The organism is Neoroseomonas marina, from assembly GCF_012927745.1.
GTDB lineage: Bacteria > Pseudomonadota > Alphaproteobacteria > Acetobacterales > Acetobacteraceae > Neoroseomonas > Neoroseomonas marina.
In genome coordinates this window covers 605,319-660,882 of sequence record NZ_JABBKX010000001.1, presented here as the reverse complement: position 1 = coordinate 660,882, position 55,564 = coordinate 605,319, and the positions used below count along the sequence as shown (strand labels likewise).

The following is a 55,564-nucleotide window of genomic DNA, read 5'->3' as shown; positions in this document are numbered from 1 at the left end:
GGTCTGCGCTTTGAAGTGAAAGGTCCGACGGAGGCGGTTGAGGAGTTTCAGAAGCGTTTGAACAAGAAGGCGCTTGATGAGGACGAGGCCAAGCCGGTGACCGGCGGCGCCGCGTCGGAGTGGTATCTTGGGGAGCAGGCCCGCAACCGAGGTTCCCTCCACTCGGACATCCTCACCTGCAACGCTGCCGATGTCGCCGAACGAGGAGTCATCGCTGTTTATCCGGTGAGTGGCTGGTGGAAGGACCAGCCGGCGCGCGATCGCAGCGACCTGGGCGCGCGATACGCGCTCGTTGTCTCCATTGAGACGCCGGGCGTCGAGACGGACATCTGGACACCAGTCGCGCAGCAGGTCGGCGTGGCCATCGCCATCGAACCTTAGCGGCCTGTAAAGCTTGATCCCGACGCCGCCATCAACGAGGTGGCCGCGGCCGAGAAGATCAATTTTCCTGCGTCTCGCGCGTGCTGCGGCTGACGCGGCTTGCGCAAGACATAGTCGAGGCGATCCTGGACGGGCGGCAACCGGAGGGGATGACCCTGCCCGGGCTGATGAAGCAATTCGACGAGTAGTGGGCGCGGCAGGTGCAGCGGCTGGAATTCGTTACCCAGCCGAGGTAGCTCCGCTTGTCACTCAGCTCTGCCAGCCCCTACTCTGTAGTGAAGATTCGGCAGCGGGGCCAATATCGGGCCGGAGCCTCGTCCGGACCGTTGCCCTCAGAGATCGGGACGACCATGGAAGCCGCTGAGAGAACGATAAGCCAAATTCTCACCGAGCAAATTCGCTACAATATTCCGGCCTACCAGCGGCCTTATTCGTGGGAAAAGACGAACGTCGAGCAGCTTCTTGACGACGTTTGGGATTCCTACGAGGCGAAGGACGCAGAGTATTTCATCGGCTCGCTCATCACCATCGAGCAGGAGAAAGGCCGTCTTTACGACGTGGTGGACGGGCAGCAGCGGCTGACCACCCTCAATCTGATCTTCTCTCGGCTGCGGGATGCGGTGGACGAGCCCGCGAAGTCCGAACTTGGCCGACGCGTCCTGCCGCGCAACGCGCTGACCGGCGAGGAGGAGACGCCGCGCCTCACTCTCCGTCAGCGGGACCAGACCTTCTTCCGGAAGTATGTGCTCGCCGGAGAGGTCGTGCCCGAGGCGGTTCGCAAGGACATCGCCAAGGAGCAGGACGCCCCGAAGCAGCGAATCGTCGAGAACCTGGAAACCATCGACGCCTTCATCGCGCAGCACGACCAGACGACGCTGAAGCTCTTTGCCAACTATCTCCTCAGCAAGGTCTACGTGGTGTTCGTCACCACCGCATCCTGGCAATCCGCGTATCGCCTATTCAACGTGCTGAACGCGCGCGGCATGGCGCTTACGAATGCCGACCTCATCAAAAACTTGCTTTTCGCCGAGCTCGGCGGGGAATCCACGCGCAGCGGCGAGTTGGACGAAGCGTGGCTGGAGCTTGAAGAGCAGATCGGCATTGAACGGCTGGATCAGTTCCTGGCGCACCACCGGAGCTCGGCAGTCGCGACGAAGGCCCGGAAATCCCTCCACGAGGAGTTCGGGCCCCTCATTGAGTCCGCGACCACACCGTTCGCATTCCTGGAAGATCTCAACACCTCCGCGCGCAACTACCTGCGGATTCTCCGATGCGACTTCGAGGCACCGGCGGCGCGGCGCGCGCTGCGTTCCCTGCAACGGGTTGCGTTTGAGGAATGGATCCCTCCGCTGCTGGCCTACCTGAATAAGCCTGTTGCCGGCCTGCCCGAGGAGGAGTTCATCGACCTGCTGGAGCGGATCACCTACCAGAATTGGATCCGGCGCCTGGCGTTCACCGCTCGCCTGACCGCCTACTTCCAGCTCATCACGGCGATCCGTGCCGGGAAGAGTGCCGACGAGATCCGTGCCATCGTCCGTGCAAACGCCAACGATGACGAGTTCCGCACGCTGCTGGATGGCGATGTCTACGGCCGCCCCTTCGCGCAGGCCGTTCTCCTGCGGTTGGAAGAAGCTGACCAGGATGAGTCAGTCTCGAAGGATTTCGGCGGCAAGATCACCATCGAGCACGTGCTGCCGCAGGCGTTGAAGGACGCCTCCTGGCGCGAACGCTTCACGGATGACGAGCACCGCCTCTGGCTGCACAGGCTCGGCAACCTGGCACTGCTGGCCGGGATCAAGAACTACAAGGCCCAGTACTTTCCTTTCGAGCGTAAGAAGAAGATCTACGCAGAGCGGAACAACCGCGTCTCCTTCGACACGACGAAGCCCATTCTGTCGGCCGAGGAGTGGACGAAGGACCAGTTGCACGCGCGGCAGACCGACCTGCTGGAGCGCGCCTTGCGCATTTGGTCCATTTCACCCCAGGCGGCGGCCTAGATGGATTTTCCCGCGTGATCCATGAGCTGAACTGCTCAGCCCAGAATGGTCGGACTTCCGCCGATGCCGCTTGGAATGAAGAGGTCGTACTGTGTCGCGTCTGACAGATCTGATCGCCAGGGCGAAGGCCAAGGATAGCGCCCTTGGAGACGAGCTTGAGCGTGAGTTCAAGGCGCTCGCATCGCGCCGTGCCTTCGGGCTGAACTTCGAGCGGCATCGGCCCGAGAGTGTCGAACTCCCCGGCCGGCCTGTGCGCCGAGGCGATAAGGTGCGGATCCTGCCGCCCCGGGGCGCGGTCGAGCGCGGCGACCAGCGGCTCTGGCGGGTCACCAGGATCGCGGGGAAGGACAAGGCGAAGGTGGCGCACGTGGCGCTGATCGACGCGGACCCGCCCGAAACGGCCGAGGTATCCGTTGCTGACCTAGTGGTGGTGGCCGAGTTCCGCGACTTCATCTACCCAGGCCTCGTCAGCACCAGAAAGGTGGAACGCGGCGGTGACAAGCCGTTTCACACGGTGATTAATGGCGAGAATTTCCATGTACTTGAGGCGCTGACCTACACGCACCGCGGGAAGATCGACGTGATCTACATCGACCCGCCCTACAACACTGGCGCACGGGATTGGAAGTATAATAACGACTACGTCGAGGCTGAGGACCTTTATCGTCACTCGAAGTGGCTCGCCTTCATCGAGCGACGCCTCATGGTCTCACGAAATCTACTCAATCCAACGGCGTCTACACTGATCATCACGATTGATGAAAAGGAATACCTCCGACTGGGTTTGCTGCTTGAACAAGTTTTCCCAGATGCGTCCATCCAGATGGTCAGCTCGGTGATAAATCCGAAAGGATCGGCGAGGGCTGGTAGATTTAGCCGCGTTGATGAGTACATTTTTTTCGTATTTGTCGGAGCGGCAGCGGTCACGCCTTGGCGCTCAGACATGCTGCGTGAGATCGAAGGAGAAACCAGAAAAGTTCGTTGGGCCGGATTGATGAGAAACGGGGAGGGAAGTCGACGCCAGCGCATTCCGTCGATGTTCTTCCCAATTTACATTGATGAGAAAACGGGAAGGTATCACTCAACAGGGGAGCCGCCACCAGCGGACGTACGTCCGGAGGATGTACCTGCGCCGCCGGGCACTTTGGCAATTTGGCCGATCGACCAGAGCGGGCAAGAACTAATGTGGCGTCTCAGCCCGCCATCCCTGCGAGAATATCTTGCGATTGGGCACGCGAAATTTGGCAAGCGCGATAAGAAGACCGGCCTCCGCTCAGTATCCTATCTGCAGACTGGCATACGGCAAATGTTGGAGGGTGGGGAAGTTGTGGCTGTTGGGAAGGACTCCGAAGGTGCGCTGGAGTTAGAGTTCGCCGATTCCTTAGGAACACGAAATCCGACGACCATTTGGAATTTAGTTGCGCACAGCGCTTCCGAACACGGGGCAGGAATGTTGAAGTCCTTGGTGCCTGGGAGGCGGTTTCCCTATCCGAAGTCAGTCTACGCGGTCGAAGATTGCCTGCGTTTCGTGGTGGGCAAGAAGAAAGATGCTACAATACTGGACTTCTTTGCAGGCTCCGGCACCACCGCGCACGCGGTCATGCGCCTCAACCGGCAAGACGGTGGGCAGCGTCAGTGCATCTCGGTCACCAACAACGAGGTGGCGGCCGATGAGCAGGCTGCCCTGCGGAAGGCGGGCCTGCGCCCCGGCGATCCAGATTGGGAAAAGTGCGGCATCTGCGACTACATCACAAAACCCCGCATTGCCGCGGCAATCACAGGCACGACCCCGGAGGGGAAGGATATCGAAGGCGACTACAAGTTCACCGACGAATTCCCGATGAGCGAGGGATTCGAGGAGAATGCCGAGTTCTTCACCCTGACCTACGAGACCCCGGTCGCCGTCAGCCACAACCTGGCCTTCAGGCGCATCGCACCGCTTCTGTGGATGCGCGCCGGGGCGGAAGGCAGGCGCATCGAAGAGCTTCCGCCGGCTGGGTGGGAGGTCGCCGACACCTACGGCCTGCTTGTCGATCTCGACCGCGCCACTGCGTTCTGCGACGCGGTCGCCGCTGCTGCCGGCTTGCGCATCGCGTACATCGTCACCGATGACGACCGGCGCTTCCAGGCGGTGGCCAGAGCCTTGCCGGGCAGCGTCGAACCCGTGCGGCTCTACGAATCCTACCTCTCCAATTTCCGCTTCGTGATGGGCCGCTGAGCCATGAAGTTCACGCTGAAGGACTACCAGGAAGAGGCTGTCCAGAAAGTCCTGGTCAACCTGAAGAAAGCGTCGCGGCGCTGGCGTGAGGACGGCGACAAGCATGCTTTCTCGCTGACCGCCACTACGGGCGCGGGTAAGACCGTCATGGCAGCGGCCGCCTTGGAGGCGCTCTTCCACGGCGACGACAACTACGACATCGAACCGGACCCGGGCGCCGTGGTGATTTGGTTCAGCGACGATCCTTCGCTGAACGAACAATCGCGGTTCAGGCTGCTCGAGGCATCGGACCGGCTTTCAATCTCCGACCTTGTGGTCGTTCAGAATACCTTCCAGCGCGAGACGTTCGAACCGGGCAAGGTCTACTTCCTGAACACCCAGAAGCTCAGCAAGTCGAGCCTGCTGGTGCGCGGCCATGATCCCGACGACGAAGGGATCGAGAAGGATGGCCAGATGCGGCTTATGCCTGACAGCCGCTCGTTCACCATCTGGGACACGATCCAGAACACGATCGATGACCCTGCACTGACGCTCTACCTCGTACTCGATGAGGCGCATCGCGGGATGCGAGCGGCCACTGGTGCTGGCGAGAAGACAACCATCGTCAAGCGCCTGATCAACGGCTCGGGCGCTGTTCCCGGCATCCCGGTTGTCTGGGGTATCTCGGCCACGGTCGAGCGGTTCAACGCGGCAATGGCCGACATGCAGAGCCGCGCGACGCTGCCGAACGTGGTGGTGGATCCGGCGAAGGTGCAGGCGTCGGGCTTGCTGAAGGACACGATCATTCTGGACGTGCCCAAGGAGGCGGGGCAGTTCGATACGGTGCTAGTACGCCGCGGCACCGACAAGCTGAAGGAGATCTCGGCGGCATGGGCGTCCTATGCCCAGCAGCAAGGTGACGCGAACACCGTCCTGCCGCTGATGGTCCTGCAAGTGCCAAACGCGCCGGATCCCAACGAAATCGGCAAGGCGCTCGACACCATCTTTGCGCAGTGGCCGGACCTGCCCGAGGACTCGGTGGCGCATGTGTTTGGCGACCACACCGCCCAGACCTTTGGGCATCGCACTGTGCCGTACATCCCACCCGAGCGCGTGCAGGAATCAACGTGGGTCAGGATCGTCGTTGCCAAGGACGCCATCAGCACAGGGTGGGACTGTCCGAGAGCTGAGGTGATGGTCTCGTTCCGGCCGGCTCGGGACAGGACGCATATCACGCAGCTGCTGGGACGAATGGTGCGAACGCCGCTGGCACGCCGCATCCCTGGCAACGACCGCCTCAATTCCGTCGACTGCCTGTTGCCCTTCTTCGACGAGTCGTCGGTCAAGGATGTCGCCCGGGCCTTGATGTCCGGCGGCGACGGAGACGCGGAACTCCCCGGCCGTCGCGTGTTGATCAATCCGGTTGAACTAAAGCCGAACCCTGCCATTTCTGAGCCGGTTTGGGAGAAGCTGCTCTCTCTTCCTTCTCAGACCTTGCCGAAGCGGCACGCTCGGCCGGTTAAGCGCCTGACCTCGCTCGCCCACGAGCTCGCCGCCGATGGCCTGTTGGAGGGCGCTGGCAAACAGGCCCACGCGGAGTTGCACAAGGTGCTCGATGGGGCCCGCGCTCGGTACAAGGATGAGATCGCGACGGCCCGGAGCGCCGTTCTAACTGTTGAAGGTAAGAGCATAACGGCCGACCTGAGAGGCCGCGCTATGTCGTTCGACGATTTCGTCGAGGAAGCCGACTACGCTGTCATCGATGACGCCTATCGAAGGGCAGCACGGTCGATCAGCCCGGATCTCGCGACGTCCTTTAGCGAGTACATCGCTGCGAAGGAAGGCGACCCCGATGACCGGGAGGGCGCGCTGATCGATGCGCATGCGACCGTGGCAGCTTTGGGCCTGGTCCCCGACGTCCGCACCATGCTCGAAGCCGAAGCTGAGAAACTGGCAGCCCAATGGCTCACTCGATTCCGGGTCGACATCAAGAGCCTCTCTGATGAGCGCCAGGAGGTCTACCGACAGATCCGGGAGATGAGCGCGAATCCGATGGATGTGGACCTAGCTCGCCCGACGTCGTGGATTCAGCCAACCACAATCCGCGAAGCGAATGGCACAGAGACAGCCCTCCCGCGGTTCGAAAAGCACCTTCTCTGTGACGATGAGGGCCTGTTCCCCGAGGATTTCAACTCGTGGGAAGGCGAGGTCGTCAAGGCTGAGCTGAAGCGGGCGGGCTTAGTCGCATGGTATCGAAATCCGTCGCGATCCAGCCAAGATTCGCTGGGCATCATCTACGACGACGGCGGTGAGCCCAAGATCGTGCGGCCGGATTTCGTGTTTTTCGTTCAGCTACCTGATGGGTCGGTGGCTGCTGACATCGTCGACCCTCACGGAATCCAGTTCAGCGACGCGATCCCGAAGCTGAAGGGATTGGCGCGGTATGCCGACCAGTATGGCGGTCACTATCGACGGATCGAAGTCGTAGCGAAGATCGACGACAAGTTCCGAGTTCTCGACCTGAAGGAGCCCACAACGCGCGCCGCCGTGGCGGCCGCGGCGTCGATAAAGGCTTTGTATGAAAGCGAGGCAGCGTCCGACTATTTGGTTTGAGAAGCAATGCTCCTCGCTCCAGGGCCGGACCGGGACCTTGGAGCGATTCTTCGGAGGGAAGCGCCTCGCCCGGGACGTTCTTGCGCCCGTGGCCCTTCAGTGACCGGCATGGGGCGTGGGAGGCCAGAAGCACGTCGGCAGGCAGAACACGGGAGAAGGAACGCGTCAAACACCAGCACTCCGTACTGGCAGTTCGCGAGCGGAGTACCGAATTCGGGCAAGTGGTATGCGAACCCGAGCAAGTGCCAGTCGCGCCGAAATCGGCCTTTTGCCTCGTTTTTTGAGATCCGTACTGGATCAGTCAAGTCAAGAGGTCCGGAGAGAAAGCGCCGCCGGAGAACGATTTCCAGCGCTCGCTGGCCCGTGCCGGTCAACAGCTCCAGCCTGAAAACCCCAGGAAACCTGCCACTCAGCGCGGCGGTCGGTCTGGCGGAGAGCGCGGCTCGTATGGGAACTGGCGGAGAGGGTGGGATTCGAACCCACGGTACAGTTGCCCGTACTTCGGTTTTCGAGACCGACCCGTTCGACCGCTCCGGCACCTCTCCGCACGGGGCCGGCTGGCGCCGGCCCGAAGGCCCCCGGTCGAGGGGACCCGCCGTATAGTCGGACCCTCGGCCGCGCGCAACGCCCCCTGGCCGTTGACGCGCCACCCGGCCCGGCGCTATACGCCCCGCTCCCACGGCGGCGCCTCGGTGCCGCCGGCCTTTGTTTTTGGGCGAAAGCCCGGAAACCACACAGTTAGAGAGTCCCGGGGCGACCCATGACCTACGCAGTGATCCGCACCGGCGGCAAGCAGTACCGCGTCACCCCCGACGCCGTGCTCACCGTCGAGAAGCTCGAGGCCGAGCCGGGCTCGACCGTGACCTTCCACGACGTCCTCCTGGTGGGCGGCGAGGCGGGCCTGACCGTCGGCGCGCCGACCGTCCCCGGCGCCTCCGTCACCGCGACGGTCGTCGAGCAGTCGCGCGGCGACAAGGTCATCATCTTCAAGAAGCGCCGTCGCCAGAACAGCCGGCGCAAGAACGGCCATCGCCAGCACCAGACGGTGCTGAAGATCGCCGCCATCACCGCGGCGTAAGGAGCACCCCACCATGGCTCACAAGAAGGCAGGCGGCTCGTCCCGCAACGGGCGCGACTCCGAAGGCAAGCGCCTTGGCGTGAAGCTGTTCGGCGGCCAGACCGTGAACGCCGGTTCCATCATCGTGACGCAGCGCGGCACGAAGATGATCCCGGGCGACAACGTCTATGCCGGCCGCCAGCACAGCCTGCACGCCTCCGTGACCGGCCGCGTGAAGTTCGTGCGCAAGGCCGAAGGCCGCGTGCACGTGACCGTCGTCCCCGAGGCGATGGCCGCCGAATAAGCGCCGGCCTCAAGCCGTCGTTCCAGCGGGGGCCGCGAGGCCCCCGTTTTGCGTTTCAGGTCCCCCCACGATGAAATTCCTCGACGAAGCCAAGGTCTGGGTGAAGGCGGGCGACGGCGGCGATGGCGTCATCGCCTTCCGGCGCGAGAAGTTCATCGAATTCGGCGGCCCGGACGGCGGCAATGGCGGCAAGGGCGGCAATGTGATCGCCGAGGCGGTGGAGGGTCTCAACACCCTCATCGACTACCGCTACGCGCAGCACTTCAAGGCCCGCAAGGGCGGCAACGGGGCGGGGTCCGACCGCACCGGCGCCGGGTCCGACGACGTCGTCCTGAAGGTGCCGGTCGGCACCCAGATCCTCGCCGAGGACCGCGAGACCCTGATCGCCGACCTCGATGCGCCCGGCAAGCGCGTGGTCATCGCCAAGGGCGGCGATGGCGGCCACGGCAACGCCCACTTCAAGACCAGCACCAACCGCGCCCCCCGCCGCGCCGACAAGGGCTGGCCGGGCGAGGAACGCTGGATCTGGCTGCGCCTGAAGCTGATCGCCGATGCCGGCCTGGTCGGACTGCCCAATGCCGGCAAGTCGACCTTCCTCGCCGCGGTCTCGGCCGCACGGCCCAAGATCGCCGACTATCCCTTCACGACGCTGCATCCGCAGCTCGGCGTGGTGCGGCTGAACGCGACCGAGGAGTTCGTCCTCGCCGACATTCCCGGCTTGATCGAGGGCGCGCACGAAGGTGCCGGACTCGGCGACCGCTTCCTCGGCCACATCGAACGCTGCGCGGTGCTGCTGCACCTGATCGACGGCACCCAGGCGGACCCCGCCGGGGCCTACCGGACGATTCGCGAGGAACTGGAGGGCTACGGCCACGGCCTCACGGACAAGCCGGAGATCGTGGCGCTCAACAAGGTCGATGCCATGACGCCGCAGGCCAAGGCGTCGCGCGTCAAGGCGCTGGAACGCGCCTGCGGCGGCAAGGTGCTGGTGATCAGCGGCGCGACCGGGGAAGGGGTGCCGGACGTCCTGCGCACCCTCTTCCCCGTGATCCGTGCGGCGCGCGAAGCGCGCGCGGAACTCAGCCCACCTTCAGCGCATCCCTGAGCTTCTGCTCCTGCTCCGACGTCAGGTTGGTGCGGAGCACGGTGCCGCCGAAATGCGCCATGGCCGGCAGCACCTTGTCGGCCGTCACCTTCCGGACAAGCACGCAGAGCGCCGCCTGGCCGGGCGTCAGCGCCTCGGTGGCCTGCTTGAGGAACGTGTCGTCGATCCCGACGTCGGTGAGGTACCCTGACAGCGCGCCAGCCCCGGCGCCGGCCGCGGCACCCAGCAGCGGGTTGAGGAACAGCAGCCCGATCAGCGTGCCCCACATCGCCCCGCCTGCGGCACCGGCCGCGGTGGTGTTGATCAGCTGGTTCAGCTTCACGGTCCCGTCAGGCCGGCGGATCGCAACCACCGCATCGCCGACTTCGACCAAGTATTCCTTCTGCAGTTCGAGCAGCTTGGCGCGAGCGGCCTCGGCAGTCGCTTCATCGGGGTAGGCGACGATCACCAGGTCGGCCATGGGCCTCTCCTCATTCGTTCAGGCGGCGCGACGATAGGCTCCGGGGCGCCGGAGGCAAGCGGCATGTCATGCCCTGCCGTCCCGCCTTCAGGCCGGACGTCCCGCATGCTAACAGCCGCCGACCATGTCCGAGACCACCCTCGCCAGCGCGAAGCGCATCGTTGTCAAGATCGGCTCCGCCCTGGTGGTGGACGAGAAGACGGCCACGCCGCACAGCGGCTGGCTCGCCTCCGTCGCGGCCGACGTCGCCGCGCTGCGGGCGCAGGGCAAGGAGGTCGTGCTGGTCTCCTCCGGCGCCATCGCGCTCGCGCGCCGGGCGCTGGGGCTCACGCGGCGCAAGCTGCGGCTCGAGGAGAAGCAGGCCGCGGCCGCCGTCGGCCAGATCCGCCTTGCGGGCGCCTGGCAGGAAGCGCTGTCGGCCCACGGCATGAACGCGGCGCAGCTGCTGCTGACGCTCGAGGATTCCGAGGACCGCCGCCGCTACCTCAATGCGCGCGCGACCATCGCGACGCTGCTCGGCCTCGGCTGCGTGCCCGTCATCAACGAGAACGACACCGTCGCCACCGCCGAGATCCGCTTCGGCGACAACGATCGCCTCGCTGCGCGCGTCGCGGAGATGATCAGTGCCGATGCGCTGGTGCTACTGTCGGACATCGACGGCCTCTACACCGCCGATCCGCGCAAGGATCCTGCCGCCGCCCACCTGCCGGTGGTCGAGCGCCTGACCGACGAGATCATGGCCATGGGGGGCGAGCCGCCGCCCGGCTATTCCTCGGGTGGCATGCGCACCAAGCTGATCGCCGCGCGCATCGCGACCGGGGCGGGCTGCGCCATGGCGATCGCGCTGGGCAAGCGGGACAATCCGCTGGCCGCCATGCTCGATGGCGCACGCTGCACCTGGTTCCTGCCGGCCCCCGAAGGCCGCACCGCGCGCAAGCGCTGGATCGCGGGCAGCATCGCCCCGCTTGGCGTGCTGACGGTCGACGCGGGCGCGGCGCGGGCCCTGTCGCGCGGTTCCTCCCTGCTGCCGGCCGGCGTGCGCGCCGTGGAAGGCAGTTTCGAGCGCGGCGACCCGCTCAGCGTGCGCGACGAGGCCGGGCACGAGCTTGCCCGCGGCCTCTCGGCGTATGATGCGGACGCCGCGCGGCGCATCGCGGGGCATCGGAGCGAGGAACTCGAAGCCATCCTCGGCTGGCGCGGCCGCGACGAGATCATCCACCGCGACGACCTCGTGCTGCTCTGATCTTCCGTCCCCGGCCGGCCCCGTGCGACACAGGGCGAAACCGGGACGGAACGACATGACCCTTCGCCTGCCGCGCCGCGCGCTGATCGCCGCCGCCACCCTGCCGCTCGCCTGCCCCGCGCTGGCGCAGGACGCCTTCCCCAACCGTCCGCTGCGCATGCTGGTGGGCTTCACGCCGGGCGGCGCCGTCGACATCGCGGCGCGCAGCTTCACCCCGAAGATGGGCGATGCGCTCGGGCAGCCCGTGATCGTCGACAATCGCCCCGGCGCCGGGTCCAACATCGCGACCGAGGCCGCCGCGCGCAGCCCGGCCGATGGCCACACCCTGCTGCTCGCGACTCTCGGCGCGCTGGTGGTCAGCCCGATGGTGATGCGCCTCGCCTTCGATCCGCAGCGCGACCTGGTGCCGGTCTCGATCGCGGTCGACCTGTTCAACATCCTGGTGGTGCCGGCCGACCGGCCCTGGCGCAGCACCGCGGAGCTGATCGCGGCGGCCAAGGCCGCGCCAGGGCGGCTGTCCTATGGCACCAGCGGCATCGCCGGCAGCCCGCACCTCGCCGGCGTGCTGTTCGACCGCATGGCGGGAATCGAGACGGTGCCGGTGCACTACCGCGGCGGCGCGCTGATCGCGACGGACCTGCTGTCGGGGCGCATCGACTTCTCCTTCGCCACCGCGCCGTCCGTCCTGCCCCATGTGCAGTCGGGTCGGCTCCGCGCGCTGGCCGTGCCGACGATCCAGCGGTCCCGCCTGCTGCCGGACGTCCCGACCGTCGCGGAGTCCGGCGTCCCGGGCTTCGACGTGCCGGGGTGGTACGCGGTCGTCGCCCCGCGCGGCACGCCCGAACCCGCCATCGCGCGGCTCAACGCCGCGATGCGCGCGGCGCTCGAGGACGCGGAGGTGACGGCGACGCTGAACCGCAACGGGCTCGAGCCCATGCCGACCACGGCGACGCAGTTCGCCGCCGCCTGGGAGGCCGAACGCGTGAAGTGGGAACCGATCATTCGGGACAGCGGCATCCGCATCGAATAGGCGTCCGGACGCGCACTGCCGGGCGTTGCCGTGGTGGGATGGAGATGCACCGTCATTCCGCGATGGCGGGCTGCCTGAGACGCCGCGCGCGCGACGTGCCATGCCCGGGCCCTGCCCGTGATCGTCGGCCGCGCCCGGCAGCGCGGATGGCCCCCGGCGCGCCACGCTGAAGGGCATCACGGCCGGCGGCTTGCGCCCGTGCCGCGCGCGGACCAGCATCATGGCGCTGAGAAGGAAGCTGCTCATGCGCCGCATCGCCGCCCTGCTGCTCTCGGTCCTGATCGCGGCGCCGGCGGGCGCGCAGACCCTGCGCATCGGCATCAGCTCCGACCCGAACGTGCTCGACCCCGCTGTCAGCGGGTCCTTCGTGGAACGCACGGTCTTCTCGGCGCTGTGCGACAAGCTGCTCGATGTCGGTCCGGACCTCGCCTTCCGGCCGGAACTCGCGACGCGCTGGGCATGGGCGCCGGACGGGCTGTCGCTGACCCTGACCATCCGCGGCGATGCGCGCTTCCATGACGGCACGCCGCTCGATGCCGAGGCGGTGCGCGTCAACCTCGAGCGCTACCGCAGCGCCCGCGAATCCCGCCGCCGTACCGAACTCCGCCCGGTCAGCGCGGTGGAGGCGCCGGACCCCACCACGGTGGTGATCCGGCTGTCCGAGCCCTATGCGCCGCTGCTCTCGGTGCTGTCGGACCGCGCGGGGATGATCATGTCGCCCGCCGCGCTCGCGCGCCTCGGCGAGCGCATCCGCGACGAGCCGGTCTGCTCCGGCCCCTTCCGCCTGACCCGCCGCATCCCGCAGGACCGCATCGAGCTGGAACGCTTCGCCGGCCACTGGAACGCCGCGAACATCAACGCCGAGCGCCTGGTCTTCCTGCCCATCCCGGACGGCACGGTGCGGCTGCTGAACCTGCGCGCCGGGCAGCTCGACATCATCGAGCGCCTGTCGCCCTCCGACGTCGGGGAAGTGCGGCGCGACCGGCGGCTGCAGCTCGCCGAGGCGACGGCGATCGCCTACCAGACCATCTCGATCAACACCGCGACCGGCGCGCTGCGCGATCCGCGCGTGCGGGAGGCCTTCGAGCGCAGCATCGACCGCGCGATCATCAACCAGGTGGCGCTCGAGGGCCTCTTCGTCCCGTCGAACCAGCCCGAGGCGCCGGGCACGCCCTATCACTTCGCCGATCTCGCCGCGCCGCCGCGCGACCCGGCGCGCGCGCGGGCGCTGCTGCGCCAGGCGGGGCACGACCGCTTCGCCTTCACGCTCAAGGTCGCGAACAACCCGGTCGAGGCGCAGGTCGCGCAGATCGTCCAGGCCATGGCGGCCGAGGGTGGCTTCGACATCCGCATCGAGACGCTGGAGGCGAGCACCATGGTCGCCGCCACCCAGCGCGGCGACTACGATGCCGCGATCGTCATCTGGTCCGGGCGGCCGGACCCGGACGGCAATGTCGCGATCTGGATGGCGAGCGACGGATTCCTGAACTGGGGCAAGTATGCGAGCCCCGAGGTGGACGCGGCGCTGGCCGCCGCCCGCCGCAGCACCGATCCGGCGGTGCGGCGCGCGCAATACCACGCGGCGGCGGAACGCTGGATGGCCGACCGGCCCCACCTGATCCTCTACCACCACCGCTGGTTCTGGGGCCTGCGGGCCGGGATCGAGGGCTTCCAGCCCGCGCCCGACGGGATCATCCGCTTCGCCGGCCTGCGCCTGCCCGCGCGCTAGGCCCCTGCGCCAGGCCCGCCGGCGCACTATGTTCGTCGGCAGCCTTGTCCTATGACCATGCCGCCCGCGACCGGTTGCGGGCAGGAGCAGGATTGCCGTGAACGCCATCGCCCAGGACGCCGCCCGCCTTCTCGACACCGCTGCCCGCGCCGCGCGCGAGGCGGCCGGCACGGTCGCGCGCGCCCCGGCCCCGGTGAAGACCGCCGCCCTGCATGCCGCCGCCGCCGCCCTGCGCGCGCGGACCGAGGCGCTGCTCGCCGCCAATGCCGCGGACCTCGAGGCCGCGCCCGGCCTGACCGACGCCTTCCGCGACCGGCTGACCCTGACGCCCGCCCGCATCGAGGCGATGGCCAAGGGCCTCGAGGAGGTCGCGGCGTTGCCCGATCCCGTGGGTCGCGTGCTGTCCGAATGGACGCGTCCGAACGGGCTCGTGATCCGCCGCATCGCCCAGCCGCTCGGCGTGATCGGCATGATCTTCGAAAGCCGCCCGAACGTGACGGCCGATGCCGCCGCGCTCTGCCTGAAGTCGGGCAATGCGGTGATCCTGCGCGGCGGGTCCGAGAGCCTCCGCTCCGCCACCGCCATCCACGCCTGCATGGTCGAGGGCCTGCGCGCCGCCGGCCTGCCCGAGGCCGCGGTGCAGGTCGCGCCGACCGCCGACCGTGCCTTCGTCGGCGCCATGCTGCGCGCCTCCGGCTTGATCGACCTGATCGTGCCGCGCGGCGGCAAGGGGCTGGTGACGCGCGTGCTCGAGGAAGCGCGTGTGCCGGTCCTCGCCCATGCCGAGGGGCTCTGCCACACCTACATCCACGCCGCGGCCGACCCGGCGATGGCGCGCAGCATCCTGGCGAACGCGAAGATGCGCCGCACCGGCGTCTGCGGTGCGACCGAGACGCTGCTGATCGATGCCGCCATCGCGCCCACGCTGCTGCCGCTGCTGATCGAGGACCTGCGCGCCCTCGGCTGCGACTTCCGCGCCGATGACCGCGCGCGGACGATCGTGCCGGGCCTGACGGCGGCGACCGATCAGGATTTCGCGACCGAATGGCTCGACGCCATCCTGGCGGTGAAGGTGGTCGACGGGATCGACGCGGCGCTCGCGCATATCCGCCGCTTCGGCTCGGAGCACACGGAAGCGATCGTCACGCAGGACGAGGCCGCGGCGCGCGCCTTCCTCGACGGCATCGATTCCGCGGTCGGGCTGTGGAATGCCTCGACGCAGTTCTGCGACGGCGGCGAGTTCGGCTTCGGCGCCGAGATCGGCATCGCCACCGGCCGGCTGCATGCGCGGGGTCCCGTGGGCGTGGAGCAGCTCTGCACCTATCGCTACCACGTCATCGGGACCGGCCAGACGCGGCCGTGAGGCGCGCGGCCCTCGTCGCCATCGCCCTGCTGGCCGCCGCGCCGGCCGCTGCGGCCTGCCCGGACACCGCGACCGTCGCCCGCTTCGCGCAGGCGCTGCTGGAACGCCGGGTGCCGGCGCCGTTCCCCGACCTGACGGCAGCCGATGCGCGCTGCGCGCAGGCCCGGCTGGTCTCGATCCTCGCCCAGCCCTGGGGCGATGTCGGCGGCGTCGCGCTGGCGGCGGAGGCGACCCCGCCGCTGCAGGGCGCGCTGTTCTTCGCCAACCTCCGCGCGGAGTCCGGCGCGGTGATCGAGGCCGGCTACGGCGCCCGCCCCGCCATCGCGCCAGGCGTCCTGCTGCGGATCGGGGAAGGCGGGCGCGCCGAGGCGGCGAGCCCCTACCTCGCGCTGCTCGACCTCGCCGCCACGCCGTTGGCGGGAACCGAGGCGCGCATCGCGGGCAATCTCGGCCTGCGGCTCGGCGTGACGGGCACGGCCGTGCCGGTCGGCGATGTCGCGACGCTCGCGACCGATGCGGTGCTGCAGGCGGATGGGTCGGTGGTGGCGAGCCTGGCGGGGCTGGGCCTCGCCGCGCCGCCGGACGCGCTGCTGGCGGCACTGGCGCGCGACCTGGCCGCGGAAGGCCGGCCGCTGCGCGCCGGCGAGCATGTCGCGCTGCTCGCCGCCCCGGCGCCGATCGTGCCGCGGCCGGGGGAATCCTGGCGCCTCGCGGTGCCGGGCCTCGGCGTGGTGCGGGTGGATTTCCGCTGACCGGCGCCGCCGCTAGACTCCGGCACCGGAGGAACCACCCGATGCCGCCCATGCCGAGACATCGCCCAACGGGGTGCCACGCGCGGTGACGCCGGCGCGGTTCGGCGATTCCCGGGCGCGGCGCATCGGGCTGCTCGGCGGGTCCTTCAACCCGGCGCATGCGGGGCACCGGCATGTGGCCGACATGGCGCGGCGTGCGCTGCGGCTGGACGAGGTGTGGCTGATGGTCTCGCCCGGCAATCCGCTGAAGCCGGTGGCGGGCATGGCGCCGCTGCCGGAACGGCTGGCCTCGGCACGTCGCATCGCGGATGGACGGCGCCTCATTGCCACCGATATCGAGCGCGACCTCGGCACGCGTTTCACCGCCGACACGCTGCGCGTGTTGCGCCGTCGCTTTCCGCGCGCCCGCTTCGTGCTGGTGATCGGCGCGGACAACCTCGTGCAGCTGCCGCGCTGGCGTCGCTGGCGGGAGATGGCGCGCGACACGGCGATCGCGGTGCTGCCGAGGCCGGGCTGGACGCGCAAGGCGCTGGCCGGCCGCGCGGCGCATGTCCTGGCGCGCCACCGGCAGGCGCCGGGGGCGCTGCTGACGGAATCCTTTGCGCCGCACGCGCCTTGGTGCTTGGTTCCGGCCCGGGAGCACGCCGCCTCCGCGACCGCCATCCGGGCGGCGCGGGCGGAACAGCACGAGTTGGGCGAGAGGAGGGGGCCATAGCCCGCACGCCGAAGACCACCGAGACCGAGGCCGCGCCGAAGGCGACGGCGGCAGCGAAGCCGGCCGCGAAGGCCAAGGCTGCCGCGCCGAAGACGGCTGCGCGCAAGCCCGCGGCGCCCGCGAAGGCCGCGGCGAAGCCGAAGGCGTCTGCCACCAAGGCCGCCGCGAAGCCGAAGGCGCCGGCCAAGCCGAAGGCCGCGACGAAGGCGCCGGCGAAGGCCGTCACGAAGGCGCCGGCGAAGGCCGTGACGAAGGCGCCGGCGAAGGCCGTGACGAAGGCGCCGGCGAAATCGGCCGCGAAGGCTGCGCCGAAGACCGCCGCCAAGACCGTCCCGGCTGCGAAGGCGAAGGCCGCTCCGGCGACCAAGGCCAAGGCGAAGGCGACACCCGCCGCCAAGGCCGCGCCCGCCGCCCCCCGTCCCCCGCGCAACCGCAAGCGGGAGAAGCTCTCGCCCGACCGCCTCTCCCTCCTCGTCGCCGCGGCGATCAAGAGTCTCGAGGACGACAAGGCCGAGAACATCGTCCTGCTCGACGTCACGGGCCGCGCCGACTACGCGGACCGGCTGATCATCGCGACCGGCATGGTCGAGCGGCAGCTCCAGGCGATGGCGACCCACCTCGATGAGGCACTGGGCAAGGCCGGGCTGAGCCTCAAGCGGAGTTCCATCCAGGCCTCGCCGGACTGGGTGCTCATCGACGCGGGCGACCTGGTGATCCACCTCTTCCGCCCCGAGGCCCGCGAGCTCTACCGCATCGAGCGCATGTGGGGTCCCGAGAGCCCGGGGGCGGCCGACGCCACGCCCGGTTAGGATCCTCGCCGTCGGGCGGATGAAGGCGGGGCCGGAGGCCGCGCTCTACGCGCATTACGCCGCGCGCCTCCGCCCGCCGCCCGAGGTCGCCGAGATCCCCGAAGCCCGTGGCTCCGCGGGCGAGGTGCGGAAGCGCGAGGGCGCGGCCCTGATCGCCGCGTTGCCGGCCGACGCGCTGGCCGTCGCCCTCGACCTGGGTGGCGAGGCGCCGGACAGCGAGCGCTTCGCCGCCCTGCTCGCCCGCTGGGAGGAAAGCGGACGCAGCGTCTGCTTCCTGATCGGCGGGGCGGAGGGCCTCGACCCCGCGGTGACCGCGCGGGCGGAACACCGCATCGCGCTCGGGCCGATGACCTGGCCGCATTTCCTCGTGCGCGGGATGCTGGCGGAACAGCTCTACCGCGCCCAGGCGATCCGACAGAACCACCCCTATCACCGCGCCTGGCGGCCGTGACCCTGGACGGCGCCCCCAGCGCCGCCAGATGATCTCCCGATGATCCTGCTGATCCTCGCCGCCGTGCTCTGGGTCTTCGTCCATGTCGGCGTGTCCGGCACCTCCCTGCGGGACCGCTGCGTGGCGGTGCTGGGGGAGGGAAGCTTCACGATCGCATTCTCCATCGCCTCGGTCGCGTCGATCGGGCTGCTGGTGTCCGCCTGGCAGGGGGCGGCAACGACGCCGCTTTGGTTCGCGCCGGGATGGCTGCGCTGGATCCTGGCGCTGCTGATGCTGCCGGGCTTCGTGTTGTTCGCCTGCTCGCTGATCGGCAACCCGACGGCGATGGGCGGCGCTGGGCTGATTGCCCGGGGTCCGCGGGGCATCCAGCGGGTGACACGGCATCCGATGCTCTGCGCCTTCGCGCTTTGGGCGGCGGTGCACATCCTCGGCAACGGCGACACGGCGGCGATCGTCTTCTTCGGGGCCTTCCTGGTCACCGCGCTCGCCGGCATGCCCTCGATCGACGCCAAGATGGCGCGGCGGCACGCCGAGGCCTGGCCAGGCTTCGCCGCGGCGACCTCGATCCTGCCCTTCGGCGCCATCCTGGCGGGACGCAACCGCTTCGTGCCCGGCGAGATCGGCTGGCTGGCGCCGGCGGTGGGGGTGCTGCTCTGGGCCGGGGTGTTGCACGCCCATGCCAGGCTGTTCGGGGTGCCGGTGCTGATCTTCGGCTGATGCAGGGCGATTTGATTGACTAGGAAGCCAGATCGTGTAGTTTCCTAGTCAATCAAAGGGTCCGCCATGACCGCCAGCGTTTCCGACCTCACCGACCATCTCGGCTTCTGGCTGCGCCAGGTGTCGAACCATGTCTCGCAGGCCTTCGCCCGGCGGCTCGCCGACCAGGGCGTGACCGTGGCGGAATGGGCCGTGATGCGGGTGATGTTCGACGAGGCGCCGATGGCGCCGAGCCGGCTCGCCGACCGCATGGGCCTGACACGCGGCGCGGTGACCAGGCTGGCCGACCGGCTCGTCGCCAAGGGCCTCCTGCTGCGGGAGGCGAGCGCGGAGGACGGGCGCGCGCAGACCCTCGTCCTGACCGCGCCGGCGCGCGATCTCGTCCCGCGCCTGGCCGCCCTGGCCGATGCCAACGACGCGGCCTGCTTCGCGCACCTCGCGCCGGCGGATCGCGCTGCGCTCGACCGGATCCTCAAGGACACGGCGGCCCGGCTCGGGGCGACCGCCGTCGCCATCGACTAGGAGAGGACCCAATGGACGAACGTCTCGCGGCGATCGCCGCCCGATGCCTCGACGACGCCGAGACCGGCGCCGCCAGCTTCCCGCAGATCGTCGGGCGACTGATCGAGGCCGGCTTCGAGAGCTACGCCATCGACTACCGGCGCTCGACCGCGACCTACTACCTGCCCGATGGCGACAGCGTCGTGCTGTCCACGCCGCGCCATGCCATCGCGATCGGCGGTCCCTTCGACGTCGGCGCGCTCCGCGCCGCGATCCGCGAAGCGCAGCAGCAGGTGCCCGGCTACACCTATGGCGGCTTCTGCGCCAAGGCGATGGCGGCGGGCTGCGTCGGCTACGTCGTGTCCTTCCCCGGCCGGCGTGCGGTCTATTCCGGCCGCACCGCCGAAACCCATGTCGAGCAGTTTCCGCAATGACCCCCTGGCCTTGCCGGGCGGCCGCGGCCGGGGTTAAGCCCCCCGCGAGTTGAGGATCCTGCCATGACCGCCACCCGCCCGCGCCCCGTGATGCTCGTCATCCTCGATGGCTGGGGATGGCGTGAGGACCGCGCCGACAACGCCGTGCGGCAGGCACGCACGCCCGCCTTCGACCGGCTCTGGGCCGACTGCCCGCACGCCTTCCTGCGCACCTCCGGTGCCGATGTCGGGCTGCCGGACGGGCAGATGGGCAATTCCGAGGTCGGGCACCTCAACATCGGCGCCGGGCGCGTGGTGGTGCAGGACCTGCCGCGCATCGGCAACGCCATCGCGGATGGGTCCATGGCGCAGCTTCCGGCGCTGACGGGGCTGATCGCGGCGCTCAAGGCCTCGGGTGGCACCTGCCATCTGGTCGGGCTGCTCTCCCCGGGCGGGGTGCATGCCCACCAGGACCATGCGGTGGCCCTGGCGCGCGTGTTGTCCGGCGCGGGCGTGAAGGTTGCCATCCATGCCCTGACCGACGGGCGCGATACCGCGCCCAAGGCCGCGCCCGATTTCCTCGCGAAGTTCGAGGCCGACATCGCGGCCCTGCCCGGCGTCTCCGTCGCCACCGTCATCGGCCGCTATTTCGCGATGGACCGCGACAATCGCTGGGAACGCGTGAGCCAGGCCTATGACGCGATGACGGTGGGGGAGGGCGCGCATGCCGCGACCGCCCAGGCCGCCATCGCCGCCGCCCACGACGCCGGCAAGACCGACGAGTTCATCCCCGCGACCGTCATCGGCGACTATGCCGGGATGCGGGATGGCGACGGGATCCTGTGCTTCAACTTCCGCGCCGACCGGGTGCGGCAGCTCCTCGCCGCCTTCCTCGATCCGGGCTTTGCCGGCTTCGCGCGCAAGCGCGTGGTGCGCTTCGCCGCCGCGGCGGGCATGACCGAGTACAGCGAGGCGCTGAACCCCTTCCTCGCGACGCTGTTCGCGCCGCAGTCGATGGACGACATCCTCGGCGCGGTGGTCGCCAAGGCCGGGCTCAAGCAGCTCCGCATGGCGGAGACCGAGAAGTACCCGCACGTCACCTACTTCCTGAACGGCGGGGAGGAGACTCCTTTCGCGGGAGAGGAGCGCATCCTCGTCGCTTCCCCCAAGGTCGCGACCTATGACCTGCAGCCCGAGATGTCGGCGCCGGAACTGACCGACAAGGCCGTCGCCGCGATCGGTTCGGGCACCTACGACCTGATCGTGCTGAACTTCGCCAATGCCGACATGGTCGGCCACACCGGCAGCCTCGAGGCCGCGACGAAGGCGGTCGAGGCGGTGGATGCGGGTCTCGGGCGGATTGCGGATGCGGTGCGCGCCGCCGGCGGGGCGCTGTTCGTCACCGCGGACCACGGCAATGCCGAACTGATGCGCGACCCGGCGACGGGCGGCCCGCACACGGCCCACACGACGAACCCGGTGCCGGCGATGCTGATGGGCGGGCCGGCCGGGGCGCGCCTGGCCGATGGGCGGCTCGCGGATATCGCGCCGACGCTGCTGGCGCTGCTGGGGGTTGCGCAGCCGGCGGCGATGACGGGGCATTCCCTGATCGGGCCCCGGTAAGGACCCAGCGGACGGACGTCGGTGGGCGTGGCAGCCCACCGGTCCGCGGCCACCCCCGGGACGGCGCGATCCGTCGCCACCCTTGCGCACCCGTCCCTGCGGATCGTGCTGCACGCGCTGCCGCAGACCCCGCGTTGCGTGGCGCCTGTCACGCGATAAAAGGCGGGACGCCCATGACAACGGGGATGGAGGAACGCTTGATCACCCGACGCTCGACCCTTGCCGCGGCCGGCGCCATCGGTTTCGCGCGCGCCGCGACGGCCCAGGACGCCTGGCCGAGCCGCCCCGTGACGCTCGTCGTCCCCTGGGCGGCCGGCGGGTCGACCGACGCGGTGGCGCGCATCGTCGCCCAGCGGCTGTCGCAGGACACCGGCCGGTCCTTCGTGGTGGACAACCGCACCGGCGCGAACGGCACGATCGGCTTCGCCTCGGTCGCGCGGGCCCGGCCCGACGGCTATACGCTGCTGGTCAGCACCGTCAGCACCTATGCGATGGCGCCGTGGCTCTATCAGCTGCCCTATGACAACGAACGCGACCTGATCGGCATCGGCCTGCTCGCCGCCATGCCGATCATCATGGTGGTGAACAAGGACTTCCCGGCGCGGAGCCTGGCGGAGTTCGTCGAGATGGCGCGCCGCCCCGACCACCGCATCACCTATGCGAATTCGGGCATCGGCTCCTCGACGCATCTCGCCACCGAGCTCTTCCTGCAGGAAGCGCGGCTGACCATTCCCGATGTCGGCTATCGCGGCGGCGGACCGGCGGTGCAGGGCGTCATCGCCAACGAGACGCCGATGGTCTTCCAGGCGGCCTCCGGCATCCTGCCGCAGATCCAGGCCGGCACGCTGCGCGCACTTGCCGTCGCTTCGCGCGAACGCAGCCCGCTGGCGCCGGAGATCCCGACCTTCGCCGAGCAGGGCTTCCCCGGCGTGGTGGTGGAGGAGCATATCGCCCTGCAGGCCCCCGCCGGCCTGCCGCCCGAAATCGTCCGCCGCGCCAACGACGTCGCCCGCGCGGCGATGGAAGCGCAGGAGACTCGCCAGCGCCTCGCCGCGCTTGCGGTGGTGCCGATGGTGACCGGCCCGGATGCCTGGCCGACCTATTTCGCGGCCGAGAACGCCAAGTGGCGGGACATCGTGCGGGCGCGGAACATCCGCGTGCAGTGACGGCGGCGCCGCGCGGCGCCATTGGTTGCGGCGGCGCGGTTGCGGCTGCTTTCCTGGGGTGCCCGCCGCCTGCCGCCGTGGCGGCGGAAACGGAGGCCCGGCGCGATCAGACCGCCGCATTTCATTGTCGCCTTGGTGCTGGCTGGCCTCGGCCTGCCGGCAACGGGCCTCGCGCAGCCGACGCGTGAGGCCCTCCAGGACGCGCGCCGGACTGCCGAGGCCGAACGGGCCGCGGCGGCCGAGGCCGCGCGCCTGGCGCAGGAAGCGGCCGAGCTTGAGCGCGGCCTGGCCCGGCAGCGTGTCGCCATGGCGGAACGTGTCCAGCGCGCCGAGACGGTCCTGGAAGCCGCGCAGGAGCGCGAACGCGCCGCGGCCGAGGCCGCCCTTGCCGCTCGGGCCGAGGTCGAGCGCCGCGCGGCCGCGCTGGCGCCGCTGATGCCCGTCATGCGCCGGCTGTCGCTTTGGCCGGCGGAAACCCTGCTCGCGATTCCCCAGCCGCCCGAGGAGGCCTTGCGCGGCGTGCTCGTGCTCCAAGGCGTCGCGCGGCAGATCCGGCGGGACGTCGACGCCCTGCGCGCGGCGGATGAGGAGGCCGCTCGCCGTATGCGGGTCGCCGCGGCCGAAGCCGCCCTCGTGGCCGCGGCGCGCGAAGAGGCGCTCTCCTCCGCCCGCGCCCTCGATGCCGAGATCGCCGCCGCCCGCATGCGGGAGGCGGAGGCCCGCCAGGCGGAGCGCGAGGCCGGCCGCCGGGCCCAGGAAGCGCTGGCGCGCGCTTCGGACCTTGCCGACATGCTAACGCGACTCGAACGGGAACGCGCCCGCGAGGCCGCTGCCGCGGCGGCGCGCGACAGGGCCGAGGCCGCTGCCCGCGCCCGGGAGGAGCGCGCGGCCCGCCGGGCCGGCCGGCCCGTGCCCGAACCGCCCCCGGCCGCGCCGCCGGCCGCCGAATCCGCCGCGGTCGCCGCGGCACCCGGCCCGCGGGCCCAGCCGGTGGCCGGCAGGGTCGTTCGGGCCTTCGGGGACGCCGTCGAGGGCGGCCCGGCGCGGGGCCTGACGGTCGCGGCGCCGCCCGGCGCGCGAGTCGTGAGCCCCTGCGCGGGGCGCGCCGTGTTCAGTGGCCCTTTCCGAAGTTATGGCCTGCTGCTGATTGTCGAGTGCAACGACGGTCACCATGTGGTGCTCGCCGGCCTGGGCCGGCTCGACGCCGCGACCGGGACCCGGGTGCTGGCGGGCGAGCCGGTCGGCGTCATGGCGGAAGGGGAGGGCGGCCGCGCGCGGCTCTACCTGGAGCTGCGGCGCGATGGCCGGCCCGTGGACCCGCAGCCCTGGCTCGGGCCGGCGCGGCCGGGCGCCGGCTAGGCCGGGGCGGAGGTAACGGTGGTGTATCGACGTGGTTTCGGGCTGCCTCGGCGCCCGGTTGCGCGGTAGGATGCAACATTGCCGCCGGCGACCATCGGCCGGCCGGCAGGAACGGAAGGAATTGGCATGCGGCGCAGGACCGGCACCTACGCGGCGATCGGGGCGGCTTTTGCGGCTGGCTTCGTGGCGGGCCCGCTCGTGGCGGCCTGGGCCCAGGACGGCGGCAACCGGGCGGAGACCTACAGGCTGCTCAACCTGTTCGGCGACGTCTTCGAACGCATCCGCGCCGAGTATGTCGAGCCGGTCAACGACCGCGATGCCATCGAGAACGCCATCAACGGCATGTTGACGGGCCTCGATCCCCATTCCTCCTACATGAACGCGCGCATGTACCGCGACATGCAGGTGCAGACCCGCGGCGAGTTCGGCGGGCTCGGCATCGAGGTCACGCAGGAAGGCGGGTACATCAAGGTCATCTCGCCGATCGACGAGACGCCCGCCGCACGCGCCGGCGTGAAGCCGGGCGACCTCATCACCCACCTCAATGGCAATTCCGTCCAGGGGCTGACGCTGCAGGAAGCGGTCGAACAGATGCGCGGCGAGCGCGGCACCTCGATCCGCCTGACCATCCGGCGCGAAGGCTCGGACCGGCCGGTCGAGCTGACCCTGACGCGCGACGTGATCCGGCCCCAGGTGGTGCGCTTCCGCGTCGAGGGCGGCGACGTCGGCTACATCCGCCTGACCTCCTTCAACGAGCAGACCGAGGTTGGGCTGCGCCGCGCCATGCAGCAGATCCGCCAGCAGGCGGGGAACAACCTCAAGGGCATCGTGCTCGACCTGCGCAACAACCCCGGCGGGTTGCTCGACCAGGCGGTGCAGGTCTCGGACGACTTCCTCGACCAGGGGGAGATCGTGTCGACCCGCGCCCGCCGCGCCGAGGATTCGCAGCGCTGGAACGCGCGTTCGGGCGACATCGCGCAAGGGCTGCCGATCATCGTGCTGATCAACGGCGGCTCGGCCAGCGCCAGCGAGATCGTCGCCGGCGCGCTGCAGGACCACCGCCGCGCGATCGTTCTCGGCACCAAATCCTTCGGCAAGGGCAGCGTCCAGACCGTCATGCCCATCCCGGGCAATGGCGCGATCCGCCTGACCACGGCGCGCTACTACACGCCGTCCGGCCGTTCCATCCAGGCGACCGGCATCGAGCCGGACGTCGAGGTGCGGGCGACGCGCGAGGAAGGCAACCAGGCCGCCGCGGCGCGACGCGACCGCGAGGCCGACCTGCGCCGCGCGCTGCGCAACGACAATGGCGGCCAGCAGCAGGCCGCCCCGCCGCTGCCGCCGCTGAACCTGCCCGCCGGCCTGGTCGAGCGCGTGCAGCGCGACCCTGCCGAGGGCGCGCCGACCTTCGACCCGACCAAGCCCGAGACCGACCACCAGCTGCAACAGGCGCTGCAACTGCTGCGCGGCATCGCGGCGGCGCCGAATCCGCAGCGTCGCGCCTCGGTACGCTGACGGCCCACGGGACGCGCGGCGGGATGCGCGTGCCAGGCTGGCGGTGGCTCGGCGTGTTCTGGGCGGTGGTCGCGCTCGGCGGGGCCGGCACCGCATGGCGGCTGCATCAGCTCGGGCCGCCGGAGCCGCCGGCCGAGGCCTCGGGCCAGCCGCAGACGCCGTCGTCCGACCCTTCGCCAGCCGTCGCGGAAGCGTCGCCGGCGGCGCCCCCAGCCGCGGTGCCGGAGCCTCCCGCCGCCGAAGCGCGACCCGCGGCGCCGGCACCGATGCCCGCCGCGCCCGAACCGCCGCCCCTCGCGGCAGCGCCCGCGCCCGCCTCGGCCGCCGGCCGGCCCATCCCGGCGCCCGACCCGGCCCTGCTCGAGACCGGGCGCCACGGCGCGCTGCCGCGCATCGGCGCCGATGGCCGGACCTCCATCCGCGCCTATGCGCGGGAGTTCGACCGGCGCGACACCCGCCCGCGCATCGGCATCATCGTCTCGGACATCGGCCTGTCCGCCACCCAGACCGACGACGCGATCCGCCGCCTGCCTCCCGCCGTTGCCCTGGCGCTGTCACCCTATGCCGTGCGCCCCGGCCAGGCGGCCGAACGCGCGCGGGAACGCGGGATGGAGACGCTGATCGCCATCCCGATGGAACCCGCCGGATATCCGACGAATGACCCTGGCGACCGCGCCCTGCTGACCGGGCGGCCGATGGCAGAGAACCTCGACCTGCTCGACTGGTCCCTGTCGCGGGCCCAGGGCTATGTCGGCGCCATCGGGGCGATCGGCGGCATGCGCGGGGAACGCTTCGCCGCGCTGCCGGATGCCATCGGCGCGGTGCAGGAGGTGCTGTTCCGCCGTGGCGTGCTCTATGTCGACCCGCGGCCTGGTGCTGCATCACCCGCGCGTGCCTGGGGCCGCAGCGTCGACCTCGTGCTGGACGAACCGGGCGGCACGCGCGGGGAGATCGACCGGCGCCTGGCGGAACTCGAGGGCCTCGCGCGCGAGCGCGGCGCCGCGCTGGGCCTGTCGGGATCCGCCAGCCCCGTCGTCGTCGAGCGCATCGCCGCCTGGGCGCAGGGGCTCGATGCGCGGGGGCTGGTGCTCGCCCCCGTCTCGGCCATGATCCGGCGGCCGGAGGGCAGCGCCTCCGACTCCTCGCCCCTCCGTCCCGCGAGCGCCCCATGAAGGACCTGCCCTACCGCGACAATGTCGGCGCGGTGCTGTTCAACCACGCCGGCCTGGTGCTGGTCGCGCGCCGCGCCGACCTGCCCAACGCCGAAGGCGCGCCGGGCGGCTGGCAATTGCCGCAGGGCGGCATGGACAAGGGCGAGGACCCGGCCGTCGCCGTCTTCCGCGAACTGGAGGAGGAGATCGGCACCGCGCGCGCCGAGATCCTCGCCGAGCATCCGCGCTGGCTGACCTATGACCTGCCGTCGGACCTGATCGGCAAGGCGCTGGGCGGGAAGTATCGCGGGCAGCGGCAGAAATGGTTCGCGCTGCGCTTCACCGGCGCCGAGGCCGACATCCGGCTCGACCTGGACCCGCATCCGGAATTCGACGCGTGGCGCTGGGCGCCGCTCGCGGACCTTCCGGCGCTCGCCGTCGCGTTCAAGCGCGCGATCTACGAGGACCTCGCGCGGGAATTCGCGCGCTTCGCGCGCTGATCAGCGGCGCCAGGGCGTCGTTCGCCACAGTTCGCCGTATTCGCGGGCCTGTTCCTCGACGAAGCGCGTCATCGTCGGGCGGTCCAAGTGGCGCACGATCAGGAAGTCGCGCTCGGCGAGCGCGGTGAATTCGGGATCGTTCGCCGTGCGGCGGATCGCTTCCTGCCACCGCGCGACGATCGGCTCGGGCGTCGCCGCGGGCAGCGCGAAGCCGCGCGCGGAACCGGCGGCGACCGGCACGCCCTGCTCGAAGCCCGTCGGCAGGTCGGGCGCCTTGTCCCAGCGGTCGCGTTCGAGGATCGCGACGACGCGCAGCGCGCCCTGGATATGCGCGCGCACCGTCAGGCTGACGGTCGAGATCGACCCCGCCACATGCCCGCCCTGGACGAGCTGCATCGCCTGGCCCGCGCCCTGCGTCGGCACCCAGGTGAAGCGCACGCCGGCGGCGCGCTCGATCGCCATGAGCGCGAGGTGCGGCGCGCTGCCCACGCCCGCACCCGCGATGGTGATCGTCTCCGGCGCGTCGCGCGCAGCCGCGACAAGGTCGCGCAGCGTTCGGAAGGGCGTGCCGGTGCCGACGAAGACGGTGTAGGGCTCGTCGGTCAGCAGTCCGGCATAGGCGAAGGAATCGACGCGGTAGCGCGGCGTGTTGTCGTAGAGCGCCGTGACGAGCGCCGGGAAGGAGACCAGCGCCACGTTGCGCCCGTCCGGCGCGGCGGCCGCGACATCGTTCAGCATCAGCATCCCGCCCGCGCCGGGCTTGTTCACCACGATGATCGGCGTGCCGCCGAGATGCTTCTCGAGGAAGGGCGCCGCCATGCGCGCGGCGAGATCGATGTTGCCGCCCGGCGCGAAGCCGACCTGGATCTGCACCGGACGGTCCTGCGCGCGGGCGCGCAGCGCGGGCAGGGCGAGGCCTGCGGCGATCAGGATGCGACGCGTGCTCACCGGCGGCCGATCCCCATTCTGACGCAGGAAGCCTAGCGCGGCGAATTGCCGCCGCAAGCGCGAAGGTTGCGTGCCCGCGCCGTTCGGATAGGCTTTCTGCATCCCCGCGGAGAGGTCCGGATGCTGCGCTTCAGCAATTTCCTCTTTCCCGAGAGCCGCGACCCCGGCCGCGACGCGGATGTCATCGCCGACTGCATCGCCGAGGCGAAGCTCTGCGACGAGCTCGGCGTCGAGGTGCTCTGGCTCGCCGAGCACCACTTCGACGGCAATTGCGCCTATGTCGACCCGGTGACCTTCGCCGCCGCCGTTCTTGCCGCGACGAAGCGCATCAAGGTCGGCTTCGCGGTCGCGCAGGTGTCGCTGCACCATCCGATGCGGCTCGCGGAGCAGATGTCGCTGCTCGACAACCTCGGCCGCGGGCGGGTGATCGTCGGTCTCGGCCGCGGCACCGCCTACAATGTCTACGAATACCAGGGCTATGGCATCCCGCACGAGGAAGCGCTCGAGCGCTACGAGGAGGCCGAGGGCATCATGCTCAAGGCCTGGACCAGCCCCGAGGGCTTCAGCCACGTGGGCAAGCATTGGACGCTGAAGGTGCCGCGGCTGCGCCCGCAGCCCTTCACCCAGCCGCATCCCTACCTGATCCGCGCGGCGTCCTCCGAGGCCGGCGCGCTGCACCTGGCGCGTCGCGGCGTGCCCTTCCTGATGAACGTGCAGTCGAACGAGACGACCGCGAAGCGCCTCGCGCTCTATCGCGCCGCAATGGCCGAAGCGGGCTTCGATGCGGCGCACATCGCGCGCTGCCTCGACGAATCCTGGGTGTGGCGGAACGTCGTCGTCGCCGAGACCGATGCCGAAGCCGAGCGCATCGGCATCCCCGCCTTCGAGGCGATGCAGGAACACCGCAAGGCGCTGCGCGAACGCATCTATGCCGAGCAGGGCATCATCATGAAGAAGGAGGAGGTGCCGCCCGCGCGCGTGAACCCGAGCCATGCGCTGATCGCCGGATCGCCCGCGACGGTCGCGGCGAAGATGGCCGAGATCGAGGCGGCGGGCGTCGGCGGCGTCATCTGTTCCTTCCGGCTCGGGCCCATGCCGGCCGCGACGGCTGCGGCGTCGATCCGCCTGTTCATGGAAGAGGTCGCGCCGCGTTTCGCGGCCCCGGCGGTATCGGCCGCGGCCGAATGACGGTCGGGGCGTTCGCCCGACGCCCGCGATGACCGCACCATGCCGGGCCAGGTAGCGCGGCCTGATCGGCGGGTGTCCTAAGTCGGTCCCGCGCGCACGCGCGACAGCGGCACCCGGATTTCGCAGACCAGCCCGCCATCGGGCCAGCGGCGGTCGAGCGACCCGGCGAGCTGGCCGGCGATGGTCGCTTCCATGACGCGCGACCCGACGCCGCGACGCGACGGCAGCCCAGGCACCGGCCCGCCGCTTTCCACCCAGCGGATCGACAGAAGGCCGGCATGTTCGTCGACGTGCCACGACACCGCGACGCGCCCCTCGGGCGCCGACAGCGCGCCGTGCTTGGCCGCATTGGTCGCGAGCTCGTGGAAGACGATGCTGAGCGGCTGGACCGCCTGCGCCCGCAGGCGCACGGGCCCGCCGGTCAGGACGAAGCGGGGGCTGATGTCGCCCTTCGCAGGCTGCATGCCGCCATAGGGCGCCAGTTCCTCCGCGATCACCGCCTGCAGCGGCGCCCCCGTCCAGCGTTCCGCGGCCAGCAGCGACTGCGCCCGCGCGAGCGCGGCGACGCGCCCTTCCACCACCCGGGCATAGGTCGCCGCATCCTCGGCCCGCGACAGACGCAGGATCGCCTGGACGATCGCGAGCGAGTTGCGTGCACGATGATTGACCTCCTGCATCAGGATCTGCCGGCGTTCATCCGCTTCGCGCCGGGCCGTGATGTCCCGCACCATGCCGGAGATGCGCTCCGGCATGCCGGTGAGGGGTTCCACGCCGACCACCGCGCCGCTGCTCTCGAGCCAACGCCAGCGGCCATCGGCGCCCGTGTAGCGGTACTCCTCGCGATACCCGGTCCCGCGCCCGGTCGCGGCCCGGTTCCAGGCCTCGAGCACGCGGCCGCGATCGGCGGGATGGATGCGCGCAACCCAGTCCTCGAAGGGGCTCGTCGTCTGGTTGGGGTCGAGGGCGAGGATCTCGACCGTGCGCGCCGAACGCGTCGTCTGGCCGGTCTTGAGGTTCGTCTCCCAGGTGCCGAAGCGGCCGGCGTCGATCGCCATGCGCAGCCGCTCCTCGCCCTCGCGGACGGAGGCGGTGCGCTCGGCCACGCGCTCCTCGAGCCCGGCCAGCGTGTCCTCGAGCGCGAATTGCTGGCGCCGCACCACCCACCCGAAGGCGCCGAGGGCGAGGATCGCCGGCACGCCGATCAGCAGCAGCGGGGTCGCGGCCCGCCACCAGCGGTCGATGATGGCGGCGCGCGGACGCTCGACCGCGACCGCGAGCGAAGGATGGCTGCCGAGCACGGCGAAACGGACCAGCACCGGGTGCCCGTCCCGCGGGGTGACGCCGTCCACGCGCCCTTCCGTCAGCCCCGCGGCGAAGGCGGCGACCAGCGGTTGCGAGGGCCCGAGCCGCGGCGCAGGGGCGGGCATCGGCGGCTGGCGGGCGATGATCTGCCCGTCGGTCCGGATCAGGGCGGCGGAGTCCGCCGCGTCCGCGCGGGCGCGCCCCAGCCCGGTGCCCAGGCGGTTCGCGTCGAGCAGCACCACGACCATGCCCGGCGCCGCGAGGCGTTCCTGCGCGAGCATCACGAGCGGAGCGCGTCCCGACGCCGGTGCGAAGGCCGGGCTCATCGACAGATGGGTCCCGATGGCGACGAGTTCATCGCGAGGAAGTGATGGCACGGGCACCGGCGGCTCGCCGGAAGGGGCGGCCATGAGCAGCACGTCGTCCGCCTCGCCGGTAACGATCACGGCACGTACGAGCGGGATGCCCGAGATCATCCGCGCGATCCTGTCGCGCAGGACCGGCTCGCGCTGTTGCAGGGCGGCATCGTCGAGGCCGGCGATGGCGTCGGCGACGCGCGCCGACAGCCGGGCCTGGCCCTCGACGACGCGGAGGGCGAATTCGCGGGCGGCTTCCGCGCTGACGGCCAGCTCGCGATCGGCCTCGGCCCAGGCAGCGTGCCAGGCGCTGCGGCAAGCGGCGCCGAGGATCAGCGCCGGCACCAGCAGGACGGCCGCGAGCAACAGCAAGGGCCGCCGGCTGCGCCACGGCGGGAGCGCGTGGCGGCTCGGTTCCAGCAGTGTCGCGTCCAGGCGCGTCTTCGGTGCGAGCTGATCCATCGTGGAGCCTGCCGAGGTATCCCGACCGGCTCCACCGCTGTCCAGTTACTTCCTCGGCACGGCGTTCAATCGATCCTGACGACGAGCTTGCCGAAGTTCTCGCCCTTCAGCAGGCCGATGAAGGCTCGGGGGGCGTTGCGCAGGTCTTCGACCACGTCCTCTCGCCAGCGGAGCCGGCCGGCCCGGATCCAGCCTTCCATCTCGGACCGGAAGGTGGCGTAGCGCGACCAGCCGCTGTCGCTGACGATGAAGCCCTGGATGCGCAGGCGCTTGCGCACCACGGGGCCGAGGTTCGGGCCCGGCGGCGCGCCCGAGGCATCGGCGCCCGGCGCCTCGTTGTACTGGGCGATCATGCCGCACATCACCATGCGGCCGAAGTCGCGGAAGCGCGGGAACACCGCGGCCTGCGTCTTGCCGCCGACATTCTCCCAGTAGACGTCGATGCCCTCGGGTGCCGCGGCGTCGAGCTGCGCTTCGAGGTCCCCGTGGTGGTCGAGACAGGCGTCGAAGCCAAGTTCCTTGACGACGAAGTCGCACTTCTTCGCCCCGCCGGCGACGCCGACGACCTTGCAGCCGCGGATCTTCGCGATCTGCCCGACCACCTGGCCGACGGCGCCCGAGGCGGCGGAGACCACGACCGTCTCGCCCGCCTTGGGTTGGCCGATGTCTTCCAGTCCGGTCCAGGCGGTCAGGCCGGGCATGCCGAGGACGCCGAGGCTGCTCGACAGCGGCGGATCGGCCTCGGGCACCTTGAACAGCCGCTCCGGCCCGACGACCGAGAAGCGCTGCCAGCCATAGCCGCCGAGCACGATGTCGCCCGGCTTGAAGCCGGGGTGGCGGGAGGCGACGACCTCGCCGGCCGTCTGGCCTTCCATCACCGCGCCGAGCGCGACGGGCTTGGCGTAGGATTTCGCATCCGCCATCCGCCCGCGCATGTAGGGATCGAGCGAGAGGTAGCGGGCGCGCACCAGCACCTGCCCGTCGCCGGGCTCGGGCACCGGGGTTTCGACGATGTCGAAATCCGCTTCCAGGGGCGCGCCGACGGGACGGCGCTTCAGCAGGATCTGCAGGTTGGTTTCGGCCATGGCGGTCCTCCGGTCTCGCCGGAGGATGGCATGGTCGCGGCGGCGCGACGAGGCTGGGTGCCGGGCAGGGAAGCCCGCGGAGGCCCGAAACGACACCGGCCCGCACCCCTCATCCGGCCAGCCAAGGGCCTGCCGGGTGGGGGTGCGGGCCGGTGCCGCCCGATCGGACCGCGCGTCAGCGGCGCGCCTTGCCCTTCGCGATCTCACGCTCGATCGAGCTGCGCTCGGTCGCGCCGGAGCGGCGGACGATCTCGCGCACGATGGCGGGCGAGATGCGATGCCGCTTCGCGAGGTAGGCGATCTCGTCCTCGATGTTCGTCTCCGCCTTCGGGCTGGCGGTCTCAGCGTCCTGGTAGCTCATGGACGGGTCCTTTCTCGCGGGAGGGGGGTGGCGCGCCTTACTTGCGGCGCGCCTTCCGGGCGGCGTAGCGCGCGTCGCGCAGCGCCTTCTGTTCGGCGGCGAGCGCGAGCGCCCGCGCCTTCTTCTCGGCTTCGATCAGCGCGGCGCGCTGTTCCTGTTCCATCGCCGCCTCGGCGGCGGCGCGGGCGGCTTCGGCATCGCGACGGGCCTGCGCGGCGGCTTCCGCGGCGGCGGCGGCGGCACGCGCCGCTTCCTCCTCCGCCAGGCGGGCTGCCTCGGCGGCGGCAGCCTCGGCGGCGGCGGCGCGTTCGGCCTCGCGCTGCGCGCGGCGCGCCTCACGGGCCTCGGCGACCGCCCGCTGCTGGGCCAGGCGCTCCTGCACCACGGGATCGTCCGGGCGCGGCTGCGCGCGGAACCGCTCCATCATGGCCTTCTTGGCGTCTTCCGCGGCTTGGCGGCGGGAATTGAAGTCGTCGCGCTTCAGACCTTGCATCTTGGCTTTCTGTTGTCCTGCGGGGTTGGGGTTGATGACTGTGCCGGCCGTCGCCTCATCCGAGGATGTCGAGGACGATCTGCCGGATCTCGGCCTGGGTGAGGCCCGTGGAAGGGCGCTGGGCCTGGGCGGCCTGCGCGCTGATGAGGGGTCGTACCGGCGCCGGGCGCTCGGTGCGGGGTTCGGAGATGAGTCGCATCACGGTTCTCGTTCTTGCTTGGCAGCGCCGGTCCTTGGGATGGCGCTGCATGCGTCCTTGCGGACGGGGCCCGCGTTGATCGCGGGCCTGTGGGGCAGGGCGTCGTGGCCCTGCTGGGGTCGGGCCCGGGCGATACGCCACGGGCCCGGTTCTGGGTCGAAGAGGTCTTGTCGCCTTTCGGACATGGGCCGCCACCGCGGGCATCGTCGTGCGTCGGATCATCCTGTGCGGGGACGGGCGGCGGGTTCGAGGGCTCCATCTGGGGGGCGCAACGAAACGCGCAGCAGGACCGGGCGGACCTGACGGGCGATACATAGGGCGCCGCGGGCGGAAATGGAAGCCGTGACGTGTCGGCGCGGCCGGAAAAGGCCGCCGGATATGGACTCTGCCACGGACGACCACGAGATTTCCTCGGCATGGGTACGCGGAGGCAGGCGATGGCGGCGACGGTCGGGACCGGGGGCGGGCTCTGGACGCCGGCGCGGCTGATCGCGGCCCTTGCGGCGCGAGGCGATGCGCCGGCCGTGGTCACGATGCGGGAGGGCGCGCCGACCCCCTGGCCGGCCGCGGAACTGGCACGGCAAACGGAACGGCTCGCTGCCGGATTGATGGCCGCCGGGATCGGCCGTGGGGAGGTGGTGGCGATTCATGCGCCGAATTCCCCGGACTGGATCGTCGTGCGCCTGGCCCTCGGCGCCGCCGGGGCGTTGCCGCTCGCCATCGACGACCTGACCGAGACGCACCTCGCCGAAGGCATCGTGGCCGAGGCGCGGTGCCGCTGGCTTTTCACCTCCGCCGCCCATGCCGCGAACCTGTCGATGCCCGAGGGGCTGCGCGTGGTCCTGGTCGACCGGCCCGACGCGCCCGATGGCTGGCACGCGCTGCGGGCCGAGGCCCCGGCGCCGCTGCCCGACCTCGCGGCGGAGGAGGAGGCGCTGATCGTCGCGACCTCCGGCACCACGGGCGCGCCGAAGCTGTTCGCGCTGACGCATGGGATGCTGACCGCGAATCTCGAGGGCGTGCTGGCGCAGGGGCTGATCGGGGCGGGGGACCGGATGATGGTCCCGCTGCCGCTGCACCACGTCTATCCCTTCCTGGTCGGGCTGATGACGCCCTTCGCCGCCGGCGCGACCATCATCCTGCCCGAGGCGGTGACCGGCCCGCAGATCGTCCAGGCGCTGAAGGCCGGCCGGGCGACCATCATGATCGGCGTGCCGCGGCTCTATGTCGCGCTGCTGGGCGGGCTGCAGGCGCGCGTCGCGTCGCGTGGGCGCATCCCGTCGATGGTGTTCGGCGGGCTGCTCGAACTCGCGACCAGCCTGCGCAAGGGCGGCATCGACATCGGGCGGCGGCTGTTCGGATCGCTGCACGCGCAGATGGCGCCCGACCTGCGGCTGATGGTCTCGGGCGGCGCCAAGCTCGATCCCGACGCGACCTGGATGCTGGAGGCGCTCGGCTGGAAGGTCGCCTCGGGCTACGGCCTCGCCGAGACCGCCTCGCTCTTCACGGGCAACACGCCCGACGCGCAGCGCATCGGATCGGAAGGCCGGCCGATCGCCGCCGGCACCTCGATCCGCATCGCCGATCCTGACGCGCTCGGCATCGGCGAGATCCTGCTGCGCGGGCCCAACGTCTTCGCCGGCTACCGCAACAACCCCGAGGCCAATGCGGCGGCCTTCACCGAGGATGGCTGGTTCCGCACCGGCGACCTCGGGCGCCTGGACGCGGACGGCTTCCTCTACGTCACGGGGCGCAGCAAGGAACTGATCGTCCTCGGCGGCGGCAAGAACGTGATGCCGGAGGAGGTCGAGGCCGCCTACGGCGTCAATCCGGTCATCAAGGAAGTCGCGGTGCTGGAGCGCGAGGGCGCGCTCGTCGCCATCGTGCTGCCGGACCTGGTTGCCGTCCGCGCGACCGGCAGCACGCGGGTCGAGGACGTGGTCCGCGTCGCGCTGGCCGAGGTGGCGCAGACGCTGCCGTCCTACCAGCGCCTCGCCGGCTATGTGCTGGCGCGGGAGCCCGTGCCGCGGACGCGGCTGGGCAAGATCCAGCGCTTCCACCTGCCGAAGCTCTACGAGGACCTGCTCGCCGGGCGCGGCCCGCGCGAGGCCGCGCCGATCACCGAGGAGGAGGCGGCGCTGATCGCCACGCCTGGTGCCGCGGAGGTCTGGGCGATCCTCGAGGCCCGTTATGCGGGCAAGCCGCTGTCGCCCTCAGCCAGTCCGTCGCTCGACCTCGGCATCGACAGCCTCGAATGGGTCTCCCTCGCGCTCGAGATCGAGAACCGCATCGGCCTCCGCCTGACCGAGGAGGAGATGGCGGAGATGGCGAGCGTGCGCGCCCTGCTGGAACGCGCCGCGGCCGCCGGCGGCGGCACCCCGCCGCCCCGGCGCAGTGCCGAGGAGATCGCCGCCGCCGTCGCGCGCGCCACCGCGCCGCGATCCCCGGCCCTGCTGCCGCTGCGCTGGGCCGGCTGGGGCCTGGCGCGCGGGATCGGGCGGGTGATGTTCGACCTGCGCGCGACCGGCGCCGAGGCCATCCCGCGCGAGGGCCCCTTCGTCATCGTCGCCAATCACGTGAGCGACCTCGACCCCGGCCTGATCGCCGCGGCCCTGCCCTTCGCCGGCGCCCGACGCCTGTGGTGGAGCGGGGCGGTGGAGCGCCTGTTCGGCAATCCGGTCAGCCGCGGCTTCTCCCACACCTTCCAGGTCTTCCCGGTGGATGAGCGCCAGCCGGGCCAGGCGGTGACCATGGCGCGCGCGGTGCTGGACCGCGGGCAGGGCCTCGTCTGGTTCCCGGAATCCTGGCGGTCCCCGGACGGCCGGCTGCAGCGCTTCCTGCCCGGCATCGGCTTCGTGCTGGACGGCCTGCCCGATGTGCGGGTGATCCCCGCCCATATCGCCGGCGCCTTCGAGGCGCTGCCCCGCGATGCCCATCTGCCGCGTCGCCATCCGGTGCGGATCACCTTCGGAGAGGCTGTCGCGGTCGGTACCATCACGCCGGAGGAGCCCGACCCGCGGCGTCGCGCCGAGGCCGTGGCCGAGACGCTACAGGCACGGGTCGCCGCGCTGGCTCCGCCCGGCTGAGGCCTTGCCCCTTCGCCTGCCGACCCGCGCTGGTGTAAGCCGGGCCGCATGGACGGACGCAGGGACAAATGAGCCGCCGCAGCAAGATCATTCTCGGTATCCTGGTCGGCCTGCCGGTGCTCGCCGTGCTGGCGGCCATCCTCGTGGTGCCGCGGATCGAGCTCGGCCCGGCCGTGGCGGCACGCGCGACCGCCGCGCTGGGCCGCGAGGTGACGGTTGCGAGCCTGCGCGTCTCGCCCGGCCTGACGACCGCCCTCGCACTGCGGGGCGCGCGGCTGTCGAACATCGAAGGCGGGACGCGTCCGACCATGGCCGAGGTCGCGAGCCTCGACGCCACGATCGACCTGCTGCCGCTGCTCCGCGGGCAGGTCGTGCTGCGCGATGCGACGGCCGACGGCTTCGTGCTCTACCTCGAACGCGCGCCGGGGCGTCGCGCCAATTGGCGCTTCGGTGAGCGGCCTCCGCCAGCGGCCGCCGCCCCGCAGGACCGCAGCGGCTTTCCGATGTTCCACGCGGTGCGGATGACGCGCAGCGAAGTGGTGTTCCGGACCACGAGCGGCAATGAACTGCGCACCGCGTTGGACGAGGTGACGCTCACCTCGCCGGCCGTGGACCAGCCGACCGCGCTGCGGGCGGCGGGCAGCTACAACGCCGTGCCGCTGCGCCTGGATGGCGTGCTCGGAAGCGTGGCGGCGCTGCGCGATGCCGCCACCCCCTTCCCGATGACGCTCAACGCGACGGCGGACGCCACCGAGTTGCGCTTCAACGGGACATCCACCGATCCGTTGAATTTCGACGGCATGGATGGCCGCCTGGCGCTGACGGCCAGCAGCCCACGGGCGATCCTGGCGATGGCCGGCGCGGAAGGCGGGCCCGCCGTTCCGATCGAGGTCGCGGGACGCTTCACGCGTCAGGGGGATGTCTGGCGGCTCCTGGATGGGGAGGGGAAGCTTGACGGCGGGGATTTCACGGCGCCACGGCTGGAACTGACCGAAGGCAATGCCGGGCAGCCCGATGCGGTGGTCGCGCGGATGGCGTTCGCACGGCTCGACCTCGGGCGCCTGCTCGGCGACCAGGGAGGCGGGGAGGGGGATGCCGACACGCCGCTCGCCGTGCCGGCGCGACCCGATCCGCTGGTCCGCGCCGAGATCACGGCCCGGCAGTTCGTGCATCCGGACATCTCGGGCACCGAAGCGTCGGTGAAGGTGGACGTCGCCCCCTCGCGCATCGGTCTCGAGACGCATTTCGTCACCTCCTTCGGCGCCCGGCTGAGCGCGGCCGGGGAAGCGGTGCCGGCCGGCGATGGCGCGCGCCTCGCCGCCGACATCGAGCTGCGCGACGCCGACATCGACGGGCTCCGCCGTGCCTTCGGCGTGCACTCCGTGCCGGTGGCCGGGCGCATGTCGGTCGACGCCGCCCTGACGCTCGAGGCCGCGACGCTCGCCGCGGCGCGGCGCAATGCGCGGCTGTCGGCCGTCGCCAGCATCGTCGACGGCAGCATCTCGCGCGAAGTGATCGAGATGGCCTCGACCGACGTCCGCGCCTTGTTCCGCACCTCGCAGGGGATGACGCGCGTCACCTGCCTGCTGGCCGCGGTCGACGTGAATGGCGGGCGGGGCGAGGCGGCGCCGCTGCGCATCCGCGCCGGGACCGGGACCATCGCCGGGCTCGCCACCTTCGACCTGAACCGCAAGCGGCTCGACCTCATCATCGGCAGCGAGCGCGCCTCGACCGACTTCTTCGCCCTGGACATCCCGGTGCGCGTCAGCGGGTCCTTCTCGGATCCGAGCATCGAGCCGGCGCGCTGGTCGCGCGAAGGGCGTGCGCGTCTGGAACGTGGCGGCATGGCTCCGCTGCCGCCGAACCTGATGGAGATCGCGCGGCGCAACCCCTGCTACGCCGGGCGCAGCTTCCGGCGCTGAGCCATGCTGTTCAATTCCCAGGCGCTCATCCTCGGCCTGCTGCCGCTCGCCTTGCTCGGCTGGTACCTCGCGCCCAGCCGGCCGGCGCGGCAATGGTGGGTCGTCGTCGCCTCGCTGGCCTTCTATGCCTTCTGGGACGTGCGTTTCGTGCCGGTGCTGGTCGGCCTGACGCTGGTCAACTGGGTCGTCGCGCGCGCCCATGCGGCCAACCCGCGCGGCTGGTGGGCGGATCTCGGCATCGTCCTGAACCTCGCCGTGCTGGGCTGGGTGAAGTACGCCAACTTCGTCGCCGACAACGTCGCCTGGATCCTCGGCGGGCGGCACGAGGCATGGAACATCATCCTGCCCCTCGGCGTGTCCTTCTACGTCTTCCAGAAGGTCTCCTACCTGGTCGACCTCAAGCGCGGCCACGCCAAGACCTATCCGCTGTCGGACTTCTTCCTCTTCGTCACCTTCTTCCCGCAGCTCGTTGCCGGGCCGCTGGTCCGCCACAACGAGGTGATCTGGCAGTTCGCGCTCGACCCACGGCGGCCGGAGATGGCGGAGAACCTGGCCCGCGGCCTGGTGCTGTTCACGATCGGCGTGGTGAAGAAGGTGGGCATCGCGGACACCATCGCGCCGGTGGCCGATGCCGCCTTCGCCCGCGCGGCGGGTGCGGAGGCCTTCGGCGCCGGCGATGCCTGGCTCGGGGCGATCGCCTACACGCTGCAGATCTACTTCGACTTCTCCGGGTATTCGGACATGGCGATCGGGCTCGCGCTGATGTTCGGACTGCGCCTGCCGATGAACTTCGACGCGCCCTACCGCGCGGCCTCGATCCGCGAGTTCTGGCGCCGGTGGCACATGACGCTGTCGCGCTTCCTGCGCGACTACCTCTATGTGCCGCTGGGCGGGAACCGGTCGGGCGCGGCGCGCCAGGCGGTGAACGTCATCGTCACCATGCTGCTCGGCGGGCTGTGGCACGGCGCGGCCTGGACCTTCGTGGTCTGGGGTGGGATGCATGGCATCGCCCTCGCCATCAATGGCGCGTGGAACCGCGCCGGGTTGCGTATGCCCTGGGTGGTCGGCTGGGCGCTGACGATGTTGTTCGTCATCGTCGGCTGGGTGCTGTTCCGCGCCCCCGATTTCGCGACCGCCGCGCGGGTGCTGGAGGCGATGGCCGGGTTGCCGCTGCGGACCGCCATCGAGGCGGGCATCACGCAGAAGGTCGCGCTCGGCGTCGGCATCGTCGTCGCGCTGCTTGGGCCGACCTCGCAAGGCGCCGCGCTCGAGCGGCTGCGCCCGCGGCCCTGGGTCGGCGCCACGGTGGGCGTCGTGCTCTTCCTCATGCTGCTGGTGATCGGTGGACGGATCCCCAATGAGTTCATCTACTTCCAGTTCTGAGGATCCGGCCCGCTGGGCGCGCTTCCTGCGCGCGCTGGTCGGCTTCGCCGCCGTGCCGGTGGCGCTGGCCTATGCCTTCATCGCCCTGGTCGATCCCTGGGGCGTGCTGCCGCTGTCGCTGCCGGGGGACCGCGTGCCGATCTCGACCAACCAGCGATTTTCCTACGTCATGCTGGCCCGCGATGCGCGTTTCGATTCCGCGGTGATCGGCACCTCCACCTCGCGCCTGTTGCGGCCGCAGGTGCTCGACGCCGCCTTCGGCGGGCGCTTCGTGAACCTGTCGATCAACGCCGGCACGGCGTGGGAGCAGTCGCAGCTGCTCGCGCAGTTCCTGCGCAGCCACCCGGCTCCGCGGCGCATCATCCTCGGGCTGGACGAGGTGTGGTGCGAGACGGGGCCGCTCCGCCGCGTCACGCCGCGCCCCTTCCCGGACTGGATGTATGGCCGCAATCCCTGGCGCGGCTATGGCGAGATCCTGAACCTCTACGCCGCCGAGGAAGCGGGCAAGCAGGCCATGGCGATGCTCGGCTTCGGGCGGGCGCGCTACGGGCGGGACGGCTACACGAACTTCCTGCCGGATGATTCGCTCTACGACGCGGCGCGCATCCTGCCGACGCTGGTGCCGCTGTCGTCGGAGCCGGCGCAGCAGCCGCCCCCGCACTTCGCGTTCGCGCCGCACGCGCTGCTGCGGGACGCCCTGGCGCTGCCGCCGCGCGAAACCGAGGTTCTGGTCTACCTCGCGCCGTATCACTGGTCGCGGCAGGCCCAGCCCGGGACCATCAGTGAGCAGCAATGGGCCGCCTGCAAGGACGCGATCGCCGAGACCGTCCGCGGCCGCCCCGGCGCGGTGCTGGCCGATTTCATGATCCCGAGCGCCATCACGCGCGAGGACACCAATTACTGGGACCAGCAGCATTATCGCGTCGCGGTGGCCGAACGGCTGGTCGCGGAGCTGGCCGAGGCCGCGGCCGGCCGCCAGGGTGCGGACTTCCGCCTGCTGGTGCCGCCGCCGGGGCATTGATCCCGCCGGGACTGCGTCGCAGGCTGCGCGCCGAATCCAGGAGCCCGACGCATGAGCGACACGATCCTCTTCCCCGGCACCGTCGAATGGTCGGGCGAGAATCCCGGCATCTCCCTGAAGGAGGATCCGGCGGGGCCCTTCACGACCCTCGCCTCCTTCTTCCGCGTCGTGCTCTCGCCGCATGGGCGCGGGCACGCGCTGGTGCTGATGCTCTCGCCGCACGAGGAAGCGCCGCCGGCCGACCGCGCCAATGTCTGCTACACGGACAATGAGGCGCTCGCGCGCTGGCTGGTCGCGGACTACGTCTCCCACTTCGGGGCGTGGCGCGGGCTGCCGGGGCTGAAGGGGCTGCAGTACCGCAGGCTCGACAGCGTGAAGACCAGCGGCGATGCCGTCACCACCTACAGCGAGACGGTGCGCGCGGGCGACGCGACCATCGCGCTGACCTGGTCGGGCCTGGGCAAGCCGTTCTGCTTCGCTCTGACGCCGCCCAACTCGGCGACGGGCAAGCACCACATGCCCTCGCTGTTCGTCGGCTGCGAGACCGCGACGGTCACGGTGAACGGCCGCGTGCGGCCGGGCGCGCCGATCCCGCGCGACATCGCGGGGCAGCGCATCTCGACCGCGATGCTGGCCTTCTCGGAGACCTGGATCCGCAGCTGACGGCCCTGGTCAGGTCAGCGGGCCCGACCACATGGATGGGCGCATGACCGATGCGCCCATCCCTGCTGCCGCCCTGCGGCTCGGCCTCGCCGGGCTGATCCCGACCGTCGCGGTGCTCGCCGCCATGGGGATGCTGCCGGGCTGGCGGCTCCTCGCGGCCGGGATCGGCATCGCCTATGGCGCGGTGATCCTGTCCTTCGTCGGCGGGGCCTGGTGGGGCATCGCGGCCGCGCGTGCCGAGGGGACCGCGCAGGGGCGGCTGCTGGCCATCGCGGTTCTGCCGTCCTTCCCGGCCTGGTTGGCGCTGCTGCTGCCGCCGGTGCCGGGGCTGGTGCTGCTCGGCCTGGCGTTCCTGGCGTTGCTGCCGGCCGATGCGCGGCTGGCCCGCGAGGGGCTCGCGCCGCCTTGGTGGTTCGCGTTGCGGCGCGTGCTCTCCGTCGCCATGGCGGCGCTGCACCTCGCCATGGCGGGATGGCTCGTCCTCAGCGGGCCGGCATTTCCCGGTTGAGCCGGCGCAGACGGAAGCCGAGGACGAGCAGGATGATGCCCATCACGGCGGCTTCCAGCGCCACGATCCAGGCGATGGCGATGAGGCCCGAGCCCGGATAGGCGAGCAGCATGCCGCCGAACAGCACCGTGATGGCCCCGAAGGCGCCGAGCATCACATCGGCCGCCCGGAACGCCAGCACGAGGCGGATGACCCCGGCCGCGACCGCGAAGGCGCCAGCCATCAGCACCAGCATGAACAGCGACAGTCCCGGGGCCAGGACCAGAGCCACCGCGGCTGCCAGGGAGAGCAGCCCATCCAGCCAGTTCCAGGCCCCGTGCGGGCCCTTTCCGGCGATCGCCTGGGCGATCGTCGCGATGCCGTCGACGGCCAGCCAGGCCGCCAGGAAGGCCAGCAGGACGAACAGGCTGAGGCCCGGGTTCATGATCGTCAGCACTGCGAAGACGATCGCCGCCGCCCCGCGCAGCGCGAAGACCCACCAGTGATGCGCCATCCCGCGGAGGACCGAGGCGGTCCCGTGACCGGGCAAACCGGGTGATGTGTCGGACATTTCCGCGCTCCCCTTGGTTCCCCCAGCCTAGGACGCGGCCGGATCGGCAGGGAAGTGTCGACCCACCGCAGGGCGGGCTGTTCGCATGATCGTTCCGAGATTCAACCGAAGCGCGCTTGCCGCCGCCGAGGGGCGGACGCAACATACACGGGATCGTGTTCTCAGTGGAAAGGCTCACATGGACGTCCTGAACAGCATCATCGCGGCACGCGTGAAGTCCGTGCAGGCGAGCGCCAAGGGCTACAGCGGCAGCTGCACCTATGCCTTCTCCCAGATGACCAACCCCGTCGCCGACATTATCGGCAAAGACAAGACCACCAAGGACGGTATCTGCGAGATGCTCTCCGCGCGCTGGATGGTCGAGAATTCGCGCGGCCGTTCGCTGCAGGCCTGGCTTTCGGCCGGCGCCGGGAACGGGATCGATGCGAACAAGATCCGGCTGCTCATGCAGCTCTTCATCATCGGCGAGTCGATGCGGCCGTCGCGGATGATCGACGAATCGGACAACGCGGCCGTGCGGCGCGGGGCCCAGAATCAGGACGCCGCCACGCAGAACTTCCTGCTCTCGAACGGGCTGGTGCCCGTGCCGGGCAACAACGGGGGTTGGGGCCAGGGCGACAGCAGCGGCGGCGACAAGATCAAGCATCTGATCGCGCGCGACCTGTGCGACCCGCGCGGCGGTGGCCGCCGCTGGCGGATGATCGGCATCTGGGGGTCCGTCGGTGGCCACGCCATGGCCTTTTCCGGCGACGACACCGGCTGCGCCTTCTTCGATCCCAACTACGGCGCCTTCGCCTTCTCCTCGAAGTCGAAGTTCCGCGACTGGTTCACGCACGCCTTCTATCCGATGGCCTTCTACACGAAGCTCCTCGGCAAGCGGTACGAGTTGCTCGACTACCAGAAGGCCGGCTGAGGCCACGCGCGCGCCGGCGGAGGGACGCCCTCCGCCGCAAGCGGGATCGAACGTCGCCGGCACCCGGCGGGCGGCGTTGCGATACGCTGTGGAAATGTTGGCTGAATCTCGCGGGCGGTGGTGGAGCTGAGGGGAATCGAACCCCTGACCTCCTCATTGCGAACGAGGCGCTCTCCCAACTGAGCTACAGCCCCAACCCGCGCGAGGCGCGCTGAGTGCCCCAGCCCAGGCAGGAAGTCAACCCGCCTTGCGCGCGCCTTGTTCGACCGGCGGCCCGCCACTAGGTTCCCGGGACTTCGCAGGAGGGCCCATGCGCGCGCTGTTCTGGCTGCTGGATTCGGCGATCAGCCTCTATGTCTGGGCGCTGATCATCGCTGCGGTGCTCTCGTTGCTGCTCGCCTTCAACGTGCTCGATTCGCGCAACCGCTTCGTCTGGGCGGTCGCGGACTTCTTCTATCGCGTGACCGAGCCGGTCCTGCGCCCGATCCGTCGGCGCCTGCCCGACCTCGGCGGCGTCGATCTCTCGCCGCTGGTGGTGATCCTGGTGCTGCAGGCGCTGCGGATCTTCCTCGCGACCACCCTCGCGCCGGCCCTCGGCGTCTACGCCTATTGATGACCTTCTGGCGGACCGAACCGGATGCCGTGCTGGTCCGCGTGAAGGTGCAGCCCAAGGCCCGGCGGCGCGGCCTCGGCGGGGTAAAGCCGGCCGCGGACGGGCCGCGCCTGGCCATCGCGGTGGCCGAGGCGCCGGAGGACGGCCGGGCCACCCGCGCGGCCTGCGACGCGCTCGCCGAAGCGCTCGGCATCGCCGCATCGGCGGTGGCCCTGGCGCAGGGCGCCGCATCGCGGGAAAAGACGCTCCGCGTGGCCGGCGACCCGGCCATCCTCGTTCCTCGGCTGGAGGCGCTGGCATGAGCGCACGAATCCTCGACGGCAAGGCGATCGCCGCGCGCATCCGCGCCGGCCTCGCCGCCCGCACCGCCACCCTGTCCTTCCGCCCCGGCCTGCGCGTCGTGCGGGTGGGGGAGGACCCCGCCTCCGGCGTCTATGTCCGCAACAAGGACAAGGCGGCGAAGGAGGTCGGCTTCGACAGCGCGACGATCCACCTGCCGGACTCGACGAGCGAGGCCGACCTGCTCGCGACCATCGCCGGGCTGAACGCGGACCCGGCGGTCGACGGCATCCTGGTCCAGTTGCCGCTGCCCGCGCATATCCGGACGGAGGCGGCGATCGCCGCCGTCGACCCGGCCAAGGACGTGGACGGCTTCCATCCGCTGAACGCCGGCCGCCTCGCTGCCGGCCAGCCGGGCCTCGTGCCCTGCACCCCGCGCGGCGTGATGCACATCCTGGCAGAATCCGGCGTGTCGCTGCGCGGCGCCCGGGCGGTCGTGCTCGGGCGGTCGCAGATCGTCGGGCGGCCGATGGCCCAGCTGCTGCTGGGGGCGGATTGCACCGTGACCATCGCCCATTCGCGCACGCGCGACCTGCCGGCCGAATGCCGCCGCGCGGAAATCCTGGTCGCCGCCGTGGGCCGGCCGGAGATGGTGCGCGGCGACTGGATCGCGCCGGGCGCGGTCGTGGTCGATGTCGGCATCAACCGCCTGCCGGACGGCAAGCTCGTGGGCGACGTGGCCTTCGCCGAGGCCTCCGCCGTCGCCGGCGCCATCACGCCGGTGCCGGGCGGCGTCGGTCCGATGACCATCGCCTGCCTGCTCGAGAACACGCTGGACGCTGCGGTGGCGCGCCGGGGGGCGGCATGATCCTCGCGCGCATCCTGCAGGTGGTGGGCGTGGCGGGGCTGCTCGCCTGCGCGCATCTCGCCTGGCAGGCGACGCCCTGGGGCGGGGAAGGCTGGGCGCGGGCGCGACTGCTCTATGCCGGCGCCGGGGCCATCCCGGCGCTCGCGCTGCTCGGCATCGCAGGGCTTGCCGCCGCGCTGCGACGGCAGGCGGCGGAGATCGCGGAACTGAAGGCGCTGGTCGCGCGTCTCGCGGCGGATCAGCCGCGGCGGACCACGTAGTCCGCCGCTTCCATCGCCGCGATCAGGGCGTCGCCCTGGGCGGCGTCCTTCACCTCGATCATCAGGTGCAGCTCGGTGCTCTGTACCGTCGGCGCGCCGAACAGCTGCTGGTGCTTCACCTCGATGACGTTGCCGCCGACGTCCGAGATGCGCTTGGCGATGTCGGCCAGCACGCCCGGCCGGTCGGGGATGTCGAAATGCAGGCGCATGATGCGCCCGTCGCGCAGCAATTGCCGCAGCAGCACGTTGGACAGCGCGCGGGCGTCGATGTTGCCGCCGCAGACCGTCGTGCCGACCACGCGGTTCCGGAAGCGCTCGGGATAGGTCAGCACGGCGGCGAGGCCCGCCGCCCCGGCGCCTTCGGCGACGACCTTCGCACCCTCGGCGAGCAGGGCCACGGCCTGCTCCACGGCGCGCTCGGGGACCAGCAGCACCTCGCTGTGGCAGCGGCGCAGGATGTTGAGCGGCAACTCGCCGACGTCGCGCACCGCGATGCCCTCGGCGATGGTCGGGCCGCCGACCGAGACCGGCTCGCCCGCCAGGCGTTGCGCCATCGCAGGATAGCCCTGCACCTCCACGCCATAGACCGGAATGCCGGGGCGCAGCGAGGCCGTGGCCGTCGCCGTGCCCGCGCACAGGCCGCCGCCGCCGATCGGAATGACCAGCGCCTCGATCTCCGGCGCGTCCTCGAGCATCTCGAGGGCCATGGTGCCCTGGCCGGCGATCACGCCGGGATCGTCGTAGGGATGGATGAAGACCAGTCCCTCGCGCAGCGACAGCTCATGCGCGTGGGCCGCGGCTTCCGCCAGCGTCTCCCCGTGCAGTACGACGCGCGCGCCCCAGGATTCGGTGCGCACCACCTTCGTCGCCGGGGTGAATTTCGGCATCACGATCGTGGCCTTCACGCCGGCCAGTTGCGCATGCCGCGCGACCGCCTGGGCATGGTTGCCGGCCGACATGGCGATGACGCCGGCCTCGCGTTCCCGCGGCGTCAGCAGCGCGAGGCGGTTCGCCGCCCCGCGTTCCTTGAAGGCGCCGGTGGCCTGCAGGTTGTCGAGCTTGAGGAAGACGCGCGTGCCCGCCACCCGGTTCACCGCCGGGTTCTCGATGGTCGGCGTGCGCAGGACGGAGCCGCGAATTCGCTCCGCCGCCGCGCGGATGTCGGCGAGCGTGACGCTCGGCGCGACAGGGGCCTCGGGGCGGATGGCGTTCACGGCGGACATCGGTGTTCCTCGTGGTGGGTGAAAAGACGAAGGGCGCTCCGGGTGACCCCGGGGCGCCCTGGCCGCGCGGCGGTTTGGCCGGCGGTCAGGCGTATCTGACGGCGGTAATCTCCACCGACCGGGCGCCGCCCGGGGCCGGGACCTCGACCGAATCGCCGACCTTCTTGCCCATCAGCGCCTTCGCGAGGGGGGAGGTGACGGAGATCGACCCGTTCTTCATGTCCGCCTCATACTGGCCGACGATGCGGTAGGTCTTCTCGTCGTCGCTTTCCTCGTCGAGGATCGTGACCTTGGCGCCGAAACGGACCTGGTCGCCGGTGATGCGGGCGACGTCGATGACCTCGACGGAGGGGATGATGCCCTCGAGCTCCGCTATGCGGCCCTCGATGAAGGACTGGCGTTCGCGGGCGGCGTGGTATTCCGCGTTCTCGGAGAGATCTCCATGCGCGCGCGCCTCGGCGATCGCCCGGATGATCGCCGGACGCTCCTCGCCCTTCAGGACCTTCAGCTCCTCCTCCAGACGCGCGAGACCCTCGGCGGTCATCGGGAACTTCTGCACGGCGTACCCTTCCCAGAAATAGCGCCTCCCCGCCGGCCCTCGGTCCGGGGCTCAGCCAGGCCTGGCGGTCGGTGGGGGGAAGACGCCACGGGGGCCCGAAGGGGCCCCCATGCGGTCAGAACGACGAAGCAAAATACGCTTGCAGGGGGGCCACATCAAGGGTTCCGGCCTTCAGCGCCGCGATGGCATGGACTGCCGCCCGCGCCCCGGCCGCCGTCGTGTAGTGCGGAATGCCGTGGGTCAGGGCCGAACGGCGGATGTCGAAGCTGTCCGCGACCGACTGCCCGCCGCCGGTGGTGTTGATCACCAGCTGGATGTCGCCGGACTTGATCGCGTCCACGCAGTGCGGGCGGCCTTCCAGCACCTTGTTGATGACCTGGCAGTCGAGTCCGGCTTCCCGGATCCGCGCCGCCGTTCCCCGCGTCGCGACGATGGAGAAGCCGATATCGGTCAGTCGGCGCGCCAGCGTCACCGCCGCGGCCTTGTCGCTGTCCTTCACCGAGATGAAGGCGGTGCCCGATTCCGGCAGCTTCACCCCCGCGCCGAGCTGGGACTTGAGGAAGGCCCGCTCGAAGGAGAGGTCGAGGCCCATCACCTCGCCGGTCGACTTCATCTCCGGTCCCAGGATGACGTCGACATTGGGGAAGCGGTTGAAGGGGAAGACCGCTTCCTTGACCGCGACGTGGCGGGAGACCGCGTCGTCGTCGAGCTTGAATTCGGACAGCGGCGTGCCCGCCATCACCCGTGCACCGATCTTGGCGACCGGCACGCCCGTCGCCTTCGCCACGAAGGGCACGGTGCGCGAGGCGCGCGGGTTGACCTCGAGGACGTAGATCTCCCCGTCCTTCACGGCGTACTGCACGTTCATCAGGCCCTGGACCTTGAGCGCGCGGGCCATCGCCTCCGTCTCGGCCTTGAGCTCCGTCACGATCGCCGGCGGCAGGGAGTAGGGCGGCAGCGAGCAGGCGGAATCGCCGGAATGGATGCCGGCTTCCTCGATGTGCTCCATCACGCCGGCCACATAGACCTGGCCCTGCGCGTCGCAGATGCAGTCGACATCGACCTCGATCGCGTCCTGCAGGTACTGGTCGATCAGGATCGGATTCTCGCCCGAGACCTTCACCGCCTCCGCGCCGAAGCGACGGAGCTGCTCGTCATTGTGCGCGATTTCCATCGCGCGGCCGCCGAGCACGTAGGACGGGCGCACCACGACGGGGTAGCCGATGCGGTTCGCCTCGGTGATCGCCTCGTCCAGCGTGCGCGCCGTGCCGTTCTGCGGCTGCTTCAGGCCGAGGCCCTTGAGCAGCATCTGGAAGCGCTCGCGGTCCTCGGCGATGTCGATGGCTTCGGCGGAGGTGCCGAGGATCGGGATGCCCGCCTTGTGCAGCGCCTGGGAGAGCTTGAGCGGCGTCTGGCCGCCATACTGCACGATGCAGCCGAGCACCTCCCCGGATTCCTGTTCCTTGCGGATCAGGGCGATCACGTCCTCGGCGGTCAGCGGTTCGAAATACAGGCGGTCGGAGGTGTCGTAGTCGGTGCTGACCGTCTCGGGGTTGCAGTTGACCATGATGGTCTCGAAGCCGGCATCGCGCAGCGCGTAGCAGGCATGGACGCAGCAATAGTCGAACTCGATGCCCTGGCCGATGCGGTTCGGCCCGCCGCCGAGGATGATGACCTTCTTGCGCGCCGTCGGCCGGCTTTCGCAGACCGGCACGCCGAAGCCCCCCTCATAGGTCGAGTACATGTAGGGCGTCTCGGAGGCGAACTCCGCCGCGCAGGTGTCGATGCGCTTGTAGACCGGCTGCACGGCGAGCTTCGCGCGCAGGGCGGCGACCTCCGTCTCCTTCACGCCGGCGATGCTCGCGAGCCGCTTGTCCGAGAAGCCGAGCGCCTTGAGCCGGCGCAGCGCGGTCGCGTTCTGCGGCAGGCCCTTCGACTTCACCTCGGCCTCGGCGGCGACGATCTTCTCGACCTCGCGCAGGAACCAGGGGTCGAACTTCGACGCCTCGTGGATTTCCTCGAGCGAGACGCCGGCGCGCATCGCCTGCGCCGCCATCAGGATGCGGTCGGGCTTGGGGGTGGCGAGTGCGGCATGGAAGGCCTGGGCCGAGCCGTCGCCCGGTGCGGCCACCTCGTCGAGGCCCGAAAGGCCCGTCTCCAGCCCGCGCAGGCCCTTCTGCAGGGCCTCGGCAAAGGAACGGCCGATCGCCATGGTCTCGCCGACCGACTTCATCGAGGTCGTCAGCGTCGGCGGCGTGCCGGGGAACTTCTCGAAGGTGAAGCGGGGGATCTTCACCACGACGTAGTCGATGGTGGGCTCGAAGGAGGCCGGCGTGACCTCCGTGATGTCGTTCTGCAGCTCATCGAGCGTGTAGCCGACGGCGAGCTTCGCCGCGACCTTGGCGATCGGGAAGCCGGTCGCCTTCGACGCGAGCGCGGAGGAGCGCGACACGCGCGGGTTCATCTCGATGATGACCATGCGGCCATCGGCGGGGTTGATGCCGAACTGCACGTTCGACCCGCCGGTATCGACGCCGATCTCGCGCAGGCAGGCGATGCTCGCGTCCCGCATGCGCTGGTATTCCTTGTCGGTCAGCGTCAGCGCCGGGGCGATGGTGACGGAATCGCCCGTGTGCACGCCCATCGCGTCGAGGTTCTCGATGGAGCAGATGATGATGCAGTTGTCCGCCTTGTCGCGGACCACCTCCATCTCGAACTCCTTCCAGCCGAGCACGCTTTCCTCGATCAGCACCTCGGAGGTCATCGAGGCGGACAACCCGGCGGAGACGATCTGCTCGAACTCCTCCTTGTTGTAGGCGATGCCGCCGCCCGTGCCGCCGAGGGTGAAGGAGGGGCGGATGACGCAGGGCAGGCCGACGACCTTCAGCCCCTCGCGCGCCTCGTCCATCGTGTGGGCGATGGTCGATTTCGGGCTCTCGATGCCGATCTTGGACATGGCATCGCGGAACTTCTGGCGGTCCTCGGCCTTATCGATGACCTCGGCCTTGGCGCCGATCAGCTCGCAGCCATACTTCGCGAGCACGCCGGCCTCGGCCAGCTTGAGCGAGGTGTTGAGCGCCGTCTGCCCGCCCATCGTGGGCAGCAGCGCGTCGGGGCGCTCCTTGGCGATGATCTTCTCGACGATCTCGGGCGTGATCGGCTCGATGTAGGTCGCGTCCGCCAGGCCCGGATCGGTCATGATCGTCGCCGGGTTGGAGTTCACCAGGATGACGCGGTAGCCCTCGGCGCGCAGCGCCTTGCAGGCCTGGGCGCCGGAATAGTCGAACTCGCAGGCCTGGCCGATGACGATCGGGCCCGCGCCGATGATGAGGATGGACTTGATGTCGGTGCGCTTCGGCATGGTCTCAGGCCTCGGGGGAAGAAGGGGCGGCGGGGCCGCGAAGGTTGGTCCGCGTCATGGCCCTAGGGCCTCCCGGCGCGGTTCAGGACGTAGCCGAGCAGCGGCAGCAGCAGGATCAGCGGCAGCATGGTCGGCGCGTAGAGGAAGACGCCGAGCGGCAGGAGCAGCCAGACCGCATCGGGGCCCTCGGCCAGCAACAGCGGCAGGGCCGGTGCGCCGAAGCAGGCGGCGACGCCGGCCAGGAAGCCGAGGACGCTCGCGACGAAGAGCGGCCGCCGCCGACGCAGCCACACGAAGACCGCGAGCGCGACCGCGTAGCCGAACAGCGAGGGCAGGAGGCGGATCATGCCGACCGCCGCGGCAGCGCGAGCAGGATGAGGAAGCCGATCAGCGCGAAGATGCCGCCGCCGATCAGCGCGCCGGCCACCGCCTCATCGGCGAAGCCCGCGCGTTCGAAGTTGATCGCCCAGGTGCCGGCCACGGCGATCATGACGCCATAGGCGGCGCAGGTCGCGACGAAGGGCCGCAGCGCCCGGTGGCCGCCGGCGAGCAGCGGCGTCATCCACCAGAGCAGGCCAAGTGCCGGCGGCAGCGCGACCAGCGCTGCGGTCGCGCCATGCGCCAGGGCATCGAGGCCGTACATCACGGTCGCGCCCCGGCCGCCGACTGGCGCCAGGCGCTCCAGAGCAGCAGCGGCAGCAGGATGAGATGCGGGATGCCCCAGAAGGCCAGCGCCGCCATGGCATGCTCGCCCGCCATCAGCGTCGTGGCGCCGTGCACTGCCACCGAGAGCACGAAGGCCGTCACGGCCGCGCGCATCGGCGGATAGATCCGGCGCAGGCTCGACGCCAGCACGAAGAGCACGAGCCCCGAATAGGCGAGGGCGAACAGGCCGGCCACGCCCTCGATCATGCGCGGCTCTCCGTCGCCAGCTTGACCGCGAGCAGCGCGAGCGCCCCGCCCAGGATCCAGCGCTGCGCCGCCATCCAGCCCGGCCGCGTGCCGAGGAAGCGCGCCACCCCCGCCGCGCCCATCACCAGCGCACCGTCGAAGACGATGGCGACCGCGATCTGCACGGCGCCGAGGATGGCACCCTGCGTGAAGACGTCGCCGCGCGCCGGGTCGATGAAGGGCGGCAGCACCGCGACGTAGAACAGCGCCACCTTCGGGTTCAGCGCCGCGGTGGCGAAGCCGACGGAGAACAGCCGCACCGCCGGTTCCTGCGGCATGGCGCGGACGGCGAAGATCGGCTGCCCGCCCGGCCGCAGGCATTGCCAGGCGAGGAACAACAGATAGGCCGCACCGCCGAGCCGCAGGATGTCCCACGCATAGGGCACGGCGAACAGCGCCGCGGTCAGTCCCGCCGCGGCGCAGAGCATGATGACCAGCGAGCCGAACTGGCACCCCACCAGCGAGATCATGCCCGCCCCCGTCCCCTGCGCGAGGGCGCGCGAGACGAGGTAGAGCATGTTCGGCCCCGGCGTCGCCGCGAGACCGAAGGACAGCGCGGCGAAGACCAGCAGGGTCTCGAGCGGGGGCATCAGCCGTGCACCGAGAACCCGCCATCGACGGGGATGGACACGCCCGTGATGAAGGACGAGGCGTCGGAGGCGAGGAAGGCCGCGACGCCTTCGAAGTCGCGCGGATCGCCCCAGCGCTTGGAGGGCGTCCGGCGCAGCACGTCCTCGTGCAGCGTCGCCATATCCTGCCGCGCCTTGCGCGTCAGGTCGGTGTCGATCCAGCCCGGCAGGATGACGTTCACCGTGATCCCGTCCGGCGCCCAGGCGACGGCGAGCGACTTCGTCAGTTGCACCACCCCGCCCTTGGACGCGCCATAGGCGGCATGGAAGGGCAGACCGAAGATCGACAGCATCGATCCGTTGTTGATGACCCGCCCGACGCCGCCCTTCTTCAGCCAGGGATGCGCCGCCTGGCTCGCGATCATGGTGCTGGTCAGGTTGGTGGCGAGCACGGTGTGCCAGTCCTCCATCCGGTATTCCTCCGGACGGCGGCGGATGTTGGTGCCGGCGTTGTTCACCAGGATGTCGAGGCGGCCGAAGCGCTCGGCCGTGGTCGCGACCATGGCCCGGATCGAGGCATCCTGCGTCACGTCGACCTCGACCGCATCGGCGGTCGCGCCAAGCGCCTGGAGTTCGGCGACCGCGGCCGCATTCTTGGCCGCATTGCGCCCCGCCACCATGACGGTCGCGCCGGCCTTGGCGAGGCCGCGCGCGAAGCCGAGGCCGATGCCCCCGTTGCCGCCGGTGACGAGCGCGACGCGCCCCTTCAGGTCGAACATGCCGTTTCCCTCATATTGTAGGGCGCGGCCGATTCAGACCTTCGCGCCCTTCGGCGCTTCGGTCATCGGACGCGCGGCCGGCGTTCAGGCGCCGGCCTTGTGCGCCTCGATCATCTCCACGAAGCGGTGGAAGAGGTAGTGGCTGTCGGACGGCCCCGGGCTCGCCTCGGGGTGGTACTGCACCGAGAAGGCCGGGCGGTCGGTCGCCGCGATGCCCTCATTGGTGCCGTCGAACAGCGAGACATGCGTGACCGTGGCGTTCGCGGGCAGGGTCTTGGGGTCCACCGCGAAGCCGTGGTTCTGGCTGGTGATCTCGACCTTGCCGGTGGTGAGGTCCTTCACCGGCTGGTTCGCGCCGCGATGCCCGCGCGCGAGCTTGTAGGTCTTCGCCCCCAGCGAGAGCGCCAGCAGCTGGTGGCCGAGGCAGATGCCGAAGACCGGCAGTTTCGTCTCGAGCACGCCCTGGATCGCCGGGATGGCGTATTCTCCGGTCGCCGCGGGGTCGCCGGGGCCGTTCGAGAGGAACACGCCGTCCGGCTTGTGGACGAGGATCTCCTCGGCGGTCGCCGTCGCCGGCACCACCACGACCTCGCAGCCGGCGGAGGCCAGGCAGCGCAGGATGTTGCGCTTCGCGCCGTAGTCGACCGCGACGACCTTGTGCTTCGGCGCGGTCTGTCGGCCGAAGCCCTCCGGCCAGGCCCATTCCGTCTCGTCCCAGGCGAAGGTCTGGCGGCAGGTGACCTCCTTCGCGAGGTCCATGCCTTCGAGCCCCGGCCAGGCCGCCGCCTGCGCCTTGAGCGCGGCGATGTCGAAGCGCCCGTCGGCCTGGTGGCAGATGACGCCGTTCGGCGCGCCTGCGTCGCGGATGCGCGTCGTGAGAGCGCGCGTGTCGATGCCGGCGAGCCCCGGGATGCCGTGCGACGTCAGCCAGGCGTCGAGATGCTTCGTCGACCGCCAGTTGGCCGGCTCGGTCACGTCCTGCTTGACGATCAGGCCGCGCGCGGCGGGGGTGATCGTCTCGATGTCCTCGGCATTGGTGCCGACATTGCCGATATGCGGGAAGGTGAAGGTGACGACCTGCCCGGCATAGGACGGGTCGGTCAGCGTCTCCTGATAGCCAGTCATGCCGGTGTTGAAGCAGATCTCGCCGGCCTTGGCGGTCTCGGCGCCGAAGCCTCGGCCCCAGAAGATCGTCCCGTCGGCCAGCACCAGGCAGCCCGTGGCGCCGTCAGGGGGGGTCTCGGCAGAGGCCATGGTCGGCTCCGTCTTCTGGGTTTCCGTGGGCGCGCCGGGAAGGTCGGACAAAGCGAGGCCGGTGGCGGCCAGGACGGCGGGCCAGTGCTTGGCCGGGATGGCCTTGGCCTGGCGCCATTTGCGGATGGCCTCGGTGCCGACGCCGCAACGGGTCGCTGCCGCCTCGGGGCCGCCGAGCAGGCTGATGATCTCTTCCACGGTGCGCATGGCCCCCTGATACCGGGAAGTGATTTCCCAGGGCAAGGTGAATCCCGTGACTGGGAAATTTCCTCCCAGACGATCGGCGCGCTATAGGGGTGCCCGATCAGACCGAGGATCCCCGCCATGTCGCTGCGCGACCGTTTCATGGATGAGCTCAAGACCGCGATGCGCGCCGGCGACAGCGCCCGCGTGTCCACCCTGCGCATGATCCAGGCCAAGCTGAAGGACACCGACATCGCCGCCCGCCCGGGTCCGCCGGTGGACGAGGCCGGGATCGTCGCGATGCTGCGCGGCATGGCGAAGTCGCGGGCAGAATCGGTCGCGCTGTACCGCCAAGGCGGGCGCGAGGAACTGGCCGCGAAGGAGGAAGCCGAGATCGCGGTGATCGACAGCTTCCTGCCCCAGCAGATGGACGAGGCCGCGATGGCCGCCGCCGTGGACGCCGCCGTGGCCGAGACCGGCGCCGCCTCGATCAAGGACATGGGCAAGGTCATGGCGGCGCTGAAGGGCAAGTATGCGGCCGTGCTGGACATGGCCAAGGCCGGGCCGATGGTGAAGGCGCGCCTCGGCGGCTGACTCCCGTTGTCGGCGGCTTCGGCCGGGGGGTAGGCTCGCGGCATGGCCGCGCCAGCCCCCGCGCCGAAGCGCGACACGTCGCGCTGGGTCTTCCTCGCCTTCTTCGCGGGGCTCGGCGCGCTGTTCGGCTATTTCGCCTGGTCGCAGGCCTCGGGCCATCTCGCCCTGACGTCCCGCGGCCAGCGGGCCGAGGCGACCATCCTGCGCTACGAGGAAGTCCGCGGTCGGCGCAGCACCAGCTGGTATCCGGTCTTGCAGTTCGCCACCGCCGACGGGCGGAAGGTCGAGGCGACCTCGGGCGTTTCGGCCGATCCCGCGGCGCTGCCGCGTGGCCGGCGACTTCCGGTCCTTTACGATCCGGCCGATCCGTCGAATGTCCGCCCGGCGGCGGCGGTCGAGGCCGGGATGGGCGTGACGCCCTGGATCCTGGGTGGGATGGCGGTGCTGATGTTCGCCGGCGCCGCCGTCTTCCTGCTGCCG

At 70.7% G+C, this 55,564-nt stretch carries 55 protein-coding genes and 2 tRNA genes (2 of these 57 only partly in view); 38 read left to right on the top strand and 19 right to left on the bottom strand.

The window, feature by feature from the left end; translation table 11 throughout:
- The 4 genes from GWK16_RS03185 to GWK16_RS03170 form a co-directional block, all read left to right on the top strand.
- On the top strand, window positions 1–381 hold the 3' portion of the coding sequence (locus GWK16_RS03185) for a S8 family serine peptidase (protein WP_170052876.1). The gene continues 654 nt to the left of window position 1, outside the view; the window shows 381 of its 1,035 coding nt (coding positions 655–1,035); its start codon lies beyond the left edge, outside the window; it ends in the stop codon at window positions 379–381.
- A gap of 350 nt (window positions 382–731) precedes the next feature.
- Window positions 732–2,378 carry a DUF262 domain-containing protein gene (locus GWK16_RS03180; protein WP_170052498.1) on the top strand — a complete coding sequence of 549 codons (1,647 nt, stop codon included), beginning with the start codon at window positions 732–734 and terminating at the stop codon, window positions 2,376–2,378.
- 91 nt (window positions 2,379–2,469) lie between these two features.
- Entirely contained in the window at window positions 2,470–4,596 is a 2,127-nt protein-coding gene (locus tag GWK16_RS03175; RefSeq protein WP_170052497.1) for a DNA methyltransferase, read from the top strand.
- A gap of 3 nt (window positions 4,597–4,599) precedes the next feature.
- On the top strand, window positions 4,600–7,188 hold the full coding sequence (locus GWK16_RS03170; RefSeq protein WP_170052496.1) for a DEAD/DEAH box helicase: 2,589 nt from the start codon (window positions 4,600–4,602) through the stop codon (window positions 7,186–7,188).
- Window positions 7,189–7,643: 455 nt separating this feature from the next.
- Here the strand turns inward: GWK16_RS03170 and GWK16_RS03165 are convergent.
- Window positions 7,644–7,733: transfer RNA gene (locus GWK16_RS03165), tRNA-Ser, on the bottom strand.
- Window positions 7,734–7,948: 215 nt separating this feature from the next.
- Here GWK16_RS03165 and rplU point away from each other — a divergent pair.
- The 3 genes from rplU to obgE all read left to right on the top strand — a co-directional run bounded on the left by rplU (window position 7,949) and on the right by obgE (window position 9,654).
- Entirely contained in the window at window positions 7,949–8,266 is a 318-nt protein-coding gene (rplU, locus tag GWK16_RS03160; RefSeq protein WP_168040804.1) for a 50S ribosomal protein L21, read from the top strand.
- Between the two features lie 13 nt (window positions 8,267–8,279).
- Window positions 8,280–8,549 carry a 50S ribosomal protein L27 gene (rpmA, locus tag GWK16_RS03155; protein ID WP_170052495.1) on the top strand — a complete coding sequence of 90 codons (270 nt, stop codon included), beginning with the start codon at window positions 8,280–8,282 and terminating at the stop codon, window positions 8,547–8,549.
- A 70-nt stretch (window positions 8,550–8,619) separates the two neighbouring features.
- On the top strand, window positions 8,620–9,654 hold the full coding sequence (obgE, locus tag GWK16_RS03150; protein WP_170052494.1) for a GTPase ObgE: 1,035 nt from the start codon (window positions 8,620–8,622) through the stop codon (window positions 9,652–9,654).
- Here obgE and GWK16_RS03145 read toward each other — a convergent pair.
- Window positions 9,629–10,114 (bottom strand): DUF1269 domain-containing protein, encoded by a 486-nt coding sequence (locus tag GWK16_RS03145; protein WP_170052493.1) that lies wholly within the window; start codon window positions 10,112–10,114, stop codon window positions 9,629–9,631. The genes obgE and GWK16_RS03145 overlap by 26 nt on opposite strands.
- Window positions 10,115–10,238: 124 nt before the next feature.
- Here GWK16_RS03145 and proB point away from each other — a divergent pair, with 124 nt between their 5' ends.
- The 17 genes from proB to GWK16_RS03060 all read left to right on the top strand — a co-directional run bounded on the left by proB (window position 10,239) and on the right by GWK16_RS03060 (window position 27,151).
- Window positions 10,239–11,357 carry a glutamate 5-kinase gene (gene proB / locus GWK16_RS03140; protein WP_170052492.1) on the top strand — a complete coding sequence of 373 codons (1,119 nt, stop codon included), beginning with the start codon at window positions 10,239–10,241 and terminating at the stop codon, window positions 11,355–11,357.
- A 55-nt stretch (window positions 11,358–11,412) separates the two neighbouring features.
- A complete protein-coding gene (locus GWK16_RS03135; protein ID WP_170052491.1) occupies window positions 11,413–12,387 on the top strand; it encodes a Bug family tripartite tricarboxylate transporter substrate binding protein in 975 nt (324 codons plus the stop codon).
- A gap of 244 nt (window positions 12,388–12,631) precedes the next feature.
- Window positions 12,632–14,116, top strand: a complete 1,485-nt coding sequence (locus tag GWK16_RS03130) for an ABC transporter substrate-binding protein (protein ID WP_170052490.1) — start codon at window positions 12,632–12,634, stop codon at window positions 14,114–14,116.
- Window positions 14,117–14,222: 106 nt separating this feature from the next.
- Entirely contained in the window at window positions 14,223–15,479 is a 1,257-nt protein-coding gene (locus tag GWK16_RS03125; RefSeq protein ID WP_408903901.1) for a glutamate-5-semialdehyde dehydrogenase, read from the top strand.
- Window positions 15,476–16,231: a hypothetical protein gene (locus tag GWK16_RS03120; protein WP_170052489.1), complete on the top strand. Its 756-nt coding sequence runs from the start codon at window positions 15,476–15,478 to the stop codon at window positions 16,229–16,231. Before GWK16_RS03125 ends, GWK16_RS03120 begins: the two co-directional genes overlap by 4 nt.
- Before the next feature lie 85 nt (window positions 16,232–16,316).
- On the top strand, window positions 16,317–16,946 hold the full coding sequence (locus GWK16_RS03115; RefSeq protein WP_338144384.1) for a nicotinate-nucleotide adenylyltransferase: 630 nt from the start codon (window positions 16,317–16,319) through the stop codon (window positions 16,944–16,946).
- A 245-nt stretch (window positions 16,947–17,191) separates the two neighbouring features.
- Window positions 17,192–17,755 (top strand): ribosome silencing factor, encoded by a 564-nt coding sequence (gene rsfS / locus GWK16_RS25670; protein ID WP_338144383.1) that lies wholly within the window; start codon window positions 17,192–17,194, stop codon window positions 17,753–17,755.
- Between the two features lie 19 nt (window positions 17,756–17,774).
- Window positions 17,775–18,206 carry a 23S rRNA (pseudouridine(1915)-N(3))-methyltransferase RlmH gene (locus GWK16_RS03105; RefSeq protein ID WP_170052487.1) on the top strand — a complete coding sequence of 144 codons (432 nt, stop codon included), beginning with the start codon at window positions 17,775–17,777 and terminating at the stop codon, window positions 18,204–18,206.
- Between the two features lie 39 nt (window positions 18,207–18,245).
- The gene (locus tag GWK16_RS03100; protein ID WP_170052486.1) at window positions 18,246–18,923 is read left to right on the top strand and encodes an NnrU family protein; all 678 of its coding nucleotides are present in this window, start codon (window positions 18,246–18,248) and stop codon (window positions 18,921–18,923) included.
- Window positions 18,924–18,989: 66 nt separating this feature from the next.
- Complete coding sequence (locus tag GWK16_RS03095; protein WP_170052485.1) at window positions 18,990–19,445, top strand: MarR family winged helix-turn-helix transcriptional regulator; 456 nt, start codon at window positions 18,990–18,992, stop codon at window positions 19,443–19,445.
- A gap of 11 nt (window positions 19,446–19,456) precedes the next feature.
- Entirely contained in the window at window positions 19,457–19,858 is a 402-nt protein-coding gene (locus tag GWK16_RS03090; protein ID WP_170052484.1) for a DUF1398 domain-containing protein, read from the top strand.
- 63 nt (window positions 19,859–19,921) lie between these two features.
- A complete protein-coding gene (gene gpmI / locus GWK16_RS03085) occupies window positions 19,922–21,460 on the top strand; it encodes a 2,3-bisphosphoglycerate-independent phosphoglycerate mutase (RefSeq protein ID WP_170052483.1) in 1,539 nt (512 codons plus the stop codon).
- 197 nt (window positions 21,461–21,657) lie between these two features.
- Window positions 21,658–22,626, top strand: coding sequence for a Bug family tripartite tricarboxylate transporter substrate binding protein (locus tag GWK16_RS03080; protein ID WP_170052482.1), 969 nt, complete (start codon window positions 21,658–21,660; stop codon window positions 22,624–22,626).
- A 135-nt stretch (window positions 22,627–22,761) separates the two neighbouring features.
- A complete protein-coding gene (locus GWK16_RS03075; RefSeq protein ID WP_211187035.1) occupies window positions 22,762–23,985 on the top strand; it encodes a murein hydrolase activator EnvC family protein in 1,224 nt (407 codons plus the stop codon).
- Between the two features lie 126 nt (window positions 23,986–24,111).
- Window positions 24,112–25,500, top strand: coding sequence for a S41 family peptidase (locus tag GWK16_RS03070; protein WP_170052480.1), 1,389 nt, complete (start codon window positions 24,112–24,114; stop codon window positions 25,498–25,500).
- A 29-nt stretch (window positions 25,501–25,529) separates the two neighbouring features.
- Window positions 25,530–26,672, top strand: a complete 1,143-nt coding sequence (locus GWK16_RS03065) for a divergent polysaccharide deacetylase family protein (protein WP_170052479.1) — start codon at window positions 25,530–25,532, stop codon at window positions 26,670–26,672.
- The gene (locus GWK16_RS03060) at window positions 26,669–27,151 is read left to right on the top strand and encodes an RNA pyrophosphohydrolase (protein ID WP_170052478.1); all 483 of its coding nucleotides are present in this window, start codon (window positions 26,669–26,671) and stop codon (window positions 27,149–27,151) included. Before GWK16_RS03065 ends, GWK16_RS03060 begins: the two co-directional genes overlap by 4 nt.
- On the opposite strand, the gene GWK16_RS03055 is transcribed toward GWK16_RS03060, so the two are convergent.
- Window positions 27,152–28,099 carry a tripartite tricarboxylate transporter substrate-binding protein gene (locus GWK16_RS03055; protein WP_170052477.1) on the bottom strand — a complete coding sequence of 316 codons (948 nt, stop codon included), beginning with the start codon at window positions 28,097–28,099 and terminating at the stop codon, window positions 27,152–27,154.
- Between the two features lie 120 nt (window positions 28,100–28,219).
- Here GWK16_RS03055 and GWK16_RS03050 point away from each other — a divergent pair, with 120 nt between their 5' ends.
- Window positions 28,220–29,287 (top strand): LLM class flavin-dependent oxidoreductase, encoded by a 1,068-nt coding sequence (locus GWK16_RS03050; protein ID WP_170052476.1) that lies wholly within the window; start codon window positions 28,220–28,222, stop codon window positions 29,285–29,287.
- A 77-nt stretch (window positions 29,288–29,364) separates the two neighbouring features.
- Here GWK16_RS03050 and GWK16_RS03045 read toward each other — a convergent pair whose 3' ends face one another.
- From GWK16_RS03045 to GWK16_RS03025, 5 genes are all read right to left on the bottom strand, one after another.
- Window positions 29,365–31,407 carry a sensor histidine kinase gene (locus GWK16_RS03045; protein WP_170052475.1) on the bottom strand — a complete coding sequence of 681 codons (2,043 nt, stop codon included), beginning with the start codon at window positions 31,405–31,407 and terminating at the stop codon, window positions 29,365–29,367.
- A 65-nt stretch (window positions 31,408–31,472) separates the two neighbouring features.
- Window positions 31,473–32,492, bottom strand: a complete 1,020-nt coding sequence (locus tag GWK16_RS03040; protein ID WP_170052474.1) for an NADP-dependent oxidoreductase — start codon at window positions 32,490–32,492, stop codon at window positions 31,473–31,475.
- A gap of 175 nt (window positions 32,493–32,667) precedes the next feature.
- Window positions 32,668–32,853, bottom strand: a complete 186-nt coding sequence (locus tag GWK16_RS03035) for a hypothetical protein (RefSeq protein ID WP_170052473.1) — start codon at window positions 32,851–32,853, stop codon at window positions 32,668–32,670.
- A gap of 37 nt (window positions 32,854–32,890) precedes the next feature.
- Window positions 32,891–33,346, bottom strand: coding sequence for a DUF6481 family protein (locus GWK16_RS03030; RefSeq protein ID WP_170052472.1), 456 nt, complete (start codon window positions 33,344–33,346; stop codon window positions 32,891–32,893).
- Between the two features lie 55 nt (window positions 33,347–33,401).
- Window positions 33,402–33,545 carry a hypothetical protein gene (locus GWK16_RS03025; RefSeq protein WP_170052471.1) on the bottom strand — a complete coding sequence of 48 codons (144 nt, stop codon included), beginning with the start codon at window positions 33,543–33,545 and terminating at the stop codon, window positions 33,402–33,404.
- Window positions 33,546–33,961: 416 nt separating this feature from the next.
- Between GWK16_RS03025 and GWK16_RS03020 the strand changes: the two genes are divergently transcribed.
- From GWK16_RS03020 to GWK16_RS02995, 6 genes are all read left to right on the top strand, one after another.
- Window positions 33,962–36,631 carry an AMP-binding protein gene (locus GWK16_RS03020; RefSeq protein ID WP_170052470.1) on the top strand — a complete coding sequence of 890 codons (2,670 nt, stop codon included), beginning with the start codon at window positions 33,962–33,964 and terminating at the stop codon, window positions 36,629–36,631.
- A gap of 68 nt (window positions 36,632–36,699) precedes the next feature.
- Window positions 36,700–38,553, top strand: coding sequence for an AsmA family protein (locus GWK16_RS03015; RefSeq protein ID WP_170052469.1), 1,854 nt, complete (start codon window positions 36,700–36,702; stop codon window positions 38,551–38,553).
- Window positions 38,554–38,556: 3 nt separating this feature from the next.
- On the top strand, window positions 38,557–39,936 hold the full coding sequence (locus tag GWK16_RS03010) for an MBOAT family O-acyltransferase (RefSeq protein ID WP_170052468.1): 1,380 nt from the start codon (window positions 38,557–38,559) through the stop codon (window positions 39,934–39,936).
- Window positions 39,911–40,957 (top strand): hypothetical protein, encoded by a 1,047-nt coding sequence (locus tag GWK16_RS03005; RefSeq protein WP_170052467.1) that lies wholly within the window; start codon window positions 39,911–39,913, stop codon window positions 40,955–40,957. Before GWK16_RS03010 ends, GWK16_RS03005 begins: the two co-directional genes overlap by 26 nt.
- Before the next feature lie 51 nt (window positions 40,958–41,008).
- A complete protein-coding gene (locus GWK16_RS03000; RefSeq protein WP_170052466.1) occupies window positions 41,009–41,620 on the top strand; it encodes a hypothetical protein in 612 nt (203 codons plus the stop codon).
- Window positions 41,621–41,663: 43 nt separating this feature from the next.
- Window positions 41,664–42,128: a DUF3429 domain-containing protein gene (locus tag GWK16_RS02995; RefSeq protein WP_170052465.1), complete on the top strand. Its 465-nt coding sequence runs from the start codon at window positions 41,664–41,666 to the stop codon at window positions 42,126–42,128.
- On the opposite strand, the gene GWK16_RS02990 is transcribed toward GWK16_RS02995, so the two are convergent.
- Entirely contained in the window at window positions 42,103–42,678 is a 576-nt protein-coding gene (locus tag GWK16_RS02990) for an HdeD family acid-resistance protein (protein ID WP_170052464.1), read from the bottom strand. The two genes, GWK16_RS02995 and GWK16_RS02990, sit on opposite strands and share 26 nt — an antisense overlap.
- A gap of 178 nt (window positions 42,679–42,856) precedes the next feature.
- Between GWK16_RS02990 and GWK16_RS02985 the strand changes: the two genes are divergently transcribed.
- The gene (locus tag GWK16_RS02985) at window positions 42,857–43,591 is read left to right on the top strand and encodes a YopT-type cysteine protease domain-containing protein (protein ID WP_170052463.1); all 735 of its coding nucleotides are present in this window, start codon (window positions 42,857–42,859) and stop codon (window positions 43,589–43,591) included.
- Between the two features lie 118 nt (window positions 43,592–43,709).
- Here the strand turns inward: GWK16_RS02985 and GWK16_RS02980 are convergent.
- Window positions 43,710–43,785: transfer RNA gene (locus tag GWK16_RS02980), tRNA-Ala, on the bottom strand.
- 116 nt (window positions 43,786–43,901) lie between these two features.
- Here GWK16_RS02980 and GWK16_RS02975 point away from each other — a divergent pair.
- The 4 genes from GWK16_RS02975 to GWK16_RS02960 are packed head-to-tail and all read left to right on the top strand — an operon-like array spanning window position 43,902 to window position 45,611.
- The gene (locus GWK16_RS02975) at window positions 43,902–44,204 is read left to right on the top strand and encodes a YggT family protein (protein ID WP_168040848.1); all 303 of its coding nucleotides are present in this window, start codon (window positions 43,902–43,904) and stop codon (window positions 44,202–44,204) included.
- Entirely contained in the window at window positions 44,204–44,506 is a 303-nt protein-coding gene (locus GWK16_RS02970) for a DUF167 domain-containing protein (protein ID WP_170052462.1), read from the top strand. The genes GWK16_RS02975 and GWK16_RS02970 overlap by 1 nt, the downstream gene beginning before the upstream one ends.
- The gene (folD, locus tag GWK16_RS02965; protein ID WP_170052461.1) at window positions 44,503–45,351 is read left to right on the top strand and encodes a bifunctional methylenetetrahydrofolate dehydrogenase/methenyltetrahydrofolate cyclohydrolase FolD; all 849 of its coding nucleotides are present in this window, start codon (window positions 44,503–44,505) and stop codon (window positions 45,349–45,351) included. The genes GWK16_RS02970 and folD overlap by 4 nt, the downstream gene beginning before the upstream one ends.
- The gene (locus GWK16_RS02960) at window positions 45,348–45,611 is read left to right on the top strand and encodes a hypothetical protein (protein WP_168040851.1); all 264 of its coding nucleotides are present in this window, start codon (window positions 45,348–45,350) and stop codon (window positions 45,609–45,611) included. The genes folD and GWK16_RS02960 overlap by 4 nt, the downstream gene beginning before the upstream one ends.
- Here GWK16_RS02960 and GWK16_RS02955 read toward each other — a convergent pair.
- The 9 genes from GWK16_RS02955 to carA all read right to left on the bottom strand — a co-directional run bounded on the left by GWK16_RS02955 (window position 45,590) and on the right by carA (window position 54,514).
- Window positions 45,590–46,834 (bottom strand): threonine ammonia-lyase, encoded by a 1,245-nt coding sequence (locus GWK16_RS02955; RefSeq protein WP_170052460.1) that lies wholly within the window; start codon window positions 46,832–46,834, stop codon window positions 45,590–45,592. The genes GWK16_RS02960 and GWK16_RS02955 overlap by 22 nt on opposite strands.
- An 85-nt stretch (window positions 46,835–46,919) precedes the next feature.
- Window positions 46,920–47,393 carry a transcription elongation factor GreA gene (gene greA / locus GWK16_RS02950; RefSeq protein ID WP_170052459.1) on the bottom strand — a complete coding sequence of 158 codons (474 nt, stop codon included), beginning with the start codon at window positions 47,391–47,393 and terminating at the stop codon, window positions 46,920–46,922.
- 115 nt (window positions 47,394–47,508) lie between these two features.
- A complete protein-coding gene (gene carB, locus GWK16_RS02945; protein WP_170052458.1) occupies window positions 47,509–50,754 on the bottom strand; it encodes a carbamoyl-phosphate synthase large subunit in 3,246 nt (1,081 codons plus the stop codon).
- 62 nt (window positions 50,755–50,816) lie between these two features.
- Window positions 50,817–51,101, bottom strand: a complete 285-nt coding sequence (locus tag GWK16_RS02940) for a hypothetical protein (protein ID WP_170052457.1) — start codon at window positions 51,099–51,101, stop codon at window positions 50,817–50,819.
- On the bottom strand, window positions 51,098–51,397 hold the full coding sequence (locus GWK16_RS02935; RefSeq protein ID WP_170052456.1) for a hypothetical protein: 300 nt from the start codon (window positions 51,395–51,397) through the stop codon (window positions 51,098–51,100). Before GWK16_RS02935 ends, GWK16_RS02940 begins: the two co-directional genes overlap by 4 nt.
- Window positions 51,397–51,666, bottom strand: a complete 270-nt coding sequence (locus GWK16_RS02930) for a hypothetical protein (RefSeq protein ID WP_168040857.1) — start codon at window positions 51,664–51,666, stop codon at window positions 51,397–51,399. Before GWK16_RS02930 ends, GWK16_RS02935 begins: the two co-directional genes overlap by 1 nt.
- Complete coding sequence (locus tag GWK16_RS02925; protein WP_170052455.1) at window positions 51,663–52,295, bottom strand: LysE family translocator; 633 nt, start codon at window positions 52,293–52,295, stop codon at window positions 51,663–51,665. Before GWK16_RS02925 ends, GWK16_RS02930 begins: the two co-directional genes overlap by 4 nt.
- Entirely contained in the window at window positions 52,295–53,053 is a 759-nt protein-coding gene (locus GWK16_RS02920) for an SDR family NAD(P)-dependent oxidoreductase (RefSeq protein ID WP_168040859.1), read from the bottom strand. Before GWK16_RS02920 ends, GWK16_RS02925 begins: the two co-directional genes overlap by 1 nt.
- Window positions 53,054–53,137: 84 nt before the next feature.
- Window positions 53,138–54,514 carry a glutamine-hydrolyzing carbamoyl-phosphate synthase small subunit gene (carA, locus tag GWK16_RS02915; protein WP_170052454.1) on the bottom strand — a complete coding sequence of 459 codons (1,377 nt, stop codon included), beginning with the start codon at window positions 54,512–54,514 and terminating at the stop codon, window positions 53,138–53,140.
- A 117-nt stretch (window positions 54,515–54,631) separates the two neighbouring features.
- Between carA and GWK16_RS02910 the strand changes: the two genes are divergently transcribed.
- Window positions 54,632–55,084, top strand: coding sequence for a GatB/YqeY domain-containing protein (locus GWK16_RS02910; protein WP_168040861.1), 453 nt, complete (start codon window positions 54,632–54,634; stop codon window positions 55,082–55,084).
- 42 nt (window positions 55,085–55,126) lie between these two features.
- Window positions 55,127–55,564 carry the 5' portion of a DUF3592 domain-containing protein gene (locus tag GWK16_RS02905; RefSeq protein ID WP_170052453.1) on the top strand. It continues 24 nt past the right edge of the window, so only the first 438 of its 462 coding nucleotides appear in the window; it begins with the start codon at window positions 55,127–55,129; its stop codon lies off the right edge, out of view.

Bases quoted from the DNA above. Each gene is read 5' to 3' on its own strand.
- GWK16_RS03180 (WP_170052498.1), top strand. From the start codon at position 732: ATGGAAGCCGCTGAGAGAACGATAAGCCAAATTCTCACCGAGCAAATT.
- GWK16_RS03170 (WP_170052496.1), top strand. From the start codon at position 4,600: ATGAAGTTCACGCTGAAGGACTACCAGGAAGAGGCTGTCCAGAAAGTC.
- rplU (WP_168040804.1), top strand. From the start codon at position 7,949: ATGACCTACGCAGTGATCCGCACCGGCGGCAAGCAGTACCGCGTCACC.
- rpmA (WP_170052495.1), top strand. From the start codon at position 8,280: ATGGCTCACAAGAAGGCAGGCGGCTCGTCCCGCAACGGGCGCGACTCC.
- obgE (WP_170052494.1), top strand. From the start codon at position 8,620: ATGAAATTCCTCGACGAAGCCAAGGTCTGGGTGAAGGCGGGCGACGGC.
- GWK16_RS03145 (WP_170052493.1), bottom strand. From the start codon at position 10,114: ATGGCCGACCTGGTGATCGTCGCCTACCCCGATGAAGCGACTGCCGAG.
- proB (WP_170052492.1), top strand. From the start codon at position 10,239: ATGTCCGAGACCACCCTCGCCAGCGCGAAGCGCATCGTTGTCAAGATC.
- GWK16_RS03135 (WP_170052491.1), top strand. From the start codon at position 11,413: ATGACCCTTCGCCTGCCGCGCCGCGCGCTGATCGCCGCCGCCACCCTG.
- GWK16_RS03130 (WP_170052490.1), top strand. From the start codon at position 12,632: ATGCGCCGCATCGCCGCCCTGCTGCTCTCGGTCCTGATCGCGGCGCCG.
- GWK16_RS03105 (WP_170052487.1), top strand. From the start codon at position 17,775: ATGAAGGCGGGGCCGGAGGCCGCGCTCTACGCGCATTACGCCGCGCGC.
- GWK16_RS03100 (WP_170052486.1), top strand. From the start codon at position 18,246: ATGATCCTGCTGATCCTCGCCGCCGTGCTCTGGGTCTTCGTCCATGTC.
- GWK16_RS03095 (WP_170052485.1), top strand. From the start codon at position 18,990: ATGACCGCCAGCGTTTCCGACCTCACCGACCATCTCGGCTTCTGGCTG.
- GWK16_RS03090 (WP_170052484.1), top strand. From the start codon at position 19,457: ATGGACGAACGTCTCGCGGCGATCGCCGCCCGATGCCTCGACGACGCC.
- gpmI (WP_170052483.1), top strand. From the start codon at position 19,922: ATGACCGCCACCCGCCCGCGCCCCGTGATGCTCGTCATCCTCGATGGC.
- GWK16_RS03070 (WP_170052480.1), top strand. From the start codon at position 24,112: ATGCGGCGCAGGACCGGCACCTACGCGGCGATCGGGGCGGCTTTTGCG.
- GWK16_RS03060 (WP_170052478.1), top strand. From the start codon at position 26,669: ATGAAGGACCTGCCCTACCGCGACAATGTCGGCGCGGTGCTGTTCAAC.
- GWK16_RS03050 (WP_170052476.1), top strand. From the start codon at position 28,220: ATGCTGCGCTTCAGCAATTTCCTCTTTCCCGAGAGCCGCGACCCCGGC.
- GWK16_RS03045 (WP_170052475.1), bottom strand. From the start codon at position 31,407: ATGGATCAGCTCGCACCGAAGACGCGCCTGGACGCGACACTGCTGGAA.
- GWK16_RS03040 (WP_170052474.1), bottom strand. From the start codon at position 32,492: ATGGCCGAAACCAACCTGCAGATCCTGCTGAAGCGCCGTCCCGTCGGC.
- GWK16_RS03035 (WP_170052473.1), bottom strand. From the start codon at position 32,853: ATGAGCTACCAGGACGCTGAGACCGCCAGCCCGAAGGCGGAGACGAAC.
- GWK16_RS03030 (WP_170052472.1), bottom strand. From the start codon at position 33,346: ATGCAAGGTCTGAAGCGCGACGACTTCAATTCCCGCCGCCAAGCCGCG.
- GWK16_RS03025 (WP_170052471.1), bottom strand. From the start codon at position 33,545: ATGCGACTCATCTCCGAACCCCGCACCGAGCGCCCGGCGCCGGTACGA.
- GWK16_RS03020 (WP_170052470.1), top strand. From the start codon at position 33,962: ATGGGTACGCGGAGGCAGGCGATGGCGGCGACGGTCGGGACCGGGGGC.
- GWK16_RS03015 (WP_170052469.1), top strand. From the start codon at position 36,700: ATGAGCCGCCGCAGCAAGATCATTCTCGGTATCCTGGTCGGCCTGCCG.
- GWK16_RS03010 (WP_170052468.1), top strand. From the start codon at position 38,557: ATGCTGTTCAATTCCCAGGCGCTCATCCTCGGCCTGCTGCCGCTCGCC.
- GWK16_RS03005 (WP_170052467.1), top strand. From the start codon at position 39,911: ATGAGTTCATCTACTTCCAGTTCTGAGGATCCGGCCCGCTGGGCGCGC.
- GWK16_RS03000 (WP_170052466.1), top strand. From the start codon at position 41,009: ATGAGCGACACGATCCTCTTCCCCGGCACCGTCGAATGGTCGGGCGAG.
- GWK16_RS02995 (WP_170052465.1), top strand. From the start codon at position 41,664: ATGACCGATGCGCCCATCCCTGCTGCCGCCCTGCGGCTCGGCCTCGCC.
- GWK16_RS02990 (WP_170052464.1), bottom strand. From the start codon at position 42,678: ATGTCCGACACATCACCCGGTTTGCCCGGTCACGGGACCGCCTCGGTC.
- GWK16_RS02985 (WP_170052463.1), top strand. From the start codon at position 42,857: ATGGACGTCCTGAACAGCATCATCGCGGCACGCGTGAAGTCCGTGCAG.
- GWK16_RS02975 (WP_168040848.1), top strand. From the start codon at position 43,902: ATGCGCGCGCTGTTCTGGCTGCTGGATTCGGCGATCAGCCTCTATGTC.
- GWK16_RS02970 (WP_170052462.1), top strand. From the start codon at position 44,204: ATGACCTTCTGGCGGACCGAACCGGATGCCGTGCTGGTCCGCGTGAAG.
- folD (WP_170052461.1), top strand. From the start codon at position 44,503: ATGAGCGCACGAATCCTCGACGGCAAGGCGATCGCCGCGCGCATCCGC.
- GWK16_RS02960 (WP_168040851.1), top strand. From the start codon at position 45,348: ATGATCCTCGCGCGCATCCTGCAGGTGGTGGGCGTGGCGGGGCTGCTC.
- GWK16_RS02955 (WP_170052460.1), bottom strand. From the start codon at position 46,834: ATGTCCGCCGTGAACGCCATCCGCCCCGAGGCCCCTGTCGCGCCGAGC.
- carB (WP_170052458.1), bottom strand. From the start codon at position 50,754: ATGCCGAAGCGCACCGACATCAAGTCCATCCTCATCATCGGCGCGGGC.
- GWK16_RS02940 (WP_170052457.1), bottom strand. From the start codon at position 51,101: ATGATCCGCCTCCTGCCCTCGCTGTTCGGCTACGCGGTCGCGCTCGCG.
- GWK16_RS02935 (WP_170052456.1), bottom strand. From the start codon at position 51,397: ATGTACGGCCTCGATGCCCTGGCGCATGGCGCGACCGCAGCGCTGGTC.
- GWK16_RS02930 (WP_168040857.1), bottom strand. From the start codon at position 51,666: ATGATCGAGGGCGTGGCCGGCCTGTTCGCCCTCGCCTATTCGGGGCTC.
- GWK16_RS02925 (WP_170052455.1), bottom strand. From the start codon at position 52,295: ATGCCCCCGCTCGAGACCCTGCTGGTCTTCGCCGCGCTGTCCTTCGGT.
- GWK16_RS02920 (WP_168040859.1), bottom strand. From the start codon at position 53,053: ATGTTCGACCTGAAGGGGCGCGTCGCGCTCGTCACCGGCGGCAACGGG.
- carA (WP_170052454.1), bottom strand. From the start codon at position 54,514: ATGCGCACCGTGGAAGAGATCATCAGCCTGCTCGGCGGCCCCGAGGCG.
- GWK16_RS02910 (WP_168040861.1), top strand. From the start codon at position 54,632: ATGTCGCTGCGCGACCGTTTCATGGATGAGCTCAAGACCGCGATGCGC.